Genomic DNA, 56,026 nt, shown 5'->3' with positions numbered 1-56,026 from the left:
CGGCAAGGCCGGGATCGCCCTTTCGGACCCGTTCTGCGTCAACCGCCACCGTGCCGATTTCAAGGCGCTGATCTCGGGCCAGATGGATTACGTGATCGGCAATGTCCATGAATGGTGCGCGCTCTACGAGACCGAGGATCTGGAGGCCGCGCTGGCCGAGGCGGCCGCGGTCTGCGAGACCGTGATCTGCACCCGCTCGGGCGAGTCCGTCTGGCTGCTGCGCGGCGGCGAGAAGGTCGAGGTGCCTGTGACGAAGGTGGTTCCGCTGGATGCCACCGGCGCGGGCGACCAGTTCGCCGCCGGGCTGCTCTACGGGCTGGCCTCTGGGCGCGACCTGGCGACGGCCGGCAAGATGGGCGTGCTCGCCGCGGCGGAGGTCATCCGCCATATGGGCGCGCGGCCCCAGACCGACGTTGCGGGCGCCTTCCGCGCGGCCGGCCTCGCCGCCTGATCCGTCCGCCGCCGTCCTGTCCGGGGCGGCGGAACTCCGGCCCGCGTTGTCCCGGGGCGGACGGACAGGCAGGGGCCAGCCGGACCGGGGCGCATCCGCGGCAGATGCCGCATGACGGGCGTCGCGCCGGATGTCGGGAACCTCCGATACCTGCATTTTTCCGGGAAGGCATCGCGCTTTCCAGGCCGGCGGCCCGCGATGCCCTTCTCCGCGCCTTGGGGGGAACTGCCAGGTGCCTGCCTCTGACGGACCGGGCGTCCGGATGCGGTGTCGGCGCCAGCCCTATGGCGTCGTCCCGGCTGCCGGGCATCGCCCTTGCCTCCGGTCCGGTTGCTGCAAACGCGCGCTGCGATGCGCGCTTGGACGCCTTCGCCAAGGTCGCCGCAGCCGTCATGCCGGTGCCGTGTGCGATCGGAGGCCCTTGCGCGGATGGGTGGCGTTTGTCCCTGGCGTCTTTCGGGGCAGGCCGGGGATGTCGGAGCAGCGCTGCATGCCCGGCGGGCGCCATGGCCATCATGGAGGAAATGCGCGGGTCCCGGGCCAAGTGCCGTGACAAAGCCGGCTGGCCGTCGGGCGCAGCCGGGTTCGCCCGCCAGCGGGACGTCTGATTGGCCGACCCCGCGTTGGCCGCGAAGAGCGGCCAGGCGTTTTGCGCGGGAAGGGCGGGAAGAAATCGCGTGACGCGCCGCTGCCATGTCCGGGGCCGGACCAGCGCGGAGCGCGTCTCGCCATGTTGCCTGGAGACGGAGGAGGGGCAGCCGCGGAGGCCCGGGTCGCCGGACAGGCGGACGGAATTCCGGGAGCCCCGCAGCCCGGACCGGGGTGGGGCCGGATGCGGGCTGACCCGAGACAAGTCTGAACCCAACATGGGGCGGCAATGTTCTGTACTGCGGCGCGCGCCAGCCGATGGTAGCGCATGTGCCGGATGCAGCCGGCGGAGCGAGCGCTCGGCGCCTCGCGTCTTCCGCGGCGTCTTCCGCGATCAGCCGGTCCAGCAGGCGGATCACCTCCTTCGAGCAGGCTTCGACCTCTGACATTGCCGCGAGCGCTTCCTGGCGGCGTCCCGCGTTGAACGCGCCGACCGCGCGGATTCCGGCCGCATGCACCTGTGCATGGGGCGCCTCGAGATCCCGGCAGGCGGCCGAGTCGGGTCCTCCATGGCACTTGCCGAGGCGGCAGCAGCGATGGTCGCTCAGCTCGCTCTGGTCGACGCGCGTGCGGCCGAAGAACAGATCCGCGAGCCGCCTCTTCCAGAACACGCCATCGGCCTTGGCCAGGCGCGCGATCTTGGCGGGCACGTCCAGCTCCGCGACCTTGGCCAGCTCCCGCGCGGAGGCCGGGACCAGCGCGGTGATCGCCGTGTCGCTGGTCCGGGTGATGTCGATATTGGCCTCGGCCAGGCGGCTGGTTTCGGCGGCATCGCGCGCCGGCTTGCCGGTCGCGTCCGCTTGCGAGGTCACCGCGCCGGCGATGCCCTGCAGGCGGTCGTCGAGGCCGAGCACGCCGTCGAGCACTGCGAGGTTCTTCTGCGCCACTTCGGCCGTGCCCTCGGCATCGCCGACGCTCCGGGCGATGGCCGGGACCTCGGAGTCGAAGCTTGAGACCGTCCCGCGGATCGCCTTCGTCGCGGTCCTGGTCTGTTCCGACAGTGCCCGGACCTCCTCGGCGACGACCGAAATCCCGTGCCCGGCATCGCCTGCGCGGCGGCCCCGAGGCTGTCATTCGACGCCAGCAGGTTGGTCAGCATGGCGATCGGGCCGATTTGCTTGACCGCCTTGGCAATGTTGCCGGAAGCCCGTGCCAGCCGTCCGGACATGGCCAGCGCCGCGCGCATGGCCTCCATCGAGCGGCCGGTGGCTCCGTCGGCCTCCGCCATCTGGTGGCACGCTTCGGTCGCGGAGCCGCGCATGTCCCGAGACACGCTCCGGAAATCGCCGGCCGTTTGGCCGATGGATTGCACCGGGACGGAGAACTCCTCGCTGGAAACCATGATCGAGCCGCAGGCAGCAGCGACCTCGTTCGACAGCATGGTGAATTCGATGAGCTGCTCAGGCTGCTTCCGGCCGTCTTCCTGCCTTGCCGCGGCCAGCTTGCGCAGCGCCGCTGCCATCCAGCCGCTGCCGCCGGGCGGCGGCGGAAGGCCCCGCCGGCCAGCGTCTCTGGGATTTCCGGCAATACCGTGTCGGTCTCCTTCAGCGTGCCGAAAGTCGGGTACTGCGTCACCGGCTCATCTCCGTGCGGGCGCCGGGGCGGGGCGGCACGCGCGACTCTAGCGCGGCTCGGTCAAGGCATTGCTGATCGCGGCAGGCGGGCCGGTCAGTCCGACAGGCAGCGATGGACCTCGCCGAGGTCGATCTCGCCCAGAGGCGCGGCGCGTCCCGGATCGGCCGGGTCGTAGCGGAACAGCTCGAAGTCCCGGCGGTAGGCTTCCCAGACCATGTGCCGGGACATGTCGTCGAAATAGGCCTCCACCGGGTGGGCGCGCTCGGGGCCGTGGCCGGAGCTCTCGTTGAAGCGCGGCAGCGCGGCAAGCTCGACCGGGTGGCGCGGCTCGAAATCCGACAGAACGGCGCGCATCCCCGCCTCGAAATCCTCGGTCGCGATGATCCGGTCGTAGCGGCCGCCATTGGCGATCAGCGTCGCGACATGGCCGGACTGGGACGACCAGTGGATGTCGGGCTCCATCGGCTTGCGGAACAGGATCGTGTCGCGGGCGAAGAGCAGGAAGCGGCGGAAGCTGGCGATCTGGTCGAAGTTGCCGTCCACTTCCACGCCGTAGAGCTGCATCACCTTGGGCACCAGGTTGCCGCGGTAGCGGTTGCCGTTGCGCTGCACGCCGCAGATCTTGTCGAAGAAGGCCGACAGGATCCGCCGGTAGGGGTTGCGCACGCAGGTGAAGACCGGGACGTCGGGGGCGAAGACCGCATCCTCGATCGCGGCGCGGCGTTCCTCCATCGACCATTTCCATAGGCCTTCGGAGGCGTCGTGGATGTCGCCGTCATAGAACCGCCCGTGATCCGAGTGGTAGAGGATCTGGCCGATGGTCGAGCAGGCGCATTTCGGGACGACGCGGTAGGCCACCGTGCCGCTCTCGGTCATCCAGATGCCGGGAAATCCCATGCCGCTGCCCTTCTTCGTCCTTTCTCAACGGTTTGGCGCCATGAGGTGAAGAAAGTCTGACGAATTCAGGTAAAATCCGTGGCGTCCATCGCCTTTCTCCTCCTGGCGCACAAGGAACCGGACCGCGTGGCGGCGCAGGCGCGGATGCTGGCCGCGCGGGGCGACCATGTGGTGGTGCATTTCGACGGCAATGCAGGCCAGGCGGACTGGCTGCGGCTTGCGGAGGCCGTCGCCGGGCGCCCGCGGGTCCATCTGGTGAGGCGCAGGCGGCGCTGCGGCTGGGGGGAATGGTCGCTGGTCGAGGCGACGCTGGCGATGATGCGGCGGGCCTTGAAGGAGGCGCCGGAGGCCGGCCATCTGCTGCTGCTCTCGGGGGACTGCATGCCGCTGCGCCCGTTGGCCGAGCTGCGCGCGCATCTGGACGCGGCGCCGGCCGACTATATCGAGGCCCGGGATTTCTTCCGTTCGGGCTGGATCAAGACCGGGCTGCAGGCGGAGCGGGTGCTCTACCGCCATCCCTTCAACGAGCGCGGCCATCCCCGTCTCTTCGCCGCCGCGCTGGCGCTGCAGCGCGCGCTGGGGCTGGAACGGCGGCTGCCGCCGGACCTGCCGCTTCGGATCGGCTCGCAATGGTGGTGCCTCAGGCGGCGGACGGCAGAGGCGGTGCTGGGCCTCTGCCGCGACCGTCCCGGGATTCCGCGCTTCTTCCGCCTCAGCTGGATCCCGGACGAGACCTTCTTCCAGACCGTGGTCGCGCATCTGGTGCCGGAGGCCGAACGCTCGCAGCGCATCCTGACGCAGCTGATCTTCTCCGACTACGGCATGCCGGTCTGCTTCCACGACGACCAGGCGGAGGCCGTGCTGGCCTCGGACCGGTTCTTCCTGCGCAAGATCGCGCCGGGGGCGGAGGGGCTGCGCCGTGAGCTGGAGCGGCGCTTCCTGGAGGACGCTCCGGCGGCGGGTGCGACGGCCGACCTGCGGCAGCGCCACCTCTGGCTGGCGGGCCGGGGACGGGAGGGCCGGGCGAGCCCGCCGCCGCCCTGGGAGCGCCCGCCGCCGGAGCTGCGGCTGATCGTCTGCAAGCGCTGGCATGTCGCGGCGCGGCTGGCGCGGCGGCTGGCGGAGCGGACCGGCGCAGCCGCGCCCGGCGCGCTCTTCGACGAGGCCGGGGCGCAGGATCCGGATCTGGGCGGCTACGGGCGGCGGCTGGAGGACCGGCGGGCGGCTCCGGCGGCGTACCTGGCGCGGGTTGCAGAGGCGATCGGCGCGCGATCGCTGGCATTGCCCTGCGATCCCTGCCATGGCGGCCTGCTGGCGGCGCTGGCCGGGCAGGGCGCACGGGTCCTGAGGATCGGCACGAGGCGCGACCCCGAGTTCCTGGCCGGCCACAGCGCGCGGATCGGCCTGGGCGGCGGCCTGCTTGCGGCGGTGGCGGCCGAACTTGCCGCCGAGGAGGCCGCGCTCGGCCGGGCCGGGCTGTGCAAGGCGATCGAGCCGGGGGACGGGCGGGAGGCCGCAGCCGTCTGCATGGCCCGCGCGCTTGACATCCCCCTGGGGCTCGCGACAGACCTGTGCGCAGATCCAGACCTGACCGGAGAGTGAGCCGCGATGAGCTATCCCTATGACGACCAGAACATCTTCGCGAAGATCCTGCGCGGCGAGATCCCCTCGAAGCCGCTGATGGAAACCGAGCACACGCTGGCCTTCTCCGACATCGCCCCGCAGGCGCCGCACCATGTGCTGGTGATCCCGAAGGGGCCCTATGCCACCTACGACCATTTCGCGCTGGAGGCCTCCGAGGCGGAGATCGTCGACTTCACCCGCGTGCTGGGGAAGATCGCGGCGGAGCTGGGCGTGCAGCCGGGCAAGGACGGCTCGGGCTTCCGGCTGATCTCCAATGCCGGTCCGGACGCGATCCAGGAAGTGCCGCACATGCATGTCCATCTGGTGGCGGGCCGCCCGCTGGGGCGCATCCTGCCCGAGTGAAGCCTTTGCCGCGGTGCCTTGGCGCCGCCGCGGACGCCCGGCTGCGCTCCGGGCCGGGTGCCGGCCGTGCCAGCCCGCGCCGGCATCCCGGCGCCTCCGGGGCGTCTTCGGCACCGGCAGGGCTGCCGCAAGTGCAGCCGCGCGCGGCCGGTCCGCAGGGCTGCCCGGCGGCTGCACGGGCGCTCCGCGCTCTGCCCGCAAAGCACTCCCATCTCGGCCAGCGTGCCCCGGTGCTGCAGCCTTGATGGGCCTTGACGATGCGGATTTCCATGCAAGCGGCGGCGCTTTGGCATTGCCCGTCTCCGTCTGGCACAGCCTGCCGCGCCTTTCCGGCCCGGGACATGCCAGCCGGCCTGCGCGGCCCCGGGCCGGCAGGACGGACCATCGGCCGCCGGGGCGCGCGGCTTTCGCCGATTGACGGCGGTCGCCGACCCGTCCGAAGAGGGCGCAAGCGGCACAGGAGGCTGAAATGGCGCGGATCGTGATCCTCACCGGCGCGGGGCTTTCGGCGGAAAGCGGGCTCGGAACCTTCCGGGACAAGGACGGGCTCTGGACGAAATACGACCTGCAGGACGTGGCGACGCCAGAGGGCTTCGCGCGGAATCCCGAGCTGGTGACAGGTTTCTACAATGCCCGGCGGGCGAACCTGCTCGATGCCGCGCCGAATGCCGCGCACGAAGCGCTGGCGCGGCTGGAGGCGGGGCTGCCGGGCGAGGTGCTGATCGTCACCCAGAACATCGACAACCTGCATGAGCGCGCCGGAAGCAAGGCGGTCTGGCACATGCATGGCGAGCTGATGCGCGCGCTCTGCCATGCCTGCGGCGCGCGGTGGGACGCGCCGCGCGAGATGAGGACGTCGGATGCCTGCCCCGCCTGCGGCAAGGCGGCGACCCGGCCGGACGTGGTCTGGTTCGGCGAATACCCCTACCACATGGAAGAGATCTGGGACGCGCTGCGGGCGGCGGAGCTCTTCGTCGCGATCGGCACCTCCGGGCAGGTCTATCCGGCGGCGGCCTTCGTTCAGGATGCCTCCCGGGCCGGGGCGGAGACGCTGGAACTCAATCTCGAGCGCTCCGAGGTCAGCCACGATTTCGACGAGGCCCGGCAGGGCCCCGCGACCGAGCTGGTCCCGGCCTGGGTGGAGGAGATGCTGGCCCGCTAGGACGGTGCCGGACCCGTCCGGATCAGGCGCAGTGCATCCGCGGCCGTGCGGCCGGTACGGGTCCTGCCAGGGCAGCGGAAAGTGGCGGCGCGGGCAGCGGGACCGGGACAGGGGCGCAGGGGCCGAACGTCGTCGAGAGGCTGAAATGGACGGAGGTCGGCGATGCCGGGAGGCCGCCGCGGAAGCCCGGAGGGCCGCCGGTCCCGAGGCAGCAGCAGGTCGCGCCCGGTGGCGCGGTTGCCGTGCCGAAGCGCACGCAGGTGGCTGTTCTGCCGGAAACGGTTCGGGCGTTGCGGGCTGCGGTGCGATGCCCGCCGGTCCCGAAGCCGGCAATGTCCGAGGTGACCCCATGCCCGCGGCGGGACAGGTTGCGTTCTCCCCCGGTCCGAAGCCGATGCCCTCCACCACATGATTGAAATTTCCTGACGGCGGCGAAGGAGAAGCCGAAATCGGGCGTGGCCGAGCTCGCGGGGGCGGCGAGGGCCGTCACGGCGGCGCAGGGAAGGGCGCAAATGCCCGTCATGGCGGAAACTCCGGTCCGGCAATCGCGCGCGGCACCGGCAATTGGTCCGGTGCGCCAGCCTGGCGAGAGGAGGTCCGGGGAAGCGGTGCGCCGCAACGGAAAACCGCCGCTGCGCAGAGCGCGGATCAGGCGGCGTCGGGCTTGCGGGTGAGGGCGAGGAAGACGTCCTCGAGGTCCGCCTCCTCGGTGCGCACGTCGCGGATGTGGATGCCGGCGTTGCGCACCGCCTCCAGGATCGCGCCGGGCGAGGTGACGCTGCGGCGGTAGTCGAAGGCGATGGCGCCGCCGGGACGGGTGCCGACCTCCACGCCGTCGATGGCGGGCAGGGCAGGCGGCGGGGATTCGGGCTCGATCACCAGCGTCTTGGCGTCGAGGCGGCCAAGCAGGTTCGGGGTCGTGTCCTGCACCACCAGCTCGCCCTGGTTGATGATCGCGATTTCGCCGCACATGTCCTGCGCCTCTTCGAGGTAGTGCGTGGTCAGGATGATCGTCATGCCCTCCTCGTTCAGCCGCCGCACGTTGCGCCACAGCATCTGGCGCAGCTCGATGTCGACGCCTGCCGTCGGCTCGTCGAGCACCAGCACATGCGGCGCATGGACCAGCGCCTTGCCGAGGAGCAGCCGCCGCCGCATGCCGCCCGAAAGCGTGCGGGAATAGGCGTCGGCCTTGTCGGTCAGCCCGACCAGTTCCAGGATCTCGTCGGTCTTCCGCTGGCTGCGCGGCACGCCGTACAGCCCGGCCTGCACGTCGAGCGCGCCGCGGGCCGAGAAGAACGGGTCCATGTTCAGCTCCTGCGGCATCACCCCGATCGAGGCGCGCGACTGGCGCGGGTTCACGTCCTGGTCGAAACCCCAGATCCGCACGGTCCCGGCAGTCTTGCGCACCAGCCCGGCGAGGATGTTGATCAGCGTCGACTTGCCCGCGCCGTTCGGGCCGAGCAGGCCGAAGATGGAGCCCTGCGGAATCTTCAGGTCGATCCCCTTCAGCGCATCCTTGGCGGGGGCGCCCTTCTGCGCGGCATAGGTCTTGCGCAGGCCTTCGATCTCGATTGCGTTCTGTGACATCCTGGCCTCTAGTATAGCGGAAGGGACCGCTTGCCCGGCAGGGGCGCATCCCGTAACGCTGACCTAAGCCGACAGGCCCGTCCCGGCAAGCAGGAGGAGTCCCCCCATGGCCATCAAGCCGCCCGAATTCCAGATCACTTCGGCCCATCGCGTGGCCTGCGACGGCGGCGAGGGCGCTCTGGGACATCCCCGGGTGTGGCTGACGGTGGATCCGGACAAGGGCTATGTCGAGTGCCCCTACTGCGATAAGCTCTATGTCGAGGAGGATCGCGCCCAGGCGATCCTGGCCAGCATGGGCATGAGCCAGGCGGGCTGAATCCCGACGCGGGCGGCAATCCTCTCTTTGCCTTGGGTCATTCGCCTGCAATCCTTGCGGTATTTCAGCAAGCAAGGATTTGAGAAGATGGAAATCAAGGTTGGACTCGACGATCTGGTCGGGGCGGTGCGCCTCTGCCGCGCGTATCTCAAGGGAAAAGCGGACGACAGGATCGTCGCCAGGCTCGACAATAACGGCGTGCAGGCGGCAGTGACGTCCGACGGCACGCTGCTGATCGACGGATCGAACGAGGTCTATGACTGGCTCGGCATCAATATCGACGTCTTCGAGAGCGTCGCGCGCCAGACCGCGATGGGCGACAGCGGCAAATACGAATGGCACGCGGGATTCCTCAAGCATGCCCAAACCGTCTTTGCCTTCGCGTCGGGGCTGTCCTCGCCGCCGAAGCTGATCATTGGCCACTCCCTGGGAGCCGCCTCGGCGCAAATCGTAGGGTCGTCGCTGCGCGTGCCGACCATCGCCTTCGCTTCGCCGCTGACGCAGCGGATCCGCAGGTTCAAGAAGACCAAGCGCCCGCAGGGCAGGCACTGGGTGCTGAACATCCAGCGCGCCGATGACCTGGTCTGCGGGCTGCCGCCGAAGTGGCTGGGCTTCGCCCATGTCGGGAACGTGCTGGCCATGAGCCCGAAAGGCGTCCATGACGGCCAGGACCATTCCACCAAGAACTATCTGAACGCCCTGCGCGACGGCTACATGTCGAAGCAGCTGCAGAAGCACCTGCCGCTGGCGCTCGGCGCGTCGGCTCCGGCGGACAGCTGAACGGCGTTCAGAGGGGGGCGGAGCGTTCCGCCCCTCCGGGACGGCGGAGCCTGCGCGCGGCGCGGCCGCCTGCCTCGCCGCCGGGCCCGAAGGCGACGCACCAGCCGCCGAAGCCGGCCGTCCCGCCGATGACGGTCAGCGCGAAGGCCGAGCGGACATATTCCCACGGGTCCCAGCGGGTTTCGGCGATGACGGGCTGCAGCAGCATGCCGGCCAGCACGGTGGCGGCGCCGAAGACGGCGATCCGCTTCGCGGTCAGGCGCAGGGGCGAAACCGCCAGGGCGATCCTGAGGATGGCAGCCGCGGCCAGGGCCGGCGGCAGCAGCACGGCGGCGGCCGTGGCAAGGCCGTGCAGCAGGGCTTCGGCCTGGCCGGCGCCGAATTCGACGGGCCCCGCCGCAGGCGCGATCCATTCGGTGGCGAACCAGGTGGCGACGACGAGGAGGATGAACAGCATCCCCGCCGTCCAGGCGGCCAGCGCCAGCCGGGCGAACAGCCTCAATGCGCCTCGGCCCAGCTCTGCCCCTGTCCGGCATCGACGGTCAGCGGCACGGCCAGTTCCACCGCGGGCATGGACGCGCCCTCCATGACGTCGCGCACCCGGGCGATGGTCTCGTCGACGGCGCCTTCCTCCACCTCGAAGATCAGTTCGTCATGCACCTGCAGGAGCATCTTGGCAGGCAGCCCCTCGATGGCGGCGGGCATGCGGATCATCGCGCGGCGGATGACGTCGGCGGCCGTGCCCTGGATCGGCGCGTTGATCGCGGCGCGCGAGGCGAAGCCCGCCTGCGGCCCCTTGGCGTTGATCTCGGGCGTGTGGATCTTGCGGCCGAAGAGCGTCTGGACATAGCCATGCTCCTTCGCGAAGGCCTTGGTCGCGTCCATGTAGTCGCGGATGCCGGGGAAGCGCTCGAAATAGCGGTCGATGAACCCCTGCGCCTCGGCACGCGGGATGCGCAGGTTGCGCGCCAGCCCGAAGCCCGAAATGCCGTAGATCACGCCGAAGTTGATCGCCTTGGCCTGGCGCCGGATTTCCGGCGTCATCTCGTCGAGCGGCACGTTGAACATCTCGGATGCGGTGGCGGCGTGGATGTCCTGGCCGTCGCGGAACGCCTCCTTCAGCGCCTCGATCCCGGCGATATGGGCGAGAATGCGCAGCTCGATCTGGGAGTAGTCGAGCGAGACCAGGACGTTGCCCTTCTCCGGGACGAAGGCCTCGCGGATGCGGCGGCCTTCCTCGGAGCGGACCGGAATGTTCTGCAGGTTCGGATCGGTCGAGGCGAGGCGGCCGGTATTGGCGCCCGCGATCGAGTAGGAGGTATGGACCCGGCCGGTTTCGGCGTTGATGTGGTCCTGCAGCGCGTCCGTGTAGGTCGATTTCAGCTTGGAGAGCTGCCGCCAGTCGAGCACGCGGGCAGGCAGGTCATGTTCGGTCGCCAGATCCTCCAGCACGTCGGCGGGCGTGGACCAGGCGCCGGTCTTGCCCTTCTTGCCGCCCGGAAGGCTCATCTTGTCGAACAGGATCTCGCCCAGCTGCTTCGGCGAGCCGACGTTGAAGGTCTCGCCCGCCAGCTCGTGGATCTCGGCTTCGAGCCCGGCCATCTTCTGGGCGAAGGCGTTCGACATGCGGCTCAGCACGTCGCGGTCGACCTTGATGCCGGTGCGCTCCATCTGCGCCAGCACGGGGACCAGCGGGCGTTCCAGCGTCTCGTAGACCGTCGTCACCTTGGCCTTGTGAAGCCCCGGCTTCAGGCAGTGCCAGAGGCGCAGCGTGATGTCGGCATCCTCGGCGGCATAGGGCACGGCCTTTTCCAGCGGCACCCGGTCGAAGGTGATCGCCGACTTGCCCGTGCCCAGCAGCGGCTTGATCGGGATCGGCGTGTGGCCGAGATATCTCTCGCTCAGCGTGTCCATGCCGTGGCCATGCAGGCCCGCGTGCTGGGCATAGCTCATCAGCATCGTGTCGTCGATCGGCCCGACCGCGATCCCGTAGCGGGCGAGGATCTTCATGTCGTATTTCATGTTCTGGCCGATCTTGAGGATCTGCGGGTCCTCCAGCATCGGCTTGAGCATGTCGAGCGCCTCGTTCATCGGCATCTGGCCCTCGGCCAGCGCGTCGCTGCCGAACAGCCCGCCATCCTCCGCCTCGGCCTTGTGGGCCAGCGGGATGTAGCAGGCGCGGCCCTCTTCCACCGCCAGCGAGACGCCGACCAGATCGGCCACCATCTCGTTGAGGCCGGTGGTCTCGGTGTCGACGGCCACCCAGCCGCGGGCATAGGCGAGGTCGATCCAGGCCTGCAGCGCCGCGGCGCCGCTGACCGTCTCGTATTTCTCCGCGTCGAAAGGCTGGTCCTCCGCCGGTGCGGCGGCCTGCGCTTCGGGCGCCTTCGGTTCGGGCGGGGTCTCGGCGCCGAGCTTGTCGGCGACGCGCTTCGTGAGCGTGCGGAACTCCATCGCGTTGAGGAAGCCGACCAGCGCCTCGGCCTCGGGCTCCTTCACCTCGAGGCTGTCGAGCGTGAAATCCAGATCCATGCCGCAATCGAGCTGCACCAGCTGCTTGGAGATGCGGATCTGCTCGGCATTGTCGAGCAGCGTCTGGCGGCGCTTCGGCTGCTTGATCTCGGAGGCGCGCTCCAGGAGCGTCTCGAGGTCGCCGTACTCGTTGATCAGCTGCGCGGCGGTCTTGATGCCGATGCCGGGTGCGCCCGGCACGTTGTCGACGCTGTCCCCGGCCAGCGCCTGCACGTCGACCACCTTGTCGGGGGTCACGCCGAACTTGGCCTCGACGCCCTCGATGCCGATGCGCGCGTTCTTCATCGCGTCGAGCATCTCGACGCCGTCGCCCACGAGCTGCATCAGGTCCTTGTCCGAGGAAATGATGGTGACGCGGCCTCCCGCCTCGCGCGCGCGGCAGGCCAGCGTCGCGATGATGTCGTCGGCCTCGAAGCCCTCGATCTCGTGGCAGGCGATGTTGAAGGCGCGGGTCGCCTCGCGGGTCAGCGGGAATTGCGGCACCAGGTCCTCGGGGGCAGGGGGACGGTTGGCCTTGTACTTGTCGTAGAGATCGTTGCGGAAGCTCTTGCCGGAATGGTCGAAGATTACCGCCGCATGGGTCGGCGCATCGGGGCCGGCATTGTCCTCCACATACTTGAACAGCATGTTGCAGAAGCCCGCCACCGCGCCGACCGGCAGCCCGTCCGACTTCCGCGTCAGCGGCGGCAGGGCGTGATAGGCCCGGAAGATGAAGGCCGATCCGTCGATGAGATGCAGATGGTGTCCCTTGCCGAAGGCCATTGCCGCGCGCTCCTTGCCGTTTTCCGGACCTACCTAGAAGAGCCCGCCGCGGCGCGAAAGGGGAAATCGGGCCAGGCCGGGAGAGGGCCGTCCCTCTCCCGGACCCTCGCCGTCGCCCGGCCCCGCCGTCACTGCGGAAGGGCCGCCGCGGGCGCCACCGGGAAGAACGCGCCGCCCGACCACAGGCCGAACCAGCCGTCCTTCTCGGCGCAGAGCTCCACCAGCCGGTAGAAGCTCTTGCGGTCGATCAGCGCCTCCAGCCCGGCGCGGACATGGATGTAGGGGGAGGGCTCGCCATCGGCGCCGGTCTCCACCCGGACCGGGTGATCGGGCCCGGCCGCGACCTCGTCGCCGACATGGGTCGCAAAGGTCAGGACCTGCTCCGCGCCCTCGCCCGAGACGGTGAAATCCACCGCCAGGAAGGGCGCGTCATCGACCTGGATGCCCACTTTCTCGACGGGAGTGACCAGAAAATAGGCATCTCCCTCCTTCTTGAGAATGGACGAGAACAGCTTGACCATGGCGGGCCGGCCGATCGGCGTGCCCATGTAGAACCACGTGCCGTCGCGGGCGATGCGCATGTCGATATCGCCGCAGAAAGGCGGATTCCACAGGTGAACCGGCGGCGGGCCCTTCTTGGCGGCGCGGGCGGCGGATTTCATCAGGCTGTCGGCGTCGGTGGTCATTTCCGGGCTCACGATGTTTTGCGGTTTTCCGTCATTTGTCATTTGAAACTGTCCGGAGACGTGGCTCTATGATGGCAACATACCCCGGAATAGGAGAAAGTCATGACCGACGGAACCGACCTGGTGCAGGAGATCGAGGATCTGGGGCATGACCTGGCTGCGGCCAAGGAGAGCATCACCAAGCGGTTCATCGGCCAGGAACGCGTCGTCGACCTGACGCTGGCCGCGCTGCTCTGCGGCGGCCATGCGCTGCTGATCGGCCTGCCCGGGCTGGGCAAGACCCGCCTCGTCGGCACGCTCGGAAAGGTGATGGGGCTGCAGGACAACCGCATCCAGTTCACCCCCGACCTGATGCCCGCCGACATCCTCGGGTCGGAAGTGCTTGAGACCGCCGAGGACGGCACGCGCAGCTTCCGCTTCATCCGCGGGCCGGTCTTCTGCCAGCTCCTGATGGCCGACGAGATCAACCGCGCCTCTCCGCGGACCCAATCCGCGCTGCTGCAGGCGATGCAGGAGAAGCACGTCACCGTGGCGGGGGCGGAGCACGCGCTCGGCCAGCCCTTCCACGTGCTTGCCACGCAGAACCCGATCGAGCAGGAGGGCACCTATCCGCTGCCCGAGGCGCAGCTCGACCGGTTTCTCGTGCAGATCGACGTGCCGAACCCCGACCGCGACACCGAGCGCGACATCCTGCTGGCCACGACCGGGGTGGTCGACGCGGAATCGACGCAGGTCTTCACGTCCGAGAAGCTGATCGCGGCGCAGACGCTGCTGCGCCGGATGCCGGTGGGCGACGCGGTGGTGGAGACGATCCTCGACCTCGTCCGCGCCTGCCGTCCCGACGATCCGACCGCGCCGCAGCAGGTCAGGGAGATGGTTGCCTTCGGCCCAGGCCCGCGCGCGGCGCAGTCTCTGATGCTGACCGTGCGCGCCCAGGCGCTGCTGGAGGGACGGCTGGTGCCGACCGCCGAGGATGTCTCGCGCATGGCGGTGCCGGTGCTGACCCACCGGATGCAGCTGACCTTCGCGGCGCGCGCCCGCGGCCAGAACCTCGAGGCGCTGATCCGCACCGTCGCCGCCCAGATGACGAAGGTCGAGGCCGCGGCATGACCGATCCGGGCCGGGGCAGGTCCCTGGAGCTCTATTTCGTCGAAGGCACGCCGGACGGGCTGGTGACGGCCGAGATGTTCAACTGGACGGGCCATGTGCTGATGGTGCCGTGGGTGCGGCTGGAAACCGCGCTGCGCCGCCCCGAGGCGGGCCATACCGGCGTCCACCTGCTGATGGGCGAGAGCGAGGGCCGCGTGCGGCTCTATATCGGCGAAACCGAGCGCCTGTCGGTGCGGCTCCGGCAGCATGCCGCCGGCCGCGACTGGTGGGACCATGCGGTGCTTGTCACGGCGCGGGCGGATGCGCTCAACAAGGCGCATGCGCGCTATATCGAGGCGCGGCTGGTCGAGACCGCCCGCGGCCTCGGCCGCGATCTGGAGAATGGCAACATCCCCGGCGGGGCGGGGCTGTCGGAGGCGCAGGCGGCGAATATGGAAGGCTTCCTCTCGGAACTGCGCGTGGTGCTGCCGGCGCTCGGGGTGTCCGCTTTCGATGACCGGCGGCGCGCGATTTCGGCGTCGGCCGGCCAGATTGCCAATGACCCGCAATCCGGCAGCGGGGTGCCGGCGCCGTCGGGTGCGACAGCCTTCGAGCTTCGCATGGCCAAGCACTCCCTCGTGGCGCATGCCAGCCAGATCGGCGGGGAATTCTTCGTGCGCGAAGGGTCCTTCGCCAGAGCGGAATGCTCGGGCGCGGCGCCGCGGACCTATGCGCAGATCCATCAGGATCTCGTCGCCTCCGGCGTGCTCGTGCCCACGACGGAACCGGGGCGGCTGGTTTTCGTGCGCGACTACGCTTTCAACAGCACAAGCGCGGCGGGGGCCGTCGTCGCCGGGCGCTCCTGCGCCGGACCGGTCGAATGGCGCGTCGAGAGCACCGGCCAGACCTACAGGGACTGGGAAGCCGCGCGGCTGGCCGCGGTGACGGAGGCCGCCGCATGACCGGCACCCCTGCCGAACTGAGACATGACGCCCAGGACATTTCCGCCGCGCTGCCGCCGCTGCTGGCGGATGCGGAGCATCTGGCGGCCAACATGCTGCTGGGCGCGCATGGCCGCCGCCGCCCGGGATCGGGCGAGGAATTCTGGCAGTACCGCCCGGCCCAGGCCTTCGACGAGGCGCGGCTGATCGACTGGCGCCGTTCGGCGCGGTCGGACCAGCAGTTCATCCGGGAGCGAGAATGGCAAGCCAGCCAGACCGTGCTGCTCTGGGTCGACGGGGCGCAATCGATGGACTTCGCCTCCAAGGGCGTGCCGCCCAAGGCCGCCCGGGCGCGGACGCTGGCAATGGCGGTCGCGATCCTGCTGCTGCGCGGCGGCGAGCGGGTCGGGCTGACCGGCCTAGACGTGCCGCCGAGAACCGGCGAAATCCAGCTACTGCGCATCGCCGAGGGTCTGCTGCGCGGCGGCGGCGGCGATTACGGAGCGCCGGACATCCGCGGCATGATGACGAAATCCCGCGCGCTCTTCGTGTCGGATTTCATGGGCCCCTTCGACCGGGTCGAGGCGGCGCTGACCCAGGCGGCCGACCGCGGCGTGCGGGGCGCGCTGCTGCAGGTGCTGGATCCGGACGAGGAGGCGTTCCCCTTCGACGGGCGCACCGTTTTCGAGAGCATGGGCGGCGGCATCGCGCATGAAACGCTGCAGGCGGCCAGCCTGCGCAGCCGCTATCTGGAGCGGCTGGCCGAGCGCAAGGCGCGGCTTGCCGATCTGGCGCGGTTGACCGGCTGGCAGTTCGCCTGCCACCATACCGGCGAGAGCGCGCAATCCGCGCTGCTCTGGCTTTACGGCGCGATGGAGAAGACCCGCTGATGCTCACCCTCGGCTCCCTGGGATTCACCGCCCCGGCGCTCCTGTTCGCGCTGCTGGCCCTGCCGGTCCTCTGGGTGATCCTGCGCGCCGTGCCGCCCGCGCCGATCCGCCGCCGCTTTCCCGGCGTGGCGCTGCTGCTCGGGCTGAGCGACGACGAAAGCCAGACCGACCGCACGCCCTGGTGGCTGCTGCTGCTGCGCATGGCGGCGGTGGCGCTGGTGATCCTCGGTTTCGCCGGGCCGGTGCTGAATCCCTCCCAGACCGAGGGCGGGCGCGGTCCGCTGCTGATCCTGCTCGACGGCAGCTGGGCGGATGCCGGCGACTGGAGCCGCCGCATCGACCGGGTGGATGCGGCGCTGACCGAGGCGGCGCGCGACGGCCGTCCGGTGGCGGTCGCGGCCCTGACCGCGCTGGAACCGGGCGCGCCGGCCTTCCAGTCGGCCGAGGCCTGGCTGACCCGGCTGCCCTCGCTGCAGCCCGCCCCCTGGGAGCCCGCGCCGGAAGCGGTGGCGGACTGGGCGGCGGCGCTGCCGGACGAGGGCTTCGACACGCTCTGGCTGTCGGACGGGATCGCGCGCGACGGGCGGTCCGGCCTGCTGGCGGCGCTGGAGGATCGCGGCACTGTCCGGGTCTTCGAGGGGCCGCGTCCGGTCATGGGGCTGAAGCCCGCCGTCTACGAGGACGGCATCATCAAGCTCACAGCGATCCGCGCCCGCACCGGCGACGGGACGGAGTTCGCGGTCGCCGCCCGCGGGCTCGACCCGACCGGGGCGGAGCGCATCTTGGCCCGTGCCGCGGGCGCCTTCGAGCCCGGCGCCGCCGAGGCCACGGTGGAGCTGAGCCTGCCTGCGGAACTCCGGAACCGCGTCACCCGCTTCGAGATCGAGGCCGTGCGGTCCGCCGGGGCGGTCAGCCTGACCGACGACTCGCTGCGCCGCCGGGAGATCGCGCTGCTGTCGGGGCAGGGCGAGGGCGAGGGATTCGAGCTGCTGTCGCAGCTGCACTACCTGCGCCAGGCCCTGGCGCCGAATGCCGACCTGCTGGAGACCGACCTCGACGACATGCTGCTGGCCAATCCCGACGTGCTGATCCTTGCCGACGTGGCGCGGCTGTCGCCCGCCGAGGAGGACCGGATCGGCGAATGGGTGGAGAAGGGCGGCCTGCTGCTGCGCTTCGCCGGGCCGCGCCTGGCCGCCTCCGATGTCAGCCGCGACAGCGAGGACCCGCTGATGCCGGTGCGGCTGCGCGAGGGCGGCCGGTCGGTGGGCGGCGCGATGAGCTGGGGCGCGCCGAAGACGCTGATGCCCTTCGCCGAGGACTCGCCCTTCTACGGCCTGGAGGTCCCCGAGGAAGTGACCGTGACCGCGCAGGTGCTGGCCCAGCCCGATCCCGACCTCGCCGAGCGCACCATCGCGGCGCTGAAGGACGGCACGCCGCTGGTCACCCGCAAGGCGGTGGGCGACGGCCAGGTGGTGCTGTTCCACGTCACCGCCAATGCCGAATGGTCGAACCTGCCGCTCTCGGGCCTCTTCATGTCGATGCTGGAACGCCTCGCCGTGGCGGCGGGCAGCGCGCGGCCCGATGCCGAGGCGCTGGCCGGAACCACCTGGGTGGCCGAGGAACTGATCGACGGGTTCGGCGCCTCGGGCGAGGCGGGAACCATGGCGGGCGTGCCCGGCGAGCGGCTGGCCGCCGCGGTGCCCGCCGCAGACATGCCGCCGGGGGTCTATGCCGAGGGCGACCGCCGGCTGGCGCTGAACGTGATTGGAGCTGACACCGTGCTGACCCCGACCGCCTGGCCGGAGCGCATCCCGGTCGAGGGGCTGGACGTCCGGAAGGAAACCCCGCTGAAGGGCGGGGTGCTCTCCGCGGCGCTGCTGCTGCTGATGGCCGACCTGCTGGCCTCGATGTGGCTTTCGGGCAAGATGCCCCGGCTGCGGCGCGCAGGCACTGCGGCCTTGCTGCTGGCCGCGCTTTTCGCCGGGCTGCCGCAGGGCGGCGCGCAGGCGCAGGACGCGGCCGACGCCAAGGCGATCGCGGCCACGTCCGAGGTCACGCTGGCCTATGTCCGCACCGGGGACGCGCGGGTCGACGAGATCACCCGCGCCGGTCTGGCCGGTCTTTCCGACGTGCTCTACGCCCGCACCTCGATCGAGCCCGCCGACCCGACGGAGGTCGATGTCGAGACCGACGAGCTGAGCTTCTTCCCGCTGATCTACTGGACGGTGACGGCGGACCAGCCGCTGCCTTCGGCCGAGGCCTATGCCAAGCTGAACCGCTACCTGCGGACGGGCGGCATGATCGTCTTCGACACCCGCGACGCCAATGTCTCGGGCTATGGCGGCACCACGCCGGAAAGCCGCCGCCTGCAGGAAATCGCCGCCGGGCTCGACATCCCGCCGCTGGAGCCGATCCCCGAGGACCACGTGCTGACCCGCGCCTTCTACCTGATCCAGGACTTTCCGGGCCGCTTCGCCGGGCGCGAGGTCTGGGTCGAGGCGGCGCCGCCCGGCGCGCAGGCGGTGGAGGGCATGCCCTTCCGCGATCTCAATGACGGCGTGACGCCCGTGGTGATCGGCGGCAATGACTGGGCCGGGGCCTGGGCGACCGACGACCGCCGCCAGCCGCTGCTGCGCGTGGGCTCGGGCCTCGGCGGCGAGCGCCAGCGCGAGGTCGCCTACCGCTTCGGCGTCAATCTCGTGATGCATGTGCTGACCGGCAACTACAAGTCCGACCAGGTCCATGTGCCGGCCCTGCTCGACCGGCTGGGGAACTGAGCCATGGACCAGGTAATCTTCGCCCCGCTCGTTCCGCTCGGCCTGGTCTGGGTGCTGGCCGCCGCAGCGGCCGCGCTGGTGATCTTCGCCGCGGTGAACCGGCTGTCGGGCTGGTGGCTGCGGGCGCTGGCCGCGGTCGCGCTGCTCGGCGCCGCCGCGAACCCCTCGCTGCAGGAGGAGGACAGGGCGCCGCTGTCGGACATCGTCATCGCGGTGATCGACGAGACGGCCAGCCAGAAGCTGTCCGACCGGGCGGCGCAGACCGGGGACGCGCTCGAGACGCTGCGCGCCGAGGTCGCCGCGCGGCCCAATACCGAACTGCGCGAAATCACCGTGCACGATGCCGAGGGCAACGAGGGCTCGCTGGTGATGCAGGCGGTGTCCGAGGCGCTGGCCGACGAGCCGCGCGCCCGCGTCGCCGGGATCGTCGTCGTCTCGGACGGGCAGATCCACGACATGGCGCAGATGCCCTCCGTGCCCGCGCCGGTGCACCTGCTGATGACCGGCCACGGCACCGACTGGGACCGCCGCCTGATCGTCAAGAACGCCCCGGCCTTCGCCATTCTCGGCGAGGAATTCCACCTGACGCTGAGGATCGAGGACCAGGGCGACGTGCCGGAGGACATCGGCACGACCGCGAACCTGTCGCTGGCGCTCGACGGCGGCGAGGCGCGGACCTACCAGGTGCCGGTCGGCGAGGATATCGACCTGCCGGTGGTGCTGCCCCATGGCGGCATGAACGTCATCCAGTTCACGCTGGAGGACAGCCCCGGCGAGCTGACCGACCGCAACAACGCCGCCGTGCTGCAGATCAACGGCGTGCGCGACCGGCTGCGCGTGCTGCTGGTCTCGGGCGAGCCGCATGCGGGCGAGCGCACCTGGCGGAACCTGCTGAAATCCGACAGCTCGGTCGATCTGGTGCATTTCACCATTCTCCGCCCGCCGGAGAAGCAGGACGGCGTGCCGGTGACGGAACTGTCGCTGATCGCCTTCCCGACGCGGGAGCTGTTCCTGGAGAAGATCGACGAGTTCGACCTGATCATCTTCGACCGCTACAAGCGGCGCGGGATCCTGCCGGTGATCTATCTCGACAACATCCGCCAGTATGTCGAGGACGGCGGCGCGGTGCTGATCGCCGCCGGTCCCGACTTCGCCGGCGCCACCTCGATCTACCGCACGCCGCTGAACCAGATCATCCCGGCCGAACCGACCGCGCGGGTCTACGAGGAGGGCTTCAAGCCGCAGCTGACCGATCTCGGCCGCCGCCATCCGGTGACCGAGGGGCTCGACGCCTGGGGCGCGGAAAACGCGCCCGAAGGCGCCGAGGCGCCGTTCTGGGGCCGCTGGTTCCGGATGATCGACCTCGACCAGAAATCCGGCGAGACGGTGATGTCGGGTCCGGACGACAAGCCGCTGCTGGTGCTCGACCGGGTGGGCGAGGGGCGCGTGGCGCTGCTGGCCTCCGACCATGCCTGGCTGTGGAACCGCGGTTTCGAGGGCGGCGGTCCGCAGCTCGAGCTGCTGCGCCGCCTCGCGCACTGGATGATGAAGGAGCCGGAGCTGGAGGAAGAGGCGCTCTGGGCCGAGGCCGAGGGCCAGTCGATGACCGTGATCCGCCGCACGCTGGAGGACAGCACCGGCGACATCACCGTGACGGGCCCGGGCGGCGACAGCTGGACCCTGGTGCCCGAGGAGGTCAGCCCGGGCCGGTTCGAAGCCAAGTTCGACGCGCCGGAGATCGGGCTCTACCGCATCACCGACGGCACGCTCGACGCGGTGATCGCGCTGGGGCCGTCGGCGCCGCGGGAGTTCGAGCAGACCATCGCCTCGGGCGACGCCATTGCGCCGCTGGTCTCCGGCACGCGCGGCGGGGTCGTGCCGCTGGAGGCGGGCATGCCGGATCTGCGTGAGGTGCGCGCGGGCCGTCCTGCGGCAGGACGCGGCTGGATCGGGATCACCCCGCGCGATGCCTATGTCACCGCCGACCTGCGGGTGCTGCCGCTGCTGCCGCCCTGGGCCTTCCTGTTCCTGGCCGCGGGGCTGGTGATCGCCGCCTGGCTGCTGGAGGGACGCCGCCGCCGCGCGCTATGAGCGTCGGCCGCGTTCCGGCATCGGGCGCCGACCCGTCCTCCGGGATCCGCACCTTTCCCCGGAGGCCTCTGCCGGATCATCCGGCCGGAGACATGCGATCCCGTGCAAAGGGGCGGATCGCGCCCGGCAGCCGCCGCTCAGAGCGCGCGGCGGCGGCATGGGGGCGTGCGTGCTGTCCAGGCGCAGGGATGCGGCCTCCTGACTGCTCCGGCGGCCCGCGGGCCTCAGTCCTTGTCTGCCGCGATCTCGCGCAGGCTTTCCTCGGGGAGCTTGCCTTCCAGCAGCAGCCGCCGCGATGAGGAGGCGAATTCGCGGTGCCAGATGGTGCCCGCCGTGACTGCCGTGGTCAGCACCAGCGCCACCGGCCCGATCAGCCAGCCGAGCGCGCCGAGCGCGAAATAGACCGAGCGCAGGCCGCGGTTGTAGGAGCGCGCCGCCTCGATGTTCAGCTCCGCCGCCATCAGCGCGCGGCGCCGCGCCTCGGGGTCCGAGACGTCGTTGGGGATCGCTCCCATCATCACCGAGCAATAGCCGAAGACCCGGTGCGACCAGACGAACTTCATGAAGGCGTTGGTGATCAGGAGGAGCGGCAGCAGGATCTTGACCTCCCACAGGATCGATGCCGTCGGGCCCATCATCAGCTCGGAGGCGACCTTGTCGAGCCGGTCGGTATTGCCGATCAGCGCCAGCGCGCCGCCGATCGCGATCAGGCAGGCGGAGGCGAAGAAGGCGGTGCCGTCGCGCAGCGAGCCCAGCAGCGTCGCGTCATGCACCCTCGGGCTGCGGTCGATGTTGTTCAGCATCCAGGCGCGGCGGTACTGGCGCATCAGCCGGTTGACCGAGGGGCGGGACTGCTGCGGATGTTCGACATGCCAGCCGACCAGCCCCCAGCAGAGCAGCGTGAAGCCGGCGGCCAGGATGTCGGGCCAGGAAAGCAGCAGGAAGAGCGTCGTGATGTCCATCATGCCTCTCCCTTAGCCCAGCCGCGGCGGTCCGGGGAAGGGGCATCAGCCCGGCTGCTGCACCTCGCCGAGCCGCAGCGCCGCCAGCCCGCCGCCCGCGGCCATTGCCGCGAAGACCGCAAGCACTGCAGCAGGGCCCGCTGCCTCGGCCAGCAGGCCGAAGCCGCCGCCGAGCAGCAGCAGCGCGCCGATCGCGGTATTGGCCAGCGCCGTGTAGGTCGCCTTGCCGCCCGGGGTCTCCATGTCGGTCAGATGGGTCTTCCGGCCGATCCGCGCGCCCTGGTAGGCGATCTGGGCGGCGAAGATGAATCCGGCCGCGCCCCAGCTGCCGCCCAGCCCGCCGGTTGCGAGGCCCAGGGCCGCACCCGCGCCGAGGATCGCCGCGGCGGCGAAGCCGGCATAGGCCAGCGTCCGGCGGCTGGAGCGGTCCGAAAGCCGCCCCCACACATAGGAAGACAGGATCGAGGCGGCCGAGGAGGCGATCATCAGGACCCCCAGATTGCCCGGACCGCCGCCGCTGCTTGTACCCGCCAGCATGACGAGGAAGGGCGGGGCCAGCGAGGTGGAGATCATGAGCGCGCGGGCCAGCAGGTAGCGGCGGAACTGCGGATCGTCGCGGAACGGGCGCAGCAGCGCGCCCGCGCCGCCGGTCTCGTCCGGCTCGGCCGGGGGTTCCTCCAGCGTTGCGAAGAGCGCGCCGGCGGCCAGCCAGAGCGCGCCTGCCGCGGCGATGGAGGCTGCGATCCAGACCGGATCGCGCGGCACGATGCCGAGCCCCAGCAGCACCGCCCAGAGGAAGACCGCCGCGGCGCCGACGGTCCCGGCGATGCCCGTCAGCGTGCCGCGCGTGCCCTTCTCCACCGTGCGGGCGGTGACGTCCTTGAAGCTCGCCGAACAGGCGGCGCGGGCGCAGGCCAGCACGGCCAGCGCGGCCAGGATCGCCCAGCCGGCTGCCGCGCCCTCCAGCAGCAGCGCCGCGGCGGCCATGGAGAGCGCCGCAAGACCCTGCAGCGCAGCTCCGGCGGCCCAGACGAAGCGCCGCCGCCGGCGGCGCTCGATCGCCCGAGCAAGTGCCAGCTGCGGCAGCAGCGCGCCCGCCTCGCGCACCGGCACCAGCGCGCCGGTCAAGGCCCCGGGCACGCCGAGGGCGGAGAACAGCCAGGCCAGCACCAGCTTGGGATCGATCAGCCCGTCGGCGATCTTGGTGGCGGAAAGGCTGAGGAATTCGGTGGCGAAACGGCGAGCCGTTCCGGGGTCGGCCCCGTCCGCGCCGTCGGCGGTCAGGCGGTAGAGTGTCTGGCTGAGCATGTCCGTGCCTCGCTGGTCCTCCGGCGGAGCTAGCGCGCGGCCTGCGCAAGTCCCGTGCGACCGGGCGTCGCCGAGGCCCGGACGGTCCGCGCTCCTCTGGCCGGGTCTCCCGGATCGCCGCTATGGGGAGGGCAAGCGGAACAGGTGGCGGCAAGCCATGGCCCCGGCGCTGTTCCTGCGGGGGATACGTCCGCGCTTCGGGATCGTGGTCTCGATGCAGGGTGGCGCCGTCCGGGCCGCGATGCGGCGCGGGGCCCTGACCTTGCGCGGGCTGCTCGGGATCCTGGCGCGCATCCAAGCTCCACTCGCGGGGGCAGGCGGGGCAGAGCCTGCCTGCGACGTTGGCCGAGGTCCGTGACGGAGCCCGGGTTGGTCCGTTCGTTCGGGCGCCCATTTCGATGCATATGGACCCCGCCTGATTGCAACGCCTTGTTCGACTCTGGAAGAGGTTCGCAATTGCGGGCGCATATCCGGCTTCTCCGGGCGGCCCGATCCTTCGCCGCCGCGAGCCCCGATGGATTCCCGCGTGCTTTCTCCTCAATGCTCCCAGGACATCGGCGGCTGCCGTGCCGGTCCGCACATCAGGTCCGGAAGGCGATGGGAGCGACCTTTTCACCATCTCCAGCCAAGTTGCCGCAAGTCCTCTGGGGCAACGGCCGGCGTGATCGCCCGCGCTGTTTGCTTTGCTTCACCGCCGCGACACGCGCCGGATCGCATTCTTCGTCCCGCACGAGAACCGGCCAGACGATCCTCGCGTTCTTGCCGGCCAGCGCGACGGCCACGACATTGGCATGCCGCCGCGCGCGCAGCCGGGCGATCCGCCGTCTCCTGGCGTCCGTCGTGCCGCGCGCCTTGCCCGGCACGGCTCTCGCACCGAGGATCATCAGCGTGCGGAGGTAGCGGCCGCCGCGCTTGGAGCTCGCGCTTTCGCGGCCCCGCAGGGGCCAGGGTCGCTGCACCCTGCCGAAGAGCCGCGCCTTGCCCCCGCTCGGCCTCTGTCTCGGCACAAGTCCCAGCGTCACGCCGAAGGCGCGCCTCGAAATCTGCCGAGAGGGGCCCGATCCCTTCGATGCAGCCGATCCGCTGGCAGGCCCCGTTGTACCGGAACAGCGTCCTGATCCTGCGGTCGAAGGCGGCGATACGCTTGCCGGGCCCTGCCAGTTCGTCGCGGATTGCCATCGCGAGTTCCCGGATCATGTCCGGCACCCCGTCCTCGCGGCGGCTTTCTCCGGCGGTCCGGACAAGCGCGTTCCGCAGATGGCTGACGGTGCGGGCGATGGCCACGCCATGTTCGGCCAGCAGGCTCCGCACCCGGTTCGCCAGCCGCGTCCGACCGGAGATCAGTCTCTGCCGGATCCGGTGGACAGCCTGCAACTCGAGCCGCTCCGGTGATTTCGGTGGCGTCGTGCCGGAGCTACGCCTTCGGCATGTCCTGCATCGACGGTCGGCCGGCCTCCCCGCGGATCGCCTCGGCGCCGTTGCGGCCGTTCGGCGGGGAAGCGGCGCAGCCAGCCGGACCTCGTGGCCGAGCTCCTGGACCACCCGGACCCGGCAACGCGAACCGCTGCAGGCTTCGATGCCGACGAGACAAGGCCGAAGCCGGGCAAGGAACGTCACGGCGGCGTCGCGGCGCAATGTCTGTCTCGGCACGGTCCGGTCGTTTCGACCGGCGCCGTCAGCATGAAACACCGTCTTGGCAAGGTCGGGGCCGATCCCCATGATCTCCATGGCATGTCTCCTCTCCATCTCCATGGCATGTCTCCTCTCCGATCTATCCACTTGGAAAGTCGCGCCGCGGCTGGGCGGCGGGGTCCATGCCATTGCCCATCGAACTGCAGGCTTGCCGGGATGGCGCCGCCGATCTGCCAGCCCGGTCAGGTGGCACGGCGGTCGGCGTACGGTCACTTCCCGCCGATGCGGGCCGGTGGCCGGGACGGCCCGTCGGGTGGCACCGCCCTGACCATTCCCGCGGATCTCGCCCAAGCGCTTGCAGTGTCCGGGATGGCCTGCGACCCGCTTCGTGCCGGGGTGCCGGGGTGCCGGGGTGCCGGGGTGCCGGGGTGCCGGGGTGCCGGGGTGCCGGGGTGCCGGGGTGCCGGGACATGGGAGAGGCTGCGCGTGTCGGGCGGTGCCATGAGATGCCGGATTGTTCGGCGCCTTCGGCGATGCGCCCGTCTCGGGTCCGATGCCGTCTCCGCCGGGCCTTGGACTGCCACAAGCGCGTAGCAGCCGGGCATGCCTGTCAGCGCAGGCTTCGGCGGCGGCGCTCTCGATCCGCGATGCCGGCGCCCACGTCCATGATCGGAGCCGTTGAGCAGCACGGGGCGGTGCCACCCGGGCGCAAGGCGTCGGCGCCGGCCAGCGGCCGCAGTGGCGCGGAGGCCGGGGCAGGCGCTCCCGGTCGCAGCGGCGAGGGAGGCGGACGCTCCGGCATGATGCCGGACCGTCTGTCTGAAAGGGCGGCGGCGAAAATTCGGGCAGGCCGGGGAAGCGCCTGGCACCGCAGGGCAATGCCTTCTCCCCGGCGCGCGAATTGAGGGCGGAATGGCCGGCGGCGCGCGCGCGGACTTGATGCGCGGCCGCATCGGCGCAATGCTGGGACAGAGCCTGCAGACCTTTCCCTGCCGCCCGACCGGAATTTGCCCATGTCCGAGACGCGCAAAGACAGCCCCTCCCACGCTCCGGCCCGGCGCCGGGGCGCAGTTTGGCTGGCCATGCCGGTCCTGGCTGCGCTGATCGCCCCGGCCCTGCATGCCCGCAGCGGCGCGGCGGAACCGGGGCTGCCCGAGGGATCGGCCCGGCGGATCCTCTCGGAGGCCGACCAGGAGCCGTTCGCTGCCGTCGGGCAGATCCGGACCACGCCGCACGGGCTGCACTGCACCGCCACGCTGGTCGCGCCGGATCTGGTGCTGACCGCCGCGCATTGCATGGCGAGCCATGAGAAGGCCTGGGTGGCGGTGCCCTACCGTGCGGTGTTCTGGCCGGACTACCGCGACGGCCGCCGCGGCGCCTCCGAGATCGGCGCCGCGCTGGCGATCGGCGAGGGCTATGTCGAGACCGGCCATATAAGCGGCGACCTGGCGCTCCTGCGGCTGAAGGCGCCGATCCCGGCCGATGTGGCAACGCCGATCCCGGTCGCCGAGGAGCCGCTGCTGCGCGGGCGGGAGCTGGCGACCTTCTCCTACGGCTATGACGCGTCCTTCGCGCTGGCCGAGGAGTCTCCCTGCCATGCGTTAGCCGCGCTGGACGGGGCGGTGGTCACCAGCTGCGAGGCGGTGGGCGGCATGTCCGGTTCGCCGGTGATCGCGCGCGACGATGCCGGGGAGCCGCGGGTCGCGGCGGTGATCTCCAGCCGGATGTCGCGCGCGGGGGGGCAGCCCGGCCCGGGCCGCGCGGTGGTGGTGCCGGTCGATGCCGCGCGGCTCGCGGCGCTGGCGGCCGGGCTCTCCGCAGCGCCGGGCGGCGGCTGACCGGGCGGGGGTTGAAACCCCGCCGCAGGCTTCCCAGCTATGTCCTGCGGGACGCCCCGATGGGGGCCCGCGCTCCGCCCGTCCGACGAGGAGGGCATCACATAGGACATCGCTCAAGGAGGATATCCCCCATGCGCAGCTTCGATCTCGCGCCGCTCTACCGTGCCACGGTCGGCTTCGACCAGATTGCCGATCTGATGGACCGCGTCCTGGCCACTGACGTCAGTCGCGAAAGCTACCCGCCCTACAACATCGAGAAGACCGCGGACGACACCTACCGCATCTCGATCGCCGTCGCAGGCTTCACCGAGGCCGACCTGACCGTCGAGCTGAAGGACCATGCGCTGGTGATTTCCGGCCGCAAGGCCGAGGAAGCCGCTCCGCGCACCTACCTGCACCGCGGCATTGCCACCCGCGCCTTCGAGCGCCGCTTCACCCTGGCGGACCATGTCCGCGTGACCGGCGCCGCGACCGAGAACGGCATGCTGCATGTCGATCTGAAGCGCGAAGTGCCCGAGGCGCTGAAGCCGCGGCAGATCGAAATCGCGCGCGGCCTGGCCCGCGCCGCGGCGGAGGAACCGAAAGCCGTCAACTGACGGCCGGTCTTCCGGGGCAGGGCTCCGGGACATCGCGGGCACTCCGGCGGCTCAATTCCTGCGCCCTGCCGCCGGGCGCACCGCATCCCCTTTCGGCCCTGCCGGAGCCGCCGGTTTTCCGGCGGCTTTTCCATGTCTACCCACCCGCCGCGACAGCGGGACCCTTGGGGAAAGCTCGGGGATCTGCCACGGTGGGGCAAATTCGATTTATGCTTGCCGGCCTGCCAAGGGCGAGGGGGACGATATGGAAGACATGATTGCCGCGTTCAGGAAGGTGTTCCTGAAGAATTACGCGACCTTTGCGGGCCGTGCGTCGCGCGGCGAGTTCTGGTGGTACGTGCTGGCGGTCCTGCTGCTCAACATCATCGTCAACCTGATCGATGCCTTCGCCATCTCGCCGATGCTGGGCATGCCGGGAGATACCGGCATCCTGTCGGCCATTCTCGGCCTGGTCCTGATCCTGCCGGGCCTCGCGGTCTCGGCGCGGCGGCTGCACGACACCGGCCGCTCGGCCTGGTGGCTGCTCCTGTGGCTGCTTCCGGTGATCGGTTTCCTCGTGTTGCTCTATTTCTACGTGCAGCGCAGCGACGAGGGCGCGAACCGCTTCGGCGCGCCCGATCCCTGGATTGCCCCGGCAGGGGGTGCGGCCTGACCTGAGGGACAGGCTTGCCGTCCCGTTCGGCCCGCGCCATGTTCGCAGCGGCGCCGGGGCGGACGGCAGGTTGACGGAAGCGCGGACGGCCTCGGCACGGCACTCGGGATGTTTGCTTGCGGCGGCCCGCTGCGGGGAAGGCAAGTGCGCGCGACGGGGCGGCTGCCGCGGCTGGGCAGGGCGCCCCCGCCGGATGGCCGGCGCATTTCCGCGGGCCCTGACCGGGGCAGGGACGGAGAGCGACCAGCGCCCGCTGAACACGAATGCCGGGCTTCTGATCGGGCTCCGGTTCGGCGGCCCGGCCATCACTTGGAACCTCGTCCCCATTCATGCGGATTTCAGCCAGCACGGCGCCTGGGCCGAAGTCGAACGATCCGCCAAGCGGATTGCGGATGCCAATGGCAGCAACTTCATGGATGCCGCGATCGGATGCGAAAATGGCCATGGCGTGCGGAGACCCACCGCGTTCGCCGTCGGGACCAGTGCCGCCGCAGCGCCGGGCGCTCAGATTGCGTGGAGCTGAGCCCTGCAGCATCGGCGGCCGGCCGCGGTGCAAGAGCCGGTGCACAACCCCGAGTGCGTGAAGATCTGCAACGACATGGGGCTGCTCGGCTCGAGCGGCCGGGAGGCGGAAGACGTGCCGGATGCGGCACGGCTCCGGTTGCCCGCGGCCGTGGCCAACCGGCGGCATGCCGTCCTCGGCCACATGACCTTCGTCACGGGGGAGTTGAACGTCGGCGGGCAGATCGGCAACGGCATGCCGCTCAACGCGGCACAGCGCGGGCTCATGCTCTGCGTGACCGGGCTGTTGAACGGCGGCTGCCTGAGTCGGGTCAGGTCGGGGATCCCGTCCCGGTCCGCTGCCCGAGGCCGCCGGGTACCAGGGGCTCAGGTCGACTGTGGTGCCGATGGCGGCCGGACCGGGACGCAACGCCTTCGGCAACGCGCAGGTGCCCAGCGGGCCGTGCAGCCAGCCGAAGGACGCCACGCAGTGATCCGCGCGGGCCGGGGCGCGACCTCCGTCGCGCTTGCGGCAGGGCGCGCCGCCTGCTAGGCCCGCCTCCGACGATGCCGCGAGGCTAGCAAGGAAATGGCGGGGCGCCGACCCAATCCGGGGGCGGGCCGCCATGTCGTCCGGAGGGGCAGCGCCGCTGCCTCCTGATGGCTTGCAACCTCGGGCGATGCATGAGGAGCGAGCCGATGACCAGCCATTCCCACGACACCCCCGAGAAGATCGGCGTCATGCTTTGCGGCCACGGCTCGCGCAGCGAGGCGGCGGTGGCGGAATTCGCCGTGCTGGCCGAGAAGCTGCCCCGGTACCTGCCGCCCGAATGGGAAGTCGACTACGGCTATCTCGAATTCGCCAACCCGGTGATCCGCAAGGGGCTCGACAACCTGCGCGAGGCGGGCTGCACCCGCATCCTCGCGGTGCCGGGGATGCTCTTCGCCGCGATGCATGCCAAGAACGACATCCCCTCCGTGCTGAATGCCTATGCCGCCGAGCATGGCGTCAAGGTCGAGTACGGCCGCGAACTGGGCGTCGACCCGCGCATGGTGCGCGCGGCCTCGGCCCGGATCGAGGCGGCCATCGCCGAAGCGGATGCGGCGCAGGGCGAGGTCGCGCGCCATGACACCTGCCTGGTGGTGATCGGCCGCGGTGCCTCCGACCCGGACGCGAATTCCAACGTCTCGAAGATCGCCCGGCTGCTGTGGGAGGGCATGGGCTTCGGCTGGTGCGAGGTCGGCTATTCCGGCGTGACCTTTCCGCTGGTCGAGCCTGCGCTCGAGCACGCGGCGCGGCTGGGCTACAAGCGCGTCGTCGTCTTCCCGTATTTCCTCTTCACCGGCATCCTGATCGACCGCATCTACGGCTTCGCCGACATGGTGGCCGCGGCACATCCGGAAACCCAGTGGGTGAAGGCGGGCTATCTCAATGACCACCCGGACGTGCTGGCCACCTTCGCCGAGCGGGTGACGGAAATCCTCGGCGGCGACACCGCGATGAACTGCGCGATGTGCAAGTACCGCACCCAGGTCCTGGGCTTCGAGGCCGAGGTCGGGATGGCGCAGGAAAGCCACCACCACCATGTCGAGGGGCAGGGCGCCTCTGCTCCGGGGTCGAATGTCGCGGATTGTCAACTCTGCGATACCTTCTGCACCGGGGCTTGCAGGCTGGATGCAGGCCACCAACATCACGACCATGACGGGCATGGGCACCATCACCACCACGACCACGGCCATTCGCATGGCCACGACCACGATCATGAAAATGGCCACCACCATCACGGCCACGGTCACCACCACCACCCGGCCTATCCGCATGCGGACCACCCGCTCGGGCCGGAAAGCGTGCGCAAGCACCTGAAGGACGACGCATGAGCCTTGCCTACGAGCGCGACCCGGCCCGCATCTACGCGGAGAGCTTCGCGGCCATCGCGCGCGAGGCACGGCTCGACCATCTCGATCCCGAAGCGCATGACATGGCGATCCGCATCATCCATGCCTGCGGCATGGTCGAGGTCGGGGGCGAGCTGATCGTCAGCCCGGGCGCCATGGCGGCGGGACGCGCCGCGCTGCGCGCGGGCAAGCCGATCTTCTGCGACGCCGAGATGGTGGCGCGCGGAATCATCGCCCGCGCCCTGCCGCCGGGCGTGCAGCCCCGCGTCACGCTCAACGACCCCGAGACCCCGGCGCTGGCCGCCGCGCTCGGCACCACGCGCTCGGCGGCGGCGACCGAGCACTGGAAGCCCGCGCTCGAAGGCGCCGTCGTGGCGATCGGCAATGCACCGACCGCGCTTTTCCATCTGCTCGAAGGGCTGGAGAAGGGCTGGCCGCGCCCGGCGCTGATCCTCGGCTTCCCGGTCGGCTTCGTCGGCGCGGCGGAGTCGAAGGAGGCGCTGGCGCGCCTGCCGCACGGCATTCCCTTCGCCACGCTGCCCGGGCGCCGCGGCGGCTCGGCCATGGCGGCGGCGGCTGTGAACGCGCTGCTGCTCGGGCTGAAGGGCGACGGCACATGAGTTCGGGAAGGGCAGCAGGATGACCGCCCCCTGGCTCGACATCATCGGCCTCGGCGAGGACGGGCTTCCGGGCCTCTCCCCCGCGGCCCGCACCCGGCTGGAAACGGCCGAGGTGGTCTATGGCGCGCCGCGCCACCACGCGCTGGCGCCCGGCCTGCGCGGGGAGCGCCGCGCATGGCCGAGCCCGTTCAGCGCGCTCGAGGCCGAGATCGCCGCGATGCGCGGCCGCCCGGTCGCGGTGCTGGTGACCGGCGACCCGATCTGGTTCTCCGCCGGGACCCGCTTCCTCAAGGCCTTCCCGCGGGAGGAGCTGACCCTGCATCCGCAGCTGTCCGCCTTCCAATGGGCGGCGGCGCGGATGGGCTGGGGCCTCGCCGACGCGGAAACCCTGACGGTCCATGGCCGCCCCGCGGAACAGATCCTGCCCTTCCTCGCTCCGGGCCAGCGGCTGCTGGTGCTGACCCGGGACGGCAGCAGCCCGGCGGAGATCGCGGATCTGCTCTTCCGCGCGGGCTTCGGCCCCTCGCGGCTGTCGGTGCTCGCCCATCTCGGCGGTCCGGAGGAATCCCGCATCGACGCCACGGCCGAGGCCTGGGAGGGCACCGCGCCCGACCTGCATGTGCTGGCCATCGACTGCCGGAGCGCGCCGGACCACGTGCCGCTGCCGCTGACCGGTCTGCCCGACGATGCCTTCATCCATGACGGCAAGATGACCAAGCAGGAGATCCGCGCTGTCACGCTCTCCGCGCTCGCACCCCGCCGCGGCGCGGTGCTGTGGGATATCGGGCTGGGCTGCGGCTCGGTCGCCATCGAATGGATGCGCGCCGCCCGCGATGCGCAGGCGATCGGGATCGAACCCTTGCCTGCCCGCATCTCGCTGGCCGCCGCCAATGCCGCGCGGCTGGGCGCGCCGCGCCTGAAGATCGTCGAGGGCAAGGCGCCCGAGGCGCTGGCGGATCTGCCCGCGCCCGATGCCGTCTTCATCGGCGGCGGCCTGTCCGGGGCGGCGGTCGAGGCCTCGCTTGCCGCGCTGAAGCCCTACGGCCGCCTCGTCGCCAATGCGGTGACGCTGGAATCCGAGGCGCTGCTGCTCGAGCTCCATGCCCGCCACGGCGGCACGCTGCGCCGCATCTCGGTCGCCCGCGCCGAACCGGTCGGGCCGTTCCGCGGCTGGAAGCCCGCCATGCCCGTCACCCAGTGGAGCCTGACCCTATGACCGGTACCCTGCATGGCGTGGGCGTCGGCCCCGGCGATCCCGAGCTGCTGACGCTGAAGGCGCACCGGCTGATCGCCGGCGCAAGCGCCATCGCCTATCCCGCGCCCGACAGCGGCGACAGCTTCGCGCGGCGCATCGTGGCGCAGTACCTGCCTGCGGGCGTGCGCGAGATCCCCATCGTCATCCCGATGCGGGCCGAGCGCTTTCCGGCGCAGGAGGTCTATGACCGCGCCGCCGCCGAGCTGGCCGCGATCTTGGAGGCGGGCGAGGACGTGGTGGTGCTCTGCGAGGGCGACCCGTTCTTCTACGGCTCCTTCATGTATCTCTTTTCGCGCCTCGCGGACCGCTTCCCCGCCGAGATCACGCCCGGCGTCTCGTCGCTCGGCGCGTCTGCGGCCGGTGCCGCCCGCGCCCTCTGCGCCCGCGCCGACGTGCTGACCGTGCTGCCCGCGACGCTGCCCGAGGAAACCCTGCGCGACCGGCTCTCCGCCACGGATGCCGCCGTGCTGATGAAGCTCGGCCGCCATTTCCCCAAGGCTCGCGCGGTGATCGACGCGCTCGGCCTGACCGGGCGCGCGGTGCTGGTGCAGCATGCCTCCCTGCCGGACCAGCAGGTCTGCCCGCTGTCCGAGGCGCCCGATGCGGTGCCGTATTTCTCCATGATCCTCATTCCGGGAAAGGATGCCCATGTCTGAGCCCGTCATCCTCAGCCTCACCCAAGGCGGTGCCGAGCTGGGAGACCGCCTTGCCGCGCGCCTCGGCTGGCCGCATCTGGCCCGCGCCGACCTGGGCAAGGACGTGCCCGGCGCCATCGCCGCGGAGTTCCTTGCGGGCAGGCCGGTCGTCGCGATCTGCGCCGCGGGCATCGTGATCCGCGCGCTGGCGCCGTTCCTGGCCGACAAGTGGTCCGACGCCCCGGTCGTGGCCGTGGCCGAGGACGGCTCCGCCGCGGTGCCGCTGATCGGCGGGCACCACGGCGCGAACCAGCTGGCCGCGCGCATCGCCGACTGTCTCGGGATCCGGGCGGCGCTGACCACCGGCGGCGATGTCCGCCTGGGCGTGGCGCTGGACGAGCCGCCCGCAGGCTGGGTTCTGGACAACCCCGCCGATGCCAAGGCCTGTGCCGCGGCGCTGCTTTCCGGTGCGCAGGGCGAACTGGCGGGCCGCGCCGACTGGCTGGAACCGCTGGTCGAGGATGGCCGCGTGCTGGCCGAGCCGGGCGGCGGCGACACCGTGGTGCTGCGCGTGCCGGGCACCGAGCCGCTGGTCTGGCGCCGCCAGGGCCTGGTGCTGGGCGTCGGCTGCGCCCGCGGCTGCGATCCCGCCGAGCTGATCGCGCTTTGCGCGGAGACGCTGGCCCAGGCGGGGCTGTCGCAGGGGCAGGTGGCTTCCGTCGCCTCGATCGACGTGAAATCCGACGAGGCGGCGGTGCATGCGCTGGCGGCCCATCTTGGCGTGCCTGCACGGTTCTTCCCGGCGGCGCGGCTGGAGGCCGAGACCCCGCGGCTGGCCAATCCGTCCGATGTGGTCTTTGCCGAGGTCGGATGCCACGGCGTGTCCGAGGGCGCGGCGCTGGCGGCAGCCGGCGAGGGCGGAACTCTGGCGGTGGAGAAGGCGAAAAGCGCCAATGCCACCTGCGCGCTCGCGTGGCTCGGCGCGGGTGAGGAGGGCTGCCCGCGCGGCGCGCTGGCCGTGGTCGGCATCGGCCCGGGGCAGGCGTCCTGGCGCACGCCGGAGGCGTCGCGGGCCATCGCCGAGGCCGAGCTGCTGGTCGGCTACGGGCTCTATATCGACCTGTTGGGTCCGCTGGCGAAGGGCAAGGCCCGCGCCGATTTCCCGCTGGGCGGCGAGGAGGACCGCTGCCGCTTCGCGCTGGAGGAAGCCGCAAAGGGCCGCCGCGTGGCGCTGGTCTGTTCGGGCGATGCCGGCATCTACGCGATGGGCGCGCTGGTGATGGAGCTGCTCGACCGGCCCGAAAGCGCGCATGGCGTCTCGGCCGCGGCGCGCCGGGTCGAGGTGGTGAACTGCCCCGGCGTTTCGGCGCTGCAGGCGGCCTCGGCCCGCGCCGGGGCGCTTCTGGGCCATGACTTCTGCACGATCTCGCTGTCGGACTTGCTGACGCCCCGAGCGGCGATCACCAAGCGGATCAAGGCCGCGGCCGAGGGCGATTTCGTCATCGCCTTCTACAACCCTGTCTCGATGCGGCGCCGGACGCTGCTGGCCGAGGCGCGCGACATGCTGCTGCTGCACCGTCCCGCCGACACGCCGGTCCTGCTGGCCTCGCATCTGGGACGGCCGGACGAAAGCCTGCGGCTGCGCCGCCTCGCCGATCTGCAGGTCGACGAGGTCGACATGCTGACCGTCGTCCTGGTCGGCGCATCGACCAGCCGCGCTGTCCTGTCGGGCGACCGCTCCAAGGGGGCGGACGGGCACTGGCTCTACACGCCGCGCGGCTATGCGAAGAAACTCGAGGAGGCAACGGCATGACCGTCTATTTCATCGGCGCGGGGCCGGGCGATCCCGACCTGATCACAGTCAAGGGCCAGCGGCTCATCGCCTCCTGCCCGGTCTGCCTCTATGCCGGCTCGCTGGTGCCGCCCGCCGTTGTCGCGGGCGCGCCCGAAGGCGCGAAGGTGATGGACACCGCGCCGATGCATCTCGACGAGATCATGGCCGAGATCGTCGCGGCGCATGCGCGTGGCGAGGATGTGGCGCGGGTGCATTCCGGCGATCCGTCGCTCTACGGCGCGATTGCCGAGCAGATCCGGCGGCTGCGCGCCGAAGGCATCCCCTTCGAGATCGTCCCGGGCGTGCCCGCCTATGCCGCGGCGGCGGCGGCGATGGGGCAGGAACTGACCGTTCCCGAACAGGCGCAGACGGTGATCCTGACGCGCACCTCGATGCAGTCGACCGGCATGCCCGAGCACGAGGATCTGGCGACGCTGGGGCAGTCCCGCGCCACGCTGGCCATCCATCTGTCGATCCGCAACCTGCTGCATATCGAGCGGGAACTGGCGCCTCTCTACGGCGCGGACTGCCCGGTGGTCGTCGCCTACCGCGTCGGATGGCCGGACCAGGCGTTCCTGCGCGGCACCCTGTCGGACATCCGGTCCAAGGTCCGCGCGGCGAAGCTGACGCGCACCGCGCTGGTCTTCGTCGGCCGGGTCTTCGAGGAGACCGACTTCCCGGACAGCGCGCTCTACGACTCCGCCAAGCCGCATGTGCTGCGGAAGGTGGAGAAGGCCTGAATGGCCGAGACGCCGCTCCGCACCGGCTTCACCACCGGCGCCTGCGCCACCGCGGCAGCGGCGGCGGCGGCAGGGTGGCTGAGGTCGGGGCGGTGGCAGGACCCGGTCGAGATTGTCCTGCCGCGCGGACAGGTGGTCCGCTTCGCGCTGGCAGAGCGGCGCGAGGGCGGCGACTGGGCCGAGGCGGGCGTGATCAAGGATGCGGGCGACGACCCGGATGTGACCCATGGCGTGACCGTGCGGACCCGGGTGCGCCAGATCGGCGGCGCGGGCGTGCGGTTCCTCGCGGGCGAGGGCGTCGGCACGGTGACGAAGCCCGGCCTGCCGATCCCGCCCGGCGAGCCCGCGATCAACCCGGTGCCGCGCGAGATGATCGCCAAGGCGCTCGGCCCGGGCGGCTGGGAGGTGACGGTCTCCATCCCCGGCGGGGCGGAGATCGCGGCCAAGACCTGGAACCCGCGCCTGGGGATCACCGGCGGGCTGTCGGTGCTGGGCACGACTGGCATCGTGCGTCCGTTCAGCTGCTCGGCCTGGATCGCCTCGATCCATCGCGGCGTTGACGTGGCGCGCGCGGCGGGGCTCTCCCATGTCGCGGGCGCCACCGGGGCGACCTCGGAAAGGGCGGCGCAGGCACATTTCGGCCTGCCGGAGCATGCCATGCTCGACATGGGGGATTTCGCAGGCGGGATGCTGAAATACCTGGCGCGCCATCCGGTGGCGCGGGTGACGGTCGCGGGCGGGATCGGCAAGCTGGCGAAGCTGGCGCAGGGCGCCATCGACCTGCATTCCTCGCGCAGCCAGGTGGATTTCGCGGCGCTTGCCCGCCTGGCCGGGCGGCCGGAGCTTGCACGCTGCAACACGGCGCTGGAGGCGCTGAGCCTGCATCCGCCGCTGGCTGCGCTGGTGGCCGGGGCAGCGCGGGAGGCGGCGCAGCGCCTTGCCGGGCCGCGGTGCCGGGTGGATGTGCTGCTGGTGGACCGCGCGGGGGCCATCCTCGCCGAGGCGCGGTGAGCGTTTTCCCCTCACCCCCGGCCCCTCTCCCCGCGGGGAGAGGGGAGGGCCGCGTGCTGATCCTCGCCGGCACGACGGAGGCCCGCCTGCTGGCCGGGCTATGTGCCGATCGCGGCATCGATGCGGAGGTTTCGCTGGCCGGGCTGGTGCCGGGCACGGACTATCCGCTGCCAGTCCGCACGGGCGGTTTCGGCGGCGCCGAGGGGCTGGTGCGGTACCTGTCCGCGCGGGGCACCGCCGGGCTGGTCGATGCGACACATCCCTTTGCCGCTGCCATGCCGCGCCACGCGGCCCGTGCCGCGACGGCCGCTGACGTGCCGCATGCGATGCTGAAGCGGCCGCCCTGGCTGCCCGGTCCGGACGAGGACTGGCTGGAGCTTTCCGATCTGGCCGCGGCCGCCGCCGCGCTGCCTCCGGGCGCGCGGGCCTTCCTGGCGATCGGGGCGGGCTCGCTCGGTGCCTTCGCGGCGCGGCGCGACTGCCGACTGGTGCTGCGCCAGATGACCGCGCCGCGGGAGCTGCCTGCCCATGTCGAGGCGCTGGTCGCCCGGCCCGGGGATCGGGCCGCCGAACGCGCGCTGTTCCGCAGGCTCGGCATCACCCATCTGGTGGCGAAGAATTCCGGCGGACCGGCGCGGGCCAAGCTCGATGCCGCGCGCGATCTGGGGCTCCCGGTGCTGATGGTGGCACGCCCCGTGCTGCCGCCGGGGCGGCTCTTCGCGGCGCCCGGAGCGGTGCTGGACTGGATCGAAGGGCTTGCTTGACACGCCTCCCCCCAGCCCGGCAAATGCCCCGGACCTTAGAAGGAGACCCCCATGGCCCAGAAGATTCCCGCGACCGTCGTCACCGGCTTTCTCGGGGCCGGCAAGACCACGCTGATCCGCCATCTCATCGAGAATGCAGGCGGCAAGCGGATCGCGCTGGTGATCAACGAATTCGGCGATCTGGGCGTCGATGGCGGCATCCTGAAGGGCTGCGGCATCGAGGGCTGCGCCGAGGATGACGTGATCGAGCTGTCGAACGGCTGCATCTGCTGCACCGTGGCCGAGGATTTCGTCCCAGCCATCGAAGGCCTGCTGGCGCGCGAGCCCGCGCCCGACCATATCGTCATCGAGACCTCCGGCCTGGCGCTGCCGCAGCCGCTGGTCCGTGCCTTCCAGTGGCCCGCGATCCGCACCCGCGTCACCGTTGACGGCGTGGTGACCGTGGTCGACGGCCCGGCGCTGTCCGAGGGCCGTTTTGCCGCCGACGAGGCAGCCGTCGACCGCCAGCGCGCGCAGGACGAGGGGCTGGACCACGAGACGCCGCTTTCGGAGCTGTTCGCCGACCAGCTGGCCTGCGCTGACATGGTGCTGGTCAACAAGTCCGATCTGATGGACGATGCCGAGGCCGTGGTTGCCAGCGTCCATGACCGTGTCCGCAAGGGCGTGCAGGTGATCCCGACCCGCAAGGGCGCGGTGGATCCGGCGGTGCTTCTCGGCCTCGACATGGGGGCCGAGGACGACATGGAGGCGCGCCACGAGCTGCATCACCATCATCACCACCATGATGGCGATGACCATGATCACGGGGATCACGATCACGGCGATCACGATCACCACCACCATCACGACCATGGCCATGACGAGTTCGAGAGCTTCGTCGTCGAGCTGCCCGAGATTGCCGACGCGAAATCGCTGGAGGCCCGTGTCGCCGGTGCGATTGCGGCGCATGACCTGCTGCGCGTGAAGGGTTTCGCGGCAGTGAAGGCGAAGCCGATGCGTCTGGTGCTGCAGGCGGTCGGCCCGCGCATCGACACCCATTTCGACCGGCCCTTCGCGGCAGGCGAGGACCGTGCCACGCGGCTGGTGGTGATCGGCCTTTCCGGGCTCGACCGTGCCGCCATCTCGGCCAGCCTCGGCGCCGTGACCGAGCCTGCCTGATGCATCTGCTGGCCGCTACGCCCGGGGCCGTCAATGACGGCTCCGAACCCGTCGATCCGGGGCAGACCCCGGCGGACGTGATCTTCCTTTCGGCTGCCGACACGGAACTGGCCGCGCTCAGCGAGGCGCGGGGCCAGATGGCGGCGCCGCCGGGGCTGCGGCTGGCGAACATGGGCTGGCTGAGCCATCCCTTCACCGTCGACAAGTATATCGGCGACACCTGTTCGGGCGCGAAGCTGGTCGTGGCCCGCGTGCTGGGCGGGGCGGCCTATTTCCGCTACGCCGCCGAGCAGCTTTCGGCGCGGCTCGGCGAGGCCGGGATCGCGCTGGCGCTGCTGCCCGGCGACGACAAGCCGGACGAGGAGCTGTTCCAGCTCTCGACGGTGTCCCGCGAGGACTGGGAACAGCTCTGGGGCTACATGGTCGAGGGCGGTCCCGCGAACGCCGCGGGGTTCATCGAGCTCTGCGCCCACATGACCGGATCGGGCGAGCGGCCCGCGCCCGCCGCGCCCCTTCTGCGTGCGGGGTTCTACTGGCCGGGCTCCGGAATTGCCGATGCGTCCGAGGTGAAGCGCTATTGGGCCGAGGGCGCGCCCGTGGTGGCGCTGGTCTTCTACCGGGCGCTGGTCGCCGGGGCCGGGCTGCATCCGATCGGGCAGATCGTCAAGACGCTGCTGCGGCGCGGGCTGAACCCGCTGCCGGTCTTCGTAGCCTCGCTGAAGGACCCGGTCAGCATTGCCACGCTGGAGGGCATCTTCGCGGATGCCGCGCCGGACCTGATCCTGAACGCCACCTCCTTCGCCGTCTCCTCGCCCGATCCCGCCCGCTGGCAGGGCGAGCGGCCCGCGACCGTGCTCGACTCCACTGGCGCGCCGGTGCTGCAGGTGGTGCTCTCGGGGGCGTCCGGGCAGGCTTGGCTGGAGTCGGTCCGCGGGCTGTCCGCGCGCGACGTGGCGATGAACGTGGCGCTGCCCGAGGTCGACGGACGGGTCCTGACCCGCGCTGTCAGCTTCAAGGACGAGGCCTATTTCGACGAGGCCACCGAATGCATGATCGCCACCTATCGCGGGCTGATGGACCGCGTGGGCTTCGTGGTCGATCTGGCCGAGAACTGGATCCGGCTGCGCCGCGCCGCGCCGGGCGAGCGCAAGCTGGCGCTGGTGCTGGCGAACTATCCGAACAAGGACGGACGCCTGGCCAATGGCGTCGGGCTCGACACGCCCGCGGCCACGGCCGGGGTTCTGGAGGCGCTGGCGGCTGCCGGATATGGCGTGAAGGACGCCCCGCGCGACGGTGCGGCTCTGATGCAGCAGGTCCTGGCGGGGCCGACGAACTGGCTGGCCGACCGGGCGGAGCGGCAGGGCGGCGTGCGGCTGCCGGTCGAGACCTACCGCGCCTGGTATGACGAGCTGCCTTGGGAGTCGAAGCTGAAGATCGAGGAGCGCTGGGGCGCGCCGGAGGCCGATCCCTTCGTCGAGGACGGCGCCTTCGCGCTGTCCATCCTCGAATACGGCAATGTCGTGGTCGGCGTGCAGCCCGCGCGCGGCTACAACATCGACCCCGAGGACACCTATCACGCGCCGGATCTGGTGCCGCCGCATGGCTACCTCGCCTTCTACCTCTGGCTGCGCGGGCCGTTCGGCGCCCATGCGATCGTACACATGGGCAAGCACGGCAATCTCGAATGGCTGCCGGGCAAGGCGCTGGCGCTCAGCTCGGAATGCTTCCCCGAGGTGGCGCTCGGTCCGGTGCCGCACGTCTATCCCTTCATCGTCAACGATCCCGGCGAGGGCACGCAGGCCAAGCGCCGCGCCTCCGCCGTGATCATCGACCACCTGACGCCGCCGCTGACCCGCGCCGAGACCTACGGGCCGCTGCGCGAGCTGGAGGCGCTGGTCGACGAGTACTACCAGGCGGCGGGCGTCGATGCGCGCCGCATCGGCCATCTGCGCGGCGAGATCCTGTCGATGATGTCGGTGACCGGTCTGGATGAGGATGCAGGGCTGGGCGGGCTGGACGACGATGCGCGGCTGCAGCGGCTCGACGCCTATCTCTGCGAGCTGAAGGAAAGCCAGATCCGCGATGGCCTGCATATCTTCGGCGCCTCGCCCGACGGGCGGCTGGCCCGCGATCTGGTGGTGGCGCTGGCCCGCGTGCCGCGCGGCGACGGGCAGGGGCGCAATGCCTCGCTGCACCGCGCGCTGGCCGCCGATCTGGGGCTTGGCTTCGACCCGCTCGATTGCGACATGGGCAGCGCATGGACCGGGCCGCGTCCCGATCTTCTGGCGGGTGATGACGCGTGGCGGACGGCGGGCGACACGGTGGAGCGGCTCGAAGCGCTTGCCGCGCGGCTGGCCGAGGGCGAGGCTGCACCGGGTCCGGCCTCCGCCGCCGTGATGGCGGAAGTCGCTGAGCGCATCCGGCCGGCGGTCGAGGCCTCCGGCGCCGCCGAGATGGCGGGTCTGCTGACCGCGCTCGACGGCCGCTTCGTGGCGCCGGGCCCCTCGGGCGCGCCGACGCGCGGACGGCTCGACGTGCTGCCGACGGGCCGGAACTTCTTCTCGGTCGACAGCCGAGCGCTGCCGACGCGCACCGCCTGGACGCTGGGCTGGAAATCCGCATCGCTCCTGATCGACGACTATCTGCAGCGCGAGGGTGACTGGCCGAAGGCGATGGCGATCACCGCCTGGGGCACGTCGAACATGCGCACCGGCGGCGACGACCTCGCGCAGGCGCTGGCGCTGATGGGGGTGAAACCCGTCTGGGACGACATGTCGGGCCGCGTCACCGGCTTCGAGATCATCCCGCTTTCGGCGCTGGGGCGGCCGCGCGTGGATGTCACCCTGCGCGTCTCGGGCTTCTTCCGCGATGCCTTCCCGGCGCAGATCGACCTGATCGACAGCGCGGCCCGCGCCGTGATGGCGCTGGACGAGCCGGAGCACGAGAATCCCGCCGCCGCGCGCTTCCGTGCCGAGGCGGCGGAGCTGGGCGAGACCCGCGCGGGGTTCCGCGTCTTCGGCTCGAAGCCCGGCGCCTACGGGGCGGGGCTTCAGGCGATGATCGACGAGCGGCTCTGGGACCGGCGGGACGATCTGGCGGCGAGCTATCTCGACTGGGGCGGTTATGCCTATGGCGGCAAGGCCGAGGGCGAGGCCGCGCGGGACGATTTCGCGCATCGTCTGGGACAGGTCGAGGCGGTGGTTCAGAACCAGGACAACCGCGAGCACGACCTTCTGGACTCGGACGACTACTACCAGTTCGAGGGCGGCATGGCGGCGACGGTGGAGGCGCTGCGCGGCAAGGCGCCGGTCAGCTACCATCCCGACCATTCCCGCCCCGAGACGCCGCGGATCCGGACTCTCGACGAGGAGATCGCCCGCGTGGTGCGCTCGCGCGCGGCGAACCCGAAATGGATCGAGGGGGTGATGCGCCACGGCTTCAAGGGCGCCTTCGAGATGGCGGCGACGGTCGACTACCTCTTCGCCTTCGCGGCGACGACCGGCGCGGTGAAGGGCCACCATTTCGACCTGGTCTTCGAGGCCTATCTGGGCGACGAGACGGTGCGGGACTTCATAGAGTCGGCGAACGCACCTGCGCTGCGCGAGATGGCGGAGCGCTTTGCCGAGGCGATGGAGCGGGGCATGTGGATGCCGCGGTCGAACTCGGCGCGCGGCATCATCGAGCGGCTGCGGGGCGCGGTGCCTGTCCAGGGCTGAGCAAGGCGCGGCCTCCGCCGCGCCCCGCATGTCCGCAAAAGCGGCGGCGCTCCGGCGTGCCCGGGATCGCCGGACGCCGTGCCCGGGCCTCAGGCCAGATCCGCAACCGCGTCCGGCGCCTTTTCGGCAAAGACCTCCTTTGCCGCCGCGAGGCCGTTTAGCGCCGCCGGAAAGCCGGCATAGACCGCCATCTGAATCAGGATCTCGGTGATCTCCTCCTGTGACAGGCCGACATTCAGGCCGGCTTCGATATGCACCCTGAGCTGCGGTGCAGCCGTTCCCATCGCCGCCAGCGCCGCAATCGTGGCGATCTCGCGGTCGCGCAGGGACAGGCCGGGGCGGCTGTAGATGTCGCCGAAGGGGAATTCGAACAGGTAGGTGGCGAAATCCGGCGCGATGCCTGCCAGGCTGTCGATCACGTTGCGGCCGGCCTGGCCGTCGATCGCGTCAAGCGCGCGGCGTCCGCGCTCCAGCCGGCTCTCCGTCGTCAGGGGATGGGGATTGTTCATCGGGATGCGTCCTTTTCTCCGCTTCGGCATAGCCGCCGATCTTGGTGTCGAGGACGAGAAGGCAGGCCTGCAGATCGGCCAGATGCGTCCGGACCCGGTCGCGATGCGCCTCCAGCAGGGCGCGCCGCTCGGGGCCGGTCGAACTGCCTGCCGCGCGCAGCCTGGCATAGCGCAGCATTTCGCGGATCGGCATTCCGGTGGTCTTCAGCCGGTCCAGGAACGCGATCCAGGCGAGGATGGACTCGTCGTAGTCGCGCCGTCCGCCTGCATCGCGGTCAGCGAAGGGCAGGAGGCCGATCCGCTCGTAGTAGCGGATGGTATGGGCCGAAAGTCCGGTGCGTTTGGCAAGTTCGCCGATCTTCATCGCAAGTCGCTTCTCATCAAGACGCGTCCGACCCTAGGGGTTCGAGCGCGCTCCAAGTCAAGCGGCTTTTCGGGGTACCTCCGGCGTCATCCCGGCGCCCGTTCCGCCCAGCCCGCGAAGACCTTCTCCAGCGCCACCACGATATAGTAGAGCACGATCCCCAGGAAGGCCAAGGCGATCAGCACCGCGAACATCAGCGGATAATCCGCGCTGATCTTGCCGCTATCGAACAGCGCGCCGAGGCCGCGGCCGTGGGGGGAGACGATCTCCATCAGGTTCGTGCCGATGAACGCCAGCGTCACCGCCACCTTCAGCGCGCCGAAGAACTCGGGCAGGGTCTTCGGCAGGGCGATCTTCCAGAACACCGTCAACTGCGACGCGCCAAGGGAGCGCAGGATGTCGCGGTATTCGGGTTCCAGCGTCGAGAGGCCGATCGAGACCGAGACCGCGATCGGGAAGAAGGAGATCATGAAGGCGATCATGATCGTGTTGAAATCATGCTCTCCCACGAAGATCAGCGCCATGATCGGCACCACGGTGGCCTTCGGGATGGCGTTGAAGCCGACGAGCAGGGGATAGAGGCCCTCGCGCGCGATGCGGGAAAAGCCCATGACCATGCCGATCCCGGTGCCGACGATGACGGCCAAGAGCAGCCCCGCGACGGTGCGCCAGAGCGTCTGCCAGCCGTTTTCGAGGAACAGCCAGCGGTATTTCCAGAACGCGGGCCAGAGGTCGGAGGGCGAGGCCATCTTGTAGTCCGGCCAGCCCTTGGCCCAGACCAGCCACTCCCAGAGCAGCAGGAAGATCACGATGGCCGCGAGGGGCACGAGGATCTTGCGCAGGACAGTCATGCCGCGGTCCTCCCCTGGGCGATCTGGATCTGGTGGCGCAGGGTTGCGAGCATTTCGACCGCCTGCGGGGTGTAGAGCACGTCGAGATCGCGGTCCTTCGGCAGGTGGCTTTCCATCCGGTACTGGACGCGGGCGGGGCGGGCGGACATGACGACGATCTCGTCGGCGAGGAAGACGCTCTCGCGCAGGTCATGGGTGATGAGGACGGCGGTGAAGTTCTCCTCCTCGCGGAGCCGGTGCATGGTCTGCCACAGATCCTCTCGGGTGAAGGCGTCGAGCGCGCCGAAGGGCTCGTCGAGGATCAGGACCTGCGGCCGGTGGACCAGCGCGCGGCAGAGCGAGGCGCGCTGGCGCATGCCCCCCGACAGCTCGGAGGGACGCTTGTCCTCGAAATCGGCGAGGCCGACCAGGGCCAGAAGCTCGCGGGCGCGGGCCACGCGGTCCGCCTTGGTCAGCTTGTTGGGAACGATTTCGAGCGGGAGCAGCACGTTCGACAGGATCGAGCGCCATTCCAGCAGGACCGGGTTCTGGAAGGCCATGCCGACGGTGGAGCGCGGCGACTTCACCATCTGCCCGCCGAGCCAGACCTGGCCCTCGTCGGGGCGCATCAGCCCGGCGATCAGCTTGGTCAGCGTGGACTTGCCGCAGCCCGAGGGGCCGACGAAGGCGGTGAAGCTGCCCGGCGGCATCTTGACGTCGAGATGGCTCAGGACGGGAAGCGGTCCGCTGTCGGTGCGGTAGGCATGGGTGACGGCGCGGAGCTCGATCTCGGCGGACATGGGGCGTGCCTCTCACGAAGAGGCCCCGGGGCGGGCCCGGGGCACGACAGGTCTGTTTGCGGTGGGGGCGGCGCTCAGTCCAGCGCGAAGCCGCCTTCGGGCAGGTATTCGCCGGTGAAGTACATGGCCGGGTCCGCGTCGCCCTGGAACTCGTAGGTCTCGGCCAGCTGCTTCAGGCCGGCGGCGAAACGGTCCGGATCGACACCGCCCATGCCGTTTTCCTTCACCCATGGGGTCAGGACGTTGGCGTCGATCACCATCTGCAGGCGGCGCGTCTCCAGCTCGGCGTCGCCGGCCGGATTGCGCTCGATCACCATTGCGGCGCCGGCTGCCGGGTCGGCGATCGCGTCCTTCCAGCCCGCGGCGACGGCTGCGAGGAAGCCCTTGACCAGCCCGGGATTCGCGGCGGCGAAGTCGGTGTTGACGATGATGCCGTTGCCGTAGAGCGACAGCCCGTAATCCGCCATCAGGATGGTCGAGATGTCGTCCTCCGGCACGCCGAGGCGCGCGAGGTTCAGGTAGGAGGAGAAGTTGTAGCCGGTCACGGCGTCGACCTTGCCCTCGGCCAGCATCGGCTCGCGGGTCGGGAACCCGACCGGCTCCACCTTGATCTTCTCCATGTCGAGCCCGTTGGCAGTGGCGAAGGGGCCGAACTGCGCCCAGGCGCCGTCGGGCGGCGGTGCGCCCAGAACCTTGCCTTCCAGATCCTCGGGGGTCTCGACGCCCAGGCTCTTGCGGCCGATCACTGCGAAAGGCGGCTTGTCATAGGTCATCATGACCATGATCACCGGTGCGTCCGGGTTCTGGTCCTTGAACTTGATCAGGCTGTTGATGTCGGCGAAGCCGAACGGGTAGGCGCCGGTCGCCACCTTCGGGATGGCGTCGAGCGACCCCTGGCCCGCGACGACTTCGACCGACAGGTCAGCAGCGGCGAAATGGCCGTTGTCGATGGCGGCGAAATAGGGGGCGGCCGGACCCTCGAATTTCCAGTCCAGCGCAAGCTGCACCTGGGTTTCGGCCTGGGCGGCAAGCGCGCCGAGGCCGAAGGCGGCGGCTGTGGTCATGGCTCGCAGGAACATGATCGGACGTACCTCCCATCCGGAATGTGTTGGCTGCGCGGAGCCTGCCCGCGGCGGCCGGGCTTGTCAGCGGGGACAATCCTGCGGTGCGATCAAATACGGTTCGCCCCGCAGATTGTGCACAATCACCGGGCAGATTGCTTTTCCATGAGGCGGCCGGAAAAGCCCGTCCCGCGGCCCAGATCCAGCTCGAACAGCGCGAAGCCGTCCTCGCGGTCGCCCAGATCCGCCAGCCCGGCGCGCGCCAGTTCCTCGGGCGCGCCTCGGGCACGCGGCGAGGTCGCCAGCACCGCGCTGGCCCCGGGCACCGGAGCGAAGCTCCAGGGCGGATCGGCAAGCGGCCGGGCAGGGGCGGCGGCGAGGTGACGGGCGAGGATCTCGCGCACGGGAGTGGACGCCTCGGCGATCACGGCGCCCGGGCCGAGCCCGGGATAGTTGCCGCCGCCGCCGGTGCGGTAGTTGTTGGTGGCGACGACGAAGCGGTCGGCATCGGCGACCGGCCGGCCTGCGGCCCGGAGATCGCGGACCCGGCTGGCCCCGGGATCGGCCAGCGCGCCGGTTGCGGGGTCGTAGCGGGCCGGGGCGGACAGGTCGATCTGGTAGCTGGCGCCGAAGAGGGTGTCGAATTCGTAGCCCGGCTGGCCCTCTGCCACGAGCGTGCGCCGCCGCTCGCCGGGGGCGATCGCGGCGAAGATGCTGGCGGCGCGTTCCAGCCAGTCGCGCAGCATCGCGCCGGTGACCAGCGCGGCCGAGAGGCTGTTCGGATAGAGATAGAGATCGGTGACATGGCGCAGCGACAGCGGCCCGGCCGGCACGTCGGTGTAGAAATGCGGGCCAGCCTTGCCGCCGCACTTGAACGGCGAAACGGCCGAGAGCAGCGGCAGCCCGGCATGTCCGGTATCGCGGATCAGCTCGGCCAGGGCGGCGGCCTGGGCCTCGGCCACGGCCTGCTGCGCCGCATCGGGTCCGATCAGCGAGAAGAAGCTGTGCAGCCGCACCGGGCTCTGCCCGACCGGGCGGTCGAGCCAGGCCATGGCCGCGGCATGGGCGGCCTCGCTGGCGGCGACGATCTCGGGATCTTCCGGCACCGGCGCCCCGGACGCGTCGGCCACCGACATCAGCCGCGTCTCGGTCCCGGCGACCTGCCAGCGCGCGCCGTCATGCTCCAGATCGAGGTCGATCACGCCGAGATGCGAGCCCCAGAATCCCGGCTGGACCAGCGGCGTGCCGTGGACGCGGACGCCGCCCGCGGGCTGTCCGGGCGGCGGGAACAGGCAATGCGAATGCCCGGCGATGATCGCGTCGATGCCGTCGAGCCGCGCCAGCGCGGCGGCGGCCTGCTCCTGCCGGGGATCTTCGCTGTTCTCGCCCAGCCCGGAGTGGCTGAGCACCACGACGATGTCCGCGCCCGCCCGGCGGATCGCGGGCAGGTGGCCCTCGACCGCCTCGCGGATGCCGCGCAGGCTGACGCGTCCGTGCAGGATGCGGCGGTCCCAGTCCATGATCTGCGGCGGCACGACGCCGGTGACGCCGATCTTCAGGCGGTGCATCCGTCCGCTGCCATCCGCGATGTCGCGTTCCAGGATCGTCCAGGGCGGCAGCAGCGTCTCGTCCTCGGCCGGGGAAGTGCCGCGGCGGGTCAGCACGTTGGCGCAGACCAGCGGATAGGCGGCCTGGCCCGCGGCGCGCTGCAGGAAGGGCAGGCCGAAGTTGAAGTCGTGGTTGCCGGGCGTGGCCGCATCCACTCCCAGCCGGTTCAGCGCGTCGATCACCGGATGGGGCGCGTCCCCGCCCTCGCCGACCGCCGCCCAGTCGCCGAGCGCGGTGCCCTGCAGCGTGTCGCCGTTGTCGAAGAGCAGGCACGCCCGCCCGTCGGCGCGCGCCTCGCGCACCAGCGTGGCCACCCTTGTCAGCCCCGCGGCGGGCAGGCTGCGGCCGGTGTCGTAGTCATGCGCGCGCAGATGGGCATGCAGGTCGGAAATCCCCAGCAGCCGGAGCCCCAGGCGCGGGCGTCCGGCATTTCCGGGCGGAAGGTCTATCTGCGTCACGACGTCTCCTGCTGGCCTCGGGACAACTGCTATCAACAGCATCCGGTCCTTGTCCATGCGCTGCCATGAGGCAGGTCAATTGCGCGCTGCCGGGGCCTGTGTCATTCGGACGCCGGTGAAACCTCGCAAGGCGGCGGATAGCATGGCGCAGATGGACAGCTACAGTTTTCAGGGCAGCGATCTGGACCGTGCCGCGCACCTTCGCGCGGGCGCGGCTGAGCTGCTGGCCCGCTCCGATGCACGCATCCTGCCGGTCTGGCGCGGCAAGCTCCTGGTTTCGGGCGATCCGGCGGACCGGCTTGCCTGGCTGCCGCCCGGCCAGCCGGGGCTGGAGGGCACCGCGGCGGAGACGATCTTCCTCGGGCTCGAGGACGGCGCGCCCTGCTTCGCCTGCGACATCTCCGGCTGGGAGCCTGCCGGGCTCGACGGCGAGGAACTGGACCGCTTTGCCGATCTCTCCGAGCAGGTCCATCCCGACTTTCCGCCGGGCACCCGCTTTGCCGAGCTGCGTGCGGTGATGACCCGGCTGCCGCTGGTCGATGCCGAGGCCGCCGCAGTGGCCCGCGCGCTGACCCAGTGGCACGGCACGCATGGCTACTGCGCGAAATGCGGCGCGAAGACGGCGATGGCGCAGGGCGGCTGGCAGCGGCTCTGCCCGGCCTGCGGCGGCGAGCACTATCCGCGCACCGATCCGGTGGTGATCATGCTGGTCACCCATGGCAACCGCGTGCTGATGGGGCGCAACCCGCGCTGGCCGCAGGGGATGTATTCGCTGCTGGCCGGCTTCGTCGAGCCGGGCGAGGCCCCGGAGGCGGCGGTGCGCCGCGAAGTTCTGGAGGAGGCGGGCGTCCCGGTCGGGCGCGTGCGATACCTCGCCAGCCAGCCCTGGCCTTTCCCGACGCAGCTGATGACGGCCTGGGCCGGCGAGGCGCTGGATGACGGGATCACCGTCGATCCCGAGGAGCTGGAAGACGCCCGCTGGGTCAGCCGAGAGGAGCTGGCGCGGTCCTTCCGCGGCGAGCATCCCGAGATCACCCCCGCCCGGCACGGCGCCATCGCCCGCGCCGTGCTCGACCACTGGCTGGCCGACCGGCTCGGCAGCCTGTCCGCCGACGGAGACTGCCGATGAGACTGCACAGCCGCGAAACCTACGAGGTGCCGGCCGGGCAGGCCTTTGCCGCCCTGACCGATTACGAGGCGCTGACCGGCATCCTGAAGGGCCATGGCGTGCAGGTCGCCGAATTCGCCCCGGGCTGGCCGGACGGGACCGAGACGCGCTGGCGGCTCGGGGTCGGCGTCAAGGGCATGCATCGCGACGTGAAGCTGCATGTCTCCGAGGTGCGCCGGGGCGAGGGGCTGACGCTGGCCTACGAGTCGGACGGCATCTTCGGGGACGTGCGCATCGATATCGAGGCGGAGGGGCCGGAGAGCTGCGCGATCGCCTACGGGATCGGGGTCGAGGCGCGCGGCATCGCGGCCAAGCTGATGCTGCAGCCCCTGCGGATGGCGCAGGGCACGATGGAGCAGAAGCTGCACGGCCGCGTCGTGAATTTCACCCGCAGCAGGCTGGGCCTGCGCTGAGCGCAGCCCGGCAAGGCGCCCGGCCGCACCCTGCGGCGCCTGCCGGCCGGGACCCGTTCAGCGGCTGCTGCCGAGCGGGCCGTGCCTGAGCGCGTCACGGCTGCCCGGCGGCTGCAGCCATGGCAGGCGCCCGAACTTTGCGAAGCGGTTGGCTGCCTGCGGGGCCTTGTTCCGCGCCCCTTGCGCCGCGGCGGAGGCGACCGTGCGAGCGCGTGCTCCGCGGTGGGCTGGGGGATCCGGCGGCGTCCGGCCTCGGCAATGGCTGCCGCATGTTGCCCGGGACAGATGCTCCGGCCGGTCCGGCGCAATGGCTGCGCCTCCGCCCGTCGGGGGCTGGCCGCCAGCTTGCCGCGCGAGAGGTGCGCTGCCGCGTCCGCCTTCGGCCGCAGCTTGGGAGGTCTCTTGGGCGTTGTTGCAGAAGTCTGGGTTAGGACGTGATGCCCCTTTCCCCAGTTGAGGTCAGGCCACGCGTTCGATCTCGGCGGTGCCGAGGGCGTTGAAGCGGTTCATCAGGGCAACCCGGATGTGGATCTCGGCGGTCTGGCGATCGGGGTCCCTTGACGAGATCCGCTCGCCGAAGGACTTCAGGTTTCTCATCCGGGCTTCGATCCTGCTCCGGACATGGTAGCCGGACCACTTCTTCCAGAGTGAGCCGGAACCGTGGCGCCAGTGGCGCCGCGAAAGTCCGGCGAACGCGGCCGAGGCGCCTGGTCGCCCGCAGGATGTCGTTTCCGGCGATCGCTGCCGGGCAGTCCTCCTTCCAGAGGCGTCCGTTTCTGCGGATCGGAATGACCGCCGTGCCGCCGCGCGCCAGGACCGCCGAGTGTCACCGGCGGGTGTCGAAGGCTCCATCGCCGGTGACAGTGCCGATCTCCTCGCCGTCCGGGATCTGGTTGAGAAGCGCTGGCAGAACCGGGCTGTCGCCCTCGCGGCTGGAGGTGAACTCCACCGCCCGGATGTCGCCGGTCGCCGTGTCCATCGCCAGATGGGCCTTGCGGTACTGGCGGCGGCGGTGCGTGCCATGCTTTCTCGCCAGCCACTCATTCATCGGGCTTTCGCGGCGCCACTGGCGCCACGGTCCCTCTTCATTCGCCGAGAAACTTGATCCCGGTACTGTCCGCCAGCAGGTTCAGAGGGCTTGCCACCCGGCGAGACGAGAGCTGGACGGTGATTGTTCGACGGGCTTTCGCGGCCCCACAGGGGCCACTGTCCCGTCTCACTCTGTCGGCGGCTGAGCGTGGAGAAGTCCGGCACCGGCCAGTCCAGCCCTGCCATCTTGAGGATGCTGGAAACCATGCCCGTTGTTTGCCGGAGTGGCAGGCCGAACAGGACCTTCACCATCAAGTAGAACTGGATAGCCGCGGCGGAGAACACGGGTGGACGTCCGGGCTTGCCTGCCTTCGGCGCGAGCCAGGTCATGTCCTTGTCCAGCCAGACGAGCAGGGATCCGCGCCGCTTCAGCGCGTGGTTATAGGATTTCCAGTTCGTCGTACAGTAGCGGGCGGGTTCCGGCTTCGTCATGGAAGGCTCTTAACCCACCGGATTCACGCAGTGAATCCCGGAATCCGATGGGTTCTGCAACAACGCCGGTCGCTTGACTGCCTTCCGTCGCGCTGAAGGGCGGCGGGCTCCCCGGGCCTGCGGGGCAGGGCAGCGCTTGGCATCCGCGGAGCGAGGTCCGTCCGCGGACGCGCCGTCCGGACGGCGGCCGGAGCCGCCGCCTTGCCTATTCGGCGGCCAGGGCCGTGTCCTGTCGGCGGGGATCGGCGGGGTAGACCCCCATGATCTCCATCCGCGAGGTGAAGTAGCGCAGCTCCTCCAGCGCGCGGGCGACCGGCGCGTCCTCGGGATGGCCCTCGATCTCGGCGAAGAACTGCGTGGCGGTGAAGGAGCCGCCGACCATGTAGCTTTCGAGCTTGGTCATGTTGACGCCGTTGGTCGCGAAGCCGCCCATCGCCTTGTAGAGCGCGGCCGGGATGTTGCGCACCTGGAAGATGAACGAGGTCATCATGCCGTGCGTGCCGCGGCGCGAATGGTCCGGATGGTGGTCCATGACGAGGAAGCGCGTCGTGTTGTTCGACTGGTCCTCGATATGGCGCGCGATCACGTCGAGCCCGTAGATCTCGCCTGCCAGCTCCGAGGCCAGCGCCGCCACCGAGCTGTCGCCGAGCGCTGCCACGTCGCGTGCGGCGCCTGCATTGTCGGACCAGTTCTCGCCCTCGATGCCGTTGGCGCGCAGGAACTCGCTGCACTGGCCGAGCAGCACCGACATCGAGCGGGCCTTCTTCACGTCGCGCAGGGTCGCGCCCGGCATGGCCAGCAGGTTGATGTGGACCCGCACGAAGGCCTCGTCGACGATGTGCAGGCCCGAGCCCGGCAGCAGGCGGTGGATGTCCGCGACCCGTCCGTAGGTCGTGTTCTCGATCGGGATCAGCGCCAGGTCCGCCTTGCCGTCGGCCATCGCGTCGAAGACGTCCTCGAAGGTCCGGCAGGGCAGCACCTCGTAGTCGGGCCGCGCTTCGCGGCAGGCCTGGTGGGAGTAGGCCCCCGGCTCTCCCTGGAACGCAATGTACTTTACCATGCCTTCACTCCTTCTGTAGTCTCGTGCGCAAGGAGGATCGCAGATATGCGATTTGCGCGTTTCGTCGCGGCTCTACACCTTGATGTGAGCCAACGGAACCCGCTACATACGGCCATCGAAACCCAGGGGTAGCGAAATGTTTGACACGATGACGTTCACCAAGGTTGCCGCGGGGCTTTGCGGGACCTTTCTGGTGTTCCTGCTCGGCGGCTGGGCCGGTGAACTGCTCTACTCGACCGGCGGAGGCCACGGCGAAGGGCACGACCAGGCCTATGTGATCGAGACCGGCGGCGGCGGCGAGTCCGCGGAACCCGAGGTTCAGGTCGATTTCGCGACCCTGGTGGCGGAGGCCGATCCGTCCAAGGGCGAGAAGGTCTTCGGCAAGTGCAAGGCCTGCCACAAGCTCGACGGCACCAACGGCACCGGTCCGCACCTGGACGGCGTGGTGGGCCGCGCCATCGGTTCGGTCGACGGCTTCGCCTATTCCGACGCAGTCGCGGGCCATGGCGGCGACTGGACCCCGGAAAACCTGGACCACTGGCTGGCGAACCCCAAGGATTTCATCTCGGGCAACAAGATGAGCTTTGCCGGCCTGAAGAAGGTCGAGGACCGTGCCGACCTGGTGGCCTACCTGCAGACCACCGGCCAGTGATCTGACTGCTTGTCCTGCGAATCCGGGGCGGCCGAAAGGCCGCCCTTTTGCGTTCCGGCGGAGTCCCGGCCGGGCGGCACGCAGGGATTGACGCAGGGAAAAGCGCTTCGCGCCCAGATTGCGGACCCGGCTCCCGGGTTTTTCGCAGGGAAGTGATAACCCCGTTACGGTTATGTTTTCGGCAGGCCCTTGCCCATCACGTGCCCTTTCGCGCTATCATGTCGGCATTCGCGGCGGATCCCGCGGCCCCGCGGCCGCACAGGCACAATCTCAAGGAGGCGCTTTTGAGCACCCAACTCTCCACGTGGACACGCCAGCCCGGACGGGCCGTCTGGGCCCTCGCCCTCGGCCTCGCCCTGGTCATGGGAGCCCCGCAGCCGGGCCAGGCCCGCAGCGCGCCCGACTCCTTCGCCGACCTCGCCGACCATGTCAGCGACGCGGTCGTGAACATCACCACAACCACCGTCATTGCCGAACAGCCGAACAACGGCCCCGGCAATCTCTTCCCCGAGGGCTCGCCCTTCGAGGAGTTCTTCCGCGAGTTCAACAACCCGCAGCAGCGCCAGCAGCGGCAGCGCCGCGGCCAGGCGCTGGGATCGGGCTTCGTGATCTCGCCGGACGGCTACATCGTCACCAACAACCACGTCATCGAAAGTGCCGACGAGATCTCGATCGAGTTCTTCTCCGGCAAGACGCTCGATGCCGAAGTCGTCGGCACCGACCCCAAGACCGACATCGCGCTCCTCAAGGTCAAGTCCGACGAGGACCTGCCCTTCGTGAAGTTCGGCGACAGCGACGCAATGCGCGTCGGCGACTGGGTCATGGCCATGGGCAACCCACTGGGGCAGGGCTTCTCGGTCTCTGCCGGCATCGTCTCGGCCAAGGCCCGGGCGCTGCAGGGCTCCTATGACGATTTCATCCAGACCGACGCCGCCATCAACCGCGGCAACTCGGGCGGCCCGCTCTTCGACATGGAAGGCGACGTGATCGGCGTCAACACGGCGATCCTCTCGCCGAACGGCGGCTCGATCGGCATCGGCTTCGCGATGTCCTCGAACGTGGTCTCCCGCGTGGTGGACCAGCTGCGCGAATACGGCGAGACCCGCCGCGGCTGGCTGGGCGTGCGCATCCAGGATGTCGATGACCAGCTGGCGGATGCGCTCGGCCTGGCGTCGGCAGAGGGCGCGCTGGTGACCGACGTTCCGGAAGGTCCGGCGATGGATGCCGGCATGGAGTCGGGCGATGTCATCACCAAGTTCGACGGCCGCGACGTGACCGACACCCGCAGCCTGGTCCGCCAGGTCGGCGACACCACCGTCGGCAAGACCGTGCCCGTCACGGTGATCCGCAACGGCAAGGAGGTCGCGCTGGACGTGACGCTCGGCCGCCGCGAGACCGCCGAGGCCGTGCCCGCGGCAATGACGACGGAAGAGGCCGCGCCTGCCGAGGGCGAGATCATGGGCATGACCCTGGCCAATCTCAATGACCAGATCCGCCAGGAGCTGGGACTTAAGGTCGGCGACAAGGGCATCGTGGTCACCGATATCGACGAGGCAAGCGATGCCTTTGCGAAGGGGCTGCGGGTCGGCGACCTGATCACCGAGGCCGGCCAGAAGGCGGTTGCCGACATCGGCGGGCTGGAGGACCAGATCGCCGAGGCCAAGGATGCAGGGCGCAAGTCGCTGCTGCTGCTTGTGCGCCGCAACGACCAGCCGCGCTTCGTGGCGCTGTCGATCGAACAGGACTGACCGTTCCCCCGCGCGAATGGATCGAGGGCCGCCCCGCAAGGAGGCGGCCCTTTCCCTGTCCTGCTCCGGCCGCTGCCAGTGCAGCGGCCGTCCGTGTTGCCGGGGGGCGGGCCGGGACGGGCGGGATGGGCACGGGTGCGATGGGTGCGGCGCAGACGCATTTGCGAGGACGGCCAGGCGGGCGCGCCATGGCCGGGGCAGGACCTCTTGCCGGTCACGGCTAGGCTCGGTGCCGTGCGGCGTTGGCCTGGGGAGGCCATGGGGGGCGGCGGCTGGCGGGTGGTGTCTGTCCGGATCCCGCGGCGCTTCCCGGCAAAAGGTTGGGAAAACATAAATATATCAATGAATTTACGCAGGATTCCGGTGCCGCAAGGGCAGGGTGAATTCTCTCGCATTTTCACCTTGTACTTCGCAACCATGCCCGGCTATACGGGTCAGCGGAGACGTGGCCGAGTGGTCGAAGGCGCTCCCCTGCTAAGGGAGTAGGCGGGAAACCGTCTCGTGGGTTCGAATCCCATCGTCTCCGCCACCTATCCTTGAGATCATTGTGAAATTTTTGGATGGGGGCGGCTTACCCGCCATTCAGCCCGCCAACTGAAAAACGCTTGAAAGCAACGCGGTGCGACATGCTGCCCTCCCGAAGGCACCGCGCCCGGAAACCGGCAGAAGCGGCCGCTCGCGCCGATCTTGGGTCGGACGAGGCCGACCTAGCTGGGCCATGCCAGTCCGGCCGCTCATCGTTGCCGCCCCTGCTGGCGAAGAGCGCAGGAAGCGGTCCTTGGTAAACCGGCCCAGCCAGCGCCAGGGCCGAGCGGTCGCTCCCTAGACCGGCCATTCAGAGTCCAGCTACGCCGCGCTGCAGCCTTCTCCGGAGCAGCCGCTCAACCCGCTCCGCAGCAATCTCGGCGTGCTGGCCGACGGAGGGCGCACTTAAGCAGACGATCGTTGCGAGCCGTTTTCCTAATGCACAGGGTAGTTTCGCGGGGATAAGAACAATCTTAGGTTGATCCGCATCAATGCAATTCTTGCTAGAGGGCGAAGACTGCTCTCTGAGTGACAAGTTCGGGCCAAGCAGCGCGATGTTCAATTTCCGTAAGAAAAGGAGCGCGCTGAACTAAGTAGGTATTCAAAAAATGTCAGGAGGAGAAAAACCATGCCCCAAGGACAACAGACTGATAATTTTGAGTTTCTGTTCAGCTTTGATCCAGAGGAAGTTGTAGGAGCTGACATTTATGACGGCGATATCCTACTTGAAGCCTACGCGCCGACTCCTGCAGGCGGTGGGACTGTTGTCGGGATGCAAAGCAATGGCAACGGAAATTACGACCTAATCAGCATGGCACTGTTGCGCAAATCAGCTGATGACCGCAGTCCCCCCTTTCCCCGGACACACCTATCCTGCGGCCACGGTCATCGGGATGCCGAGCGCCGTGAAGCGGTTCAGCACAGCCACCCGGATCTGGACCTCGGCCACCTGGCGGTCGAAGTCCCGCGACATCAGCCGCTGGCCGAGCTGCTTCACGCAGTTCATTTTCGTCTCCACCCT

At 70.4% G+C, this 56,026-nt stretch carries 47 protein-coding genes, 1 tRNA gene and 3 pseudogenes (1 of these 51 cut by a window edge); 32 read left to right on the top strand and 19 right to left on the bottom strand.

What is annotated here, in order from left to right; translation table 11 throughout:
* A protein-coding gene (locus tag HCC78_RS09630) for an adenosine kinase (protein WP_172328557.1) crosses the window boundary here: on the top strand, positions 1-451 show its 3' end. Its footprint begins 542 nt before the window's first position; 451 of the gene's 993 nt are visible here — the last part of the coding sequence; the start codon falls outside the window, past its left edge; the stop codon is at positions 449-451.
* Between the two features lie 1,139 nt (positions 452-1,590).
* Here HCC78_RS09630 and HCC78_RS34760 read toward each other — a convergent pair.
* From HCC78_RS34760 to HCC78_RS09620, 3 genes and pseudogenes are all read right to left on the bottom strand, one after another.
* A pseudogene (locus HCC78_RS34760) lies at positions 1,591-1,710 on the bottom strand (CZB domain-containing protein); the annotation flags it as partial.
* Positions 1,711-1,907: 197 nt separating this feature from the next.
* Positions 1,908-2,561 (bottom strand): hypothetical protein, encoded by a 654-nt coding sequence (locus tag HCC78_RS34755; protein WP_371743800.1) that lies wholly within the window; start codon positions 2,559-2,561, stop codon positions 1,908-1,910.
* A 206-nt stretch (positions 2,562-2,767) separates the two neighbouring features.
* Positions 2,768-3,571: a sulfotransferase family protein gene (locus tag HCC78_RS09620; protein WP_172328555.1), complete on the bottom strand. Its 804-nt coding sequence runs from the start codon at positions 3,569-3,571 to the stop codon at positions 2,768-2,770.
* Between the two features lie 78 nt (positions 3,572-3,649).
* Between HCC78_RS09620 and HCC78_RS34750 the strand changes: the two genes are divergently transcribed.
* From HCC78_RS34750 to HCC78_RS09605, 3 genes are all read left to right on the top strand, one after another.
* A complete protein-coding gene (locus tag HCC78_RS34750; RefSeq protein WP_172328554.1) occupies positions 3,650-5,173 on the top strand; it encodes a DUF5928 domain-containing protein in 1,524 nt (507 codons plus the stop codon).
* A 6-nt stretch (positions 5,174-5,179) separates the two neighbouring features.
* Positions 5,180-5,557 (top strand): HIT domain-containing protein, encoded by a 378-nt coding sequence (locus HCC78_RS09610; protein WP_172328553.1) that lies wholly within the window; start codon positions 5,180-5,182, stop codon positions 5,555-5,557.
* Between the two features lie 469 nt (positions 5,558-6,026).
* On the top strand, positions 6,027-6,719 hold the full coding sequence (locus HCC78_RS09605) for an NAD-dependent deacylase (protein WP_172328552.1): 693 nt from the start codon (positions 6,027-6,029) through the stop codon (positions 6,717-6,719).
* 648 nt (positions 6,720-7,367) lie between these two features.
* On the opposite strand, the gene HCC78_RS09600 is transcribed toward HCC78_RS09605, so the two are convergent.
* A complete protein-coding gene (locus tag HCC78_RS09600) occupies positions 7,368-8,306 on the bottom strand; it encodes an ABC transporter ATP-binding protein (protein ID WP_172328551.1) in 939 nt (312 codons plus the stop codon).
* Between the two features lie 106 nt (positions 8,307-8,412).
* Here HCC78_RS09600 and HCC78_RS09595 point away from each other — a divergent pair, with 106 nt between their 5' ends.
* Both HCC78_RS09595 and HCC78_RS09590 read left to right on the top strand, forming a co-directional pair.
* Complete coding sequence (locus HCC78_RS09595) at positions 8,413-8,622, top strand: zinc-finger domain-containing protein (RefSeq protein ID WP_172328550.1); 210 nt, start codon at positions 8,413-8,415, stop codon at positions 8,620-8,622.
* Positions 8,623-8,709: 87 nt separating this feature from the next.
* Complete coding sequence (locus HCC78_RS09590; protein ID WP_172328549.1) at positions 8,710-9,402, top strand: hypothetical protein; 693 nt, start codon at positions 8,710-8,712, stop codon at positions 9,400-9,402.
* Positions 9,403-9,409: 7 nt separating this feature from the next.
* Here the strand turns inward: HCC78_RS09590 and HCC78_RS09585 are convergent, their stop codons facing one another.
* From HCC78_RS09585 to HCC78_RS09575, 3 genes are all read right to left on the bottom strand, one after another.
* The gene (locus HCC78_RS09585; protein ID WP_172328548.1) at positions 9,410-9,904 is read right to left on the bottom strand and encodes a hypothetical protein; all 495 of its coding nucleotides are present in this window, start codon (positions 9,902-9,904) and stop codon (positions 9,410-9,412) included.
* On the bottom strand, positions 9,901-12,696 hold the full coding sequence (gene polA / locus HCC78_RS09580) for a DNA polymerase I (RefSeq protein WP_172328547.1): 2,796 nt from the start codon (positions 12,694-12,696) through the stop codon (positions 9,901-9,903). Before polA ends, HCC78_RS09585 begins: the two co-directional genes overlap by 4 nt.
* A 128-nt stretch (positions 12,697-12,824) precedes the next feature.
* A complete protein-coding gene (locus HCC78_RS09575; RefSeq protein WP_172328546.1) occupies positions 12,825-13,382 on the bottom strand; it encodes a DUF1285 domain-containing protein in 558 nt (185 codons plus the stop codon).
* Between the two features lie 102 nt (positions 13,383-13,484).
* Here HCC78_RS09575 and HCC78_RS09570 point away from each other — a divergent pair, with 102 nt between their 5' ends.
* The 5 genes from HCC78_RS09570 to HCC78_RS09550 are packed head-to-tail and all read left to right on the top strand — an operon-like array spanning position 13,485 to position 21,170.
* Positions 13,485-14,492: a MoxR family ATPase gene (locus HCC78_RS09570; RefSeq protein ID WP_172328545.1), complete on the top strand. Its 1,008-nt coding sequence runs from the start codon at positions 13,485-13,487 to the stop codon at positions 14,490-14,492.
* Positions 14,489-15,433, top strand: a complete 945-nt coding sequence (locus HCC78_RS09565; protein ID WP_172328544.1) for a GIY-YIG nuclease family protein — start codon at positions 14,489-14,491, stop codon at positions 15,431-15,433. Before HCC78_RS09570 ends, HCC78_RS09565 begins: the two co-directional genes overlap by 4 nt.
* Complete coding sequence (locus HCC78_RS09560; protein WP_172328543.1) at positions 15,430-16,302, top strand: DUF58 domain-containing protein; 873 nt, start codon at positions 15,430-15,432, stop codon at positions 16,300-16,302. Before HCC78_RS09565 ends, HCC78_RS09560 begins: the two co-directional genes overlap by 4 nt.
* Positions 16,302-19,079 (top strand): DUF4159 domain-containing protein, encoded by a 2,778-nt coding sequence (locus HCC78_RS09555; protein WP_172328542.1) that lies wholly within the window; start codon positions 16,302-16,304, stop codon positions 19,077-19,079. Before HCC78_RS09560 ends, HCC78_RS09555 begins: the two co-directional genes overlap by 1 nt.
* A 3-nt stretch (positions 19,080-19,082) precedes the next feature.
* The gene (locus tag HCC78_RS09550; RefSeq protein ID WP_172328541.1) at positions 19,083-21,170 is read left to right on the top strand and encodes a hypothetical protein; all 2,088 of its coding nucleotides are present in this window, start codon (positions 19,083-19,085) and stop codon (positions 21,168-21,170) included.
* Between the two features lie 224 nt (positions 21,171-21,394).
* Here the strand turns inward: HCC78_RS09550 and HCC78_RS09545 are convergent, their stop codons facing one another.
* The 3 genes from HCC78_RS09545 to HCC78_RS09535 form a co-directional block, all read right to left on the bottom strand.
* Positions 21,395-22,135 (bottom strand): DUF599 domain-containing protein, encoded by a 741-nt coding sequence (locus tag HCC78_RS09545; RefSeq protein WP_172328540.1) that lies wholly within the window; start codon positions 22,133-22,135, stop codon positions 21,395-21,397.
* 42 nt (positions 22,136-22,177) lie between these two features.
* Positions 22,178-23,440, bottom strand: a complete 1,263-nt coding sequence (locus HCC78_RS09540) for an MFS transporter (RefSeq protein ID WP_253949114.1) — start codon at positions 23,438-23,440, stop codon at positions 22,178-22,180.
* A gap of 581 nt (positions 23,441-24,021) precedes the next feature.
* Entirely contained in the window at positions 24,022-24,324 is a 303-nt protein-coding gene (locus HCC78_RS09535) for a hypothetical protein (RefSeq protein WP_172328539.1), read from the bottom strand.
* 94 nt (positions 24,325-24,418) lie between these two features.
* Between HCC78_RS09535 and HCC78_RS09530 the strand changes: the two genes are divergently transcribed.
* From HCC78_RS09530 to cobN, 16 genes are all read left to right on the top strand, one after another.
* Complete coding sequence (locus HCC78_RS09530; RefSeq protein WP_172328538.1) at positions 24,419-24,832, top strand: hypothetical protein; 414 nt, start codon at positions 24,419-24,421, stop codon at positions 24,830-24,832.
* A gap of 1,253 nt (positions 24,833-26,085) precedes the next feature.
* A complete protein-coding gene (locus tag HCC78_RS09525; RefSeq protein WP_172328537.1) occupies positions 26,086-26,910 on the top strand; it encodes a serine protease in 825 nt (274 codons plus the stop codon).
* Between the two features lie 131 nt (positions 26,911-27,041).
* Positions 27,042-27,506, top strand: coding sequence for an Hsp20 family protein (locus HCC78_RS09520; protein ID WP_172328536.1), 465 nt, complete (start codon positions 27,042-27,044; stop codon positions 27,504-27,506).
* 244 nt (positions 27,507-27,750) lie between these two features.
* Complete coding sequence (locus HCC78_RS09515; protein ID WP_216671093.1) at positions 27,751-28,158, top strand: DUF805 domain-containing protein; 408 nt, start codon at positions 27,751-27,753, stop codon at positions 28,156-28,158.
* A gap of 193 nt (positions 28,159-28,351) precedes the next feature.
* Complete coding sequence (locus tag HCC78_RS09510; protein WP_172328535.1) at positions 28,352-28,681, top strand: hypothetical protein; 330 nt, start codon at positions 28,352-28,354, stop codon at positions 28,679-28,681.
* Positions 28,682-28,720: 39 nt separating this feature from the next.
* Positions 28,721-29,212: a hypothetical protein gene (locus HCC78_RS09505; RefSeq protein WP_172328534.1), complete on the top strand. Its 492-nt coding sequence runs from the start codon at positions 28,721-28,723 to the stop codon at positions 29,210-29,212.
* A 146-nt stretch (positions 29,213-29,358) separates the two neighbouring features.
* On the top strand, positions 29,359-30,537 hold the full coding sequence (locus tag HCC78_RS09500) for a sirohydrochlorin chelatase (RefSeq protein ID WP_172328533.1): 1,179 nt from the start codon (positions 29,359-29,361) through the stop codon (positions 30,535-30,537).
* Positions 30,534-31,175 carry a precorrin-8X methylmutase gene (locus tag HCC78_RS09495; RefSeq protein ID WP_172328532.1) on the top strand — a complete coding sequence of 214 codons (642 nt, stop codon included), beginning with the start codon at positions 30,534-30,536 and terminating at the stop codon, positions 31,173-31,175. Before HCC78_RS09500 ends, HCC78_RS09495 begins: the two co-directional genes overlap by 4 nt.
* Before the next feature lie 19 nt (positions 31,176-31,194).
* The gene (gene cbiE / locus HCC78_RS09490) at positions 31,195-32,391 is read left to right on the top strand and encodes a precorrin-6y C5,15-methyltransferase (decarboxylating) subunit CbiE (RefSeq protein ID WP_172328531.1); all 1,197 of its coding nucleotides are present in this window, start codon (positions 31,195-31,197) and stop codon (positions 32,389-32,391) included.
* A complete protein-coding gene (cobI, locus tag HCC78_RS09485; protein ID WP_172328530.1) occupies positions 32,388-33,086 on the top strand; it encodes a precorrin-2 C(20)-methyltransferase in 699 nt (232 codons plus the stop codon). The genes cbiE and cobI overlap by 4 nt, the downstream gene beginning before the upstream one ends.
* Positions 33,079-34,878 carry a precorrin-3B C(17)-methyltransferase gene (gene cobJ, locus HCC78_RS09480; RefSeq protein WP_253949113.1) on the top strand — a complete coding sequence of 600 codons (1,800 nt, stop codon included), beginning with the start codon at positions 33,079-33,081 and terminating at the stop codon, positions 34,876-34,878. The genes cobI and cobJ overlap by 8 nt, the downstream gene beginning before the upstream one ends.
* Positions 34,875-35,639 carry a precorrin-4 C(11)-methyltransferase gene (gene cobM / locus HCC78_RS09475; RefSeq protein ID WP_172328528.1) on the top strand — a complete coding sequence of 255 codons (765 nt, stop codon included), beginning with the start codon at positions 34,875-34,877 and terminating at the stop codon, positions 35,637-35,639. The genes cobJ and cobM overlap by 4 nt, the downstream gene beginning before the upstream one ends.
* Entirely contained in the window at positions 35,640-36,650 is a 1,011-nt protein-coding gene (locus HCC78_RS09470) for a cobalt-precorrin-5B (C(1))-methyltransferase (protein ID WP_172328527.1), read from the top strand.
* 53 nt (positions 36,651-36,703) lie between these two features.
* Entirely contained in the window at positions 36,704-37,414 is a 711-nt protein-coding gene (locus tag HCC78_RS09465; RefSeq protein WP_172328526.1) for a precorrin-6A/cobalt-precorrin-6A reductase, read from the top strand.
* A gap of 51 nt (positions 37,415-37,465) precedes the next feature.
* Positions 37,466-38,572 (top strand): cobalamin biosynthesis protein CobW, encoded by a 1,107-nt coding sequence (cobW, locus tag HCC78_RS09460; RefSeq protein ID WP_172328525.1) that lies wholly within the window; start codon positions 37,466-37,468, stop codon positions 38,570-38,572.
* Complete coding sequence (gene cobN, locus HCC78_RS09455) at positions 38,572-42,288, top strand: cobaltochelatase subunit CobN (protein WP_172328524.1); 3,717 nt, start codon at positions 38,572-38,574, stop codon at positions 42,286-42,288. The genes cobW and cobN overlap by 1 nt, the downstream gene beginning before the upstream one ends.
* A gap of 89 nt (positions 42,289-42,377) precedes the next feature.
* Here cobN and HCC78_RS09450 read toward each other — a convergent pair whose 3' ends face one another.
* From HCC78_RS09450 to HCC78_RS09425, 6 genes are all read right to left on the bottom strand, one after another.
* Positions 42,378-42,797: a carboxymuconolactone decarboxylase family protein gene (locus HCC78_RS09450; RefSeq protein ID WP_172328523.1), complete on the bottom strand. Its 420-nt coding sequence runs from the start codon at positions 42,795-42,797 to the stop codon at positions 42,378-42,380.
* Positions 42,736-43,161, bottom strand: a complete 426-nt coding sequence (locus HCC78_RS09445) for a MerR family transcriptional regulator (RefSeq protein WP_172328522.1) — start codon at positions 43,159-43,161, stop codon at positions 42,736-42,738. Before HCC78_RS09445 ends, HCC78_RS09450 begins: the two co-directional genes overlap by 62 nt.
* 86 nt (positions 43,162-43,247) lie before the next feature.
* Positions 43,248-44,012: an ABC transporter permease gene (locus HCC78_RS09440; RefSeq protein ID WP_172328521.1), complete on the bottom strand. Its 765-nt coding sequence runs from the start codon at positions 44,010-44,012 to the stop codon at positions 43,248-43,250.
* Positions 44,009-44,791 (bottom strand): ABC transporter ATP-binding protein, encoded by a 783-nt coding sequence (locus HCC78_RS09435; RefSeq protein WP_172328520.1) that lies wholly within the window; start codon positions 44,789-44,791, stop codon positions 44,009-44,011. Before HCC78_RS09435 ends, HCC78_RS09440 begins: the two co-directional genes overlap by 4 nt.
* A 74-nt stretch (positions 44,792-44,865) precedes the next feature.
* Entirely contained in the window at positions 44,866-45,870 is a 1,005-nt protein-coding gene (locus HCC78_RS09430; protein ID WP_172328519.1) for an ABC transporter substrate-binding protein, read from the bottom strand.
* A 125-nt stretch (positions 45,871-45,995) separates the two neighbouring features.
* The gene (locus HCC78_RS09425) at positions 45,996-47,918 is read right to left on the bottom strand and encodes a bifunctional 2',3'-cyclic-nucleotide 2'-phosphodiesterase/3'-nucleotidase (RefSeq protein WP_172328518.1); all 1,923 of its coding nucleotides are present in this window, start codon (positions 47,916-47,918) and stop codon (positions 45,996-45,998) included.
* Positions 47,919-48,060: 142 nt separating this feature from the next.
* Here HCC78_RS09425 and nudC point away from each other — a divergent pair, with 142 nt between their 5' ends.
* Positions 48,061-49,047, top strand: coding sequence for an NAD(+) diphosphatase (nudC, locus tag HCC78_RS09420; RefSeq protein WP_172328517.1), 987 nt, complete (start codon positions 48,061-48,063; stop codon positions 49,045-49,047).
* Positions 49,044-49,499 carry an SRPBCC family protein gene (locus HCC78_RS09415; RefSeq protein WP_172328516.1) on the top strand — a complete coding sequence of 152 codons (456 nt, stop codon included), beginning with the start codon at positions 49,044-49,046 and terminating at the stop codon, positions 49,497-49,499. Before nudC ends, HCC78_RS09415 begins: the two co-directional genes overlap by 4 nt.
* Positions 49,500-49,958: 459 nt before the next feature.
* On the opposite strand, the pseudogene HCC78_RS09410 reads toward HCC78_RS09415, so the two are convergent.
* Together HCC78_RS09410 and HCC78_RS09405 are read right to left on the bottom strand one after the other, a co-directional pair.
* Positions 49,959-51,020 (bottom strand): annotated as a pseudogene (locus HCC78_RS09410) (IS5 family transposase).
* A 205-nt stretch (positions 51,021-51,225) separates the two neighbouring features.
* Positions 51,226-52,080, bottom strand: coding sequence for a prephenate dehydratase (locus HCC78_RS09405; protein ID WP_172328515.1), 855 nt, complete (start codon positions 52,078-52,080; stop codon positions 51,226-51,228).
* Positions 52,081-52,216: 136 nt separating this feature from the next.
* Here HCC78_RS09405 and HCC78_RS09400 point away from each other — a divergent pair, with 136 nt between their 5' ends.
* The 3 genes from HCC78_RS09400 to HCC78_RS09390 all read left to right on the top strand — a co-directional run bounded on the left by HCC78_RS09400 (position 52,217) and on the right by HCC78_RS09390 (position 55,009).
* On the top strand, positions 52,217-52,732 hold the full coding sequence (locus tag HCC78_RS09400) for a cytochrome c family protein (protein WP_172328514.1): 516 nt from the start codon (positions 52,217-52,219) through the stop codon (positions 52,730-52,732).
* Positions 52,733-53,094: 362 nt separating this feature from the next.
* Positions 53,095-54,480, top strand: coding sequence for a DegQ family serine endoprotease (locus tag HCC78_RS09395; protein ID WP_253949116.1), 1,386 nt, complete (start codon positions 53,095-53,097; stop codon positions 54,478-54,480).
* Positions 54,481-54,919: 439 nt separating this feature from the next.
* Positions 54,920-55,009, top strand: a tRNA-Ser gene (locus tag HCC78_RS09390).
* An 864-nt stretch (positions 55,010-55,873) separates the two neighbouring features.
* On the opposite strand, the pseudogene HCC78_RS09385 reads toward HCC78_RS09390, so the two are convergent.
* Positions 55,874-56,026: pseudogene (locus tag HCC78_RS09385) on the bottom strand (IS5/IS1182 family transposase); the annotation flags it as partial.

The sequence above is a fragment of the Mangrovicoccus sp. HB161399 genome, assembly GCF_013184745.1.
Classification (GTDB): domain Bacteria; phylum Pseudomonadota; class Alphaproteobacteria; order Rhodobacterales; family Rhodobacteraceae; genus Mangrovicoccus.
Note: the sequence above shows the minus strand (reverse complement) of the source record. Positions and strands in the feature narration are given on the sequence as shown.

What these genes read in the sequence shown, in the direction of transcription:
- HCC78_RS09525 (WP_172328537.1), top strand. Translation starts at nt 26,086, where the DNA reads ATGTCCGAGACGCGCAAAGACAGCCCCTCCCACGCTCCGGCCCGGCGC.
- HCC78_RS09415 (WP_172328516.1), top strand. Translation starts at nt 49,044, where the DNA reads ATGAGACTGCACAGCCGCGAAACCTACGAGGTGCCGGCCGGGCAGGCC.
- HCC78_RS09550 (WP_172328541.1), top strand. Translation starts at nt 19,083, where the DNA reads ATGGACCAGGTAATCTTCGCCCCGCTCGTTCCGCTCGGCCTGGTCTGG.
- cobN (WP_172328524.1), top strand. Translation starts at nt 38,572, where the DNA reads ATGCATCTGCTGGCCGCTACGCCCGGGGCCGTCAATGACGGCTCCGAA.
- HCC78_RS09495 (WP_172328532.1), top strand. Translation starts at nt 30,534, where the DNA reads ATGAGCCTTGCCTACGAGCGCGACCCGGCCCGCATCTACGCGGAGAGC.
- HCC78_RS09610 (WP_172328553.1), top strand. Translation starts at nt 5,180, where the DNA reads ATGAGCTATCCCTATGACGACCAGAACATCTTCGCGAAGATCCTGCGC.
- HCC78_RS09445 (WP_172328522.1), bottom strand. Translation starts at nt 43,161, where the DNA reads ATGAAGATCGGCGAACTTGCCAAACGCACCGGACTTTCGGCCCATACC.
- HCC78_RS09590 (WP_172328549.1), top strand. Translation starts at nt 8,710, where the DNA reads ATGGAAATCAAGGTTGGACTCGACGATCTGGTCGGGGCGGTGCGCCTC.
- HCC78_RS09450 (WP_172328523.1), bottom strand. Translation starts at nt 42,797, where the DNA reads ATGAACAATCCCCATCCCCTGACGACGGAGAGCCGGCTGGAGCGCGGA.
- HCC78_RS09405 (WP_172328515.1), bottom strand. Translation starts at nt 52,080, where the DNA reads ATGGTAAAGTACATTGCGTTCCAGGGAGAGCCGGGGGCCTACTCCCAC.
- HCC78_RS09570 (WP_172328545.1), top strand. Translation starts at nt 13,485, where the DNA reads ATGACCGACGGAACCGACCTGGTGCAGGAGATCGAGGATCTGGGGCAT.
- HCC78_RS09620 (WP_172328555.1), bottom strand. Translation starts at nt 3,571, where the DNA reads ATGGGATTTCCCGGCATCTGGATGACCGAGAGCGGCACGGTGGCCTAC.
- HCC78_RS34755 (WP_371743800.1), bottom strand. Translation starts at nt 2,561, where the DNA reads ATGGCAGCGGCGCTGCGCAAGCTGGCCGCGGCAAGGCAGGAAGACGGC.
- HCC78_RS09595 (WP_172328550.1), top strand. Translation starts at nt 8,413, where the DNA reads ATGGCCATCAAGCCGCCCGAATTCCAGATCACTTCGGCCCATCGCGTG.
- polA (WP_172328547.1), bottom strand. Translation starts at nt 12,696, where the DNA reads ATGGCCTTCGGCAAGGGACACCATCTGCATCTCATCGACGGATCGGCC.
- HCC78_RS09560 (WP_172328543.1), top strand. Translation starts at nt 15,430, where the DNA reads ATGACCGGCACCCCTGCCGAACTGAGACATGACGCCCAGGACATTTCC.
- HCC78_RS09435 (WP_172328520.1), bottom strand. Translation starts at nt 44,791, where the DNA reads ATGTCCGCCGAGATCGAGCTCCGCGCCGTCACCCATGCCTACCGCACC.
- HCC78_RS09440 (WP_172328521.1), bottom strand. Translation starts at nt 44,012, where the DNA reads ATGACTGTCCTGCGCAAGATCCTCGTGCCCCTCGCGGCCATCGTGATC.
- cbiE (WP_172328531.1), top strand. Translation starts at nt 31,195, where the DNA reads ATGACCGCCCCCTGGCTCGACATCATCGGCCTCGGCGAGGACGGGCTT.
- HCC78_RS09520 (WP_172328536.1), top strand. Translation starts at nt 27,042, where the DNA reads ATGCGCAGCTTCGATCTCGCGCCGCTCTACCGTGCCACGGTCGGCTTC.
- nudC (WP_172328517.1), top strand. Translation starts at nt 48,061, where the DNA reads ATGGCGCAGATGGACAGCTACAGTTTTCAGGGCAGCGATCTGGACCGT.
- HCC78_RS09470 (WP_172328527.1), top strand. Translation starts at nt 35,640, where the DNA reads ATGGCCGAGACGCCGCTCCGCACCGGCTTCACCACCGGCGCCTGCGCC.
- HCC78_RS09605 (WP_172328552.1), top strand. Translation starts at nt 6,027, where the DNA reads ATGGCGCGGATCGTGATCCTCACCGGCGCGGGGCTTTCGGCGGAAAGC.
- HCC78_RS09395 (WP_253949116.1), top strand. Translation starts at nt 53,095, where the DNA reads ATGGGAGCCCCGCAGCCGGGCCAGGCCCGCAGCGCGCCCGACTCCTTC.
- HCC78_RS09575 (WP_172328546.1), bottom strand. Translation starts at nt 13,382, where the DNA reads ATGACCACCGACGCCGACAGCCTGATGAAATCCGCCGCCCGCGCCGCC.
- HCC78_RS09540 (WP_253949114.1), bottom strand. Translation starts at nt 23,440, where the DNA reads ATGCTCAGCCAGACACTCTACCGCCTGACCGCCGACGGCGCGGACGGG.
- HCC78_RS09555 (WP_172328542.1), top strand. Translation starts at nt 16,302, where the DNA reads ATGCTCACCCTCGGCTCCCTGGGATTCACCGCCCCGGCGCTCCTGTTC.
- HCC78_RS09545 (WP_172328540.1), bottom strand. Translation starts at nt 22,135, where the DNA reads ATGATGGACATCACGACGCTCTTCCTGCTGCTTTCCTGGCCCGACATC.
- HCC78_RS09400 (WP_172328514.1), top strand. Translation starts at nt 52,217, where the DNA reads ATGTTTGACACGATGACGTTCACCAAGGTTGCCGCGGGGCTTTGCGGG.
- HCC78_RS09500 (WP_172328533.1), top strand. Translation starts at nt 29,359, where the DNA reads ATGACCAGCCATTCCCACGACACCCCCGAGAAGATCGGCGTCATGCTT.
- HCC78_RS09600 (WP_172328551.1), bottom strand. Translation starts at nt 8,306, where the DNA reads ATGTCACAGAACGCAATCGAGATCGAAGGCCTGCGCAAGACCTATGCC.
- HCC78_RS09510 (WP_172328535.1), top strand. Translation starts at nt 28,352, where the DNA reads ATGGCCGGCGCATTTCCGCGGGCCCTGACCGGGGCAGGGACGGAGAGC.
- HCC78_RS09515 (WP_216671093.1), top strand. Translation starts at nt 27,751, where the DNA reads ATGGAAGACATGATTGCCGCGTTCAGGAAGGTGTTCCTGAAGAATTAC.
- HCC78_RS09565 (WP_172328544.1), top strand. Translation starts at nt 14,489, where the DNA reads ATGACCGATCCGGGCCGGGGCAGGTCCCTGGAGCTCTATTTCGTCGAA.
- cobI (WP_172328530.1), top strand. Translation starts at nt 32,388, where the DNA reads ATGACCGGTACCCTGCATGGCGTGGGCGTCGGCCCCGGCGATCCCGAG.
- cobM (WP_172328528.1), top strand. Translation starts at nt 34,875, where the DNA reads ATGACCGTCTATTTCATCGGCGCGGGGCCGGGCGATCCCGACCTGATC.
- cobJ (WP_253949113.1), top strand. Translation starts at nt 33,079, where the DNA reads ATGTCTGAGCCCGTCATCCTCAGCCTCACCCAAGGCGGTGCCGAGCTG.
- HCC78_RS09430 (WP_172328519.1), bottom strand. Translation starts at nt 45,870, where the DNA reads ATGTTCCTGCGAGCCATGACCACAGCCGCCGCCTTCGGCCTCGGCGCG.
- HCC78_RS09535 (WP_172328539.1), bottom strand. Translation starts at nt 24,324, where the DNA reads ATGATCCTCGGTGCGAGAGCCGTGCCGGGCAAGGCGCGCGGCACGACG.
- cobW (WP_172328525.1), top strand. Translation starts at nt 37,466, where the DNA reads ATGGCCCAGAAGATTCCCGCGACCGTCGTCACCGGCTTTCTCGGGGCC.